This window comes from Gloeocapsa sp. DLM2.Bin57, from assembly GCA_007693955.1.
GTDB lineage: Bacteria > Cyanobacteriota > Cyanobacteriia > Cyanobacteriales > Gloeocapsaceae > Gloeocapsa.
Genome location: RECR01000043.1, coordinates 1 through 57,671 on the forward strand (window position 1 = coordinate 1; position 57,671 = coordinate 57,671).

Here is a 57,671-nt window from a genome sequence, read left to right on the forward strand (position 1 = left end):
CCAATTAGAGCTAAATTACCACTAATTCCTACTGAGTAGCCGAATTGGTCACTATTTTCTGGGGTAGGATTAAGAAAAGTTTGCAGCAAATCTCCCGTATTGTTGTTAAATAGGTAAGCCGCCCCACTACTAGTGGCAGCTGTGTTATAATTTGGAGTACCAGTTAGAGCTAAATTACCACTAATTCCTACTGAGTAGCTGAAATTGTTAGAATCTTCTGGGGTAGGATTGAGGAAGGTTTGCAGCAAATCTCCCGTATTGGTGTTAAACAGGTAAGCCGCCCCAATACTAGTATCACTTGTGTTGTCTAACGGAGTACCAATTAGAGCTAAATTCCCACTAATTCCTACTGAGGATCCGAATCTGTTAAAATCTTCTGGGGTAGGATTAAGAAAGGTTTGAGTCAGTTCCCAATCCTGGGCGTTACTTGGTTGGGTCTGAATCAATAAACAACCAAGGGCGGTGGCGGAGATGAGAGAAAACTTTAACTTTCTAGAGGTTAGGCTACCCCCCCCCGTATTTTTGTCTGTTTTTACTGTTAATCTACTCATTTTTGCTTGAATTTAATTTAAGAATACTTATTACCTCTTAAATAATATAAAAAATTAGGACAAATAGCAAGACAAATTGTCTAAATAACGTTAATTAAATTAACAATTAGCGGGACTTTGACAAAAAAGATTAATAAAATTATTCCCTGACTTCTATAATTTATTTCTACAAATATCTAGAATCAGCCTTAGCTATAAGGTTTAGGTTGCGTTTACCTTGTCAACCCAAACTAGAGGCGATCGCATTTTTCCATGTTATGATCAAAGTAGCTAAATATTCATTTATAAATTGTACATGAGACAAGTAATTATTTACCCAGGAGAGTCATATTATTCTATGTAAAGATGAACCTTTTGCTGAAGTAGTAGTTCCAAATCATAAACATCTTGATAAAGGAACTCTCCGAGCTATTATTCGACAAGCAGACTTAGATGTGGACGAATTTATTGAATTGTTAAAGAATAAGTAATTTGATGATCATATGAGTACGGAATATGATCGCTATTCCCCAAAAAAGCTCCACGTAACCTCTATCTTCATGAACATACTAATTGAGTTTAGTATTTTCGTAGTAAAAAAGGAAAAAACCTAGATTAAGATAGTAACTCAGTAAAACCGCTAATTTTAGTTAAACGTTCTTGAATAGCTTGTATTTTACTAGTTTGTTTAGCACTATTTTTAAGCGCCGAGAGAAAGAGTAACTCTGTTTTTAATAATCTTAACTCTCGGTGTATTTCTGTGACTAGAGATACTTGTTCTTCTGTCGTAGAATTAAGCAATAATGGTAAGATCTGGTCAATTTCTGTTATTTGTTCGGGATAATTGATGCCATTGCTTAAATTTTTCTTTAATTTATCAAGTAACTTTTGTAACTCTTGATAAGCTGAGGGTGATTGTGATTTATCTAACATTTTTGGAAAATTAAGTTACAATTATAGGCAAAGACTTTAAATACTTTGTTTAACAATTTTCACATAACCAGCTGCTCGATGATCTATGAGTAACGCCACTTTAAAAGAGTTTGATCCTAGTTTCTTTCAGTTACCTCAATGGTTACAAGAATGCTTGATAACTAACGACGGGGATGACCAACATTATAATCATGAAGATAATCGACTAATTTGTCAAGCTTTTCAATTTGCTTACGAATTGCATAAAGATCAAAAACGTAAATCCGGAGAGCCCTATATTATGCACCCAGTAGCAGTAGCAGGGTTACTGAGGGATTTAGGGGGAGATAGTGCGATGATCGCCGCAGGATTTCTCCATGATGTAGTAGAAGATACAGAAGTTACTCTAGAAGAAATAGAGAGTAGGTTTGGAGAACAAGTACGTCAATTAGTAGAAGGGGTTACTAAGCTAGGAAAATTAGAGTTTTCTAGTAAAACAGAAAGACAAGCGGAAAATTTCCGACGAATGTTTCTAGCAATGGCAAAAGATATCCGCGTCATTGTGGTTAAATTAGCGGATAGATTGCATAATATGCGCACTCTGGAGCATTTAAGTCCAGAAAAACAAAAGATTATTTCTCTAGAAACGAGGGAAATTTTTGCTCCTTTGGCTAATCGCTTGGGGATAGGAACTTTAAAATGGGAATTAGAAGATTTAGCCTTTAAATATCTCGAACCCACAGAATATAGAGAGGTACAAAGCTATATAGCTGAAAAAAGAGGCGATCGCGAGGAAAGAATCGAAAAAGTTACCCAAATACTCAAAGAACGTCTCCAGAAAACGGGAATAGAAGTAGTAGAAATTAAAGGACGTCCTAAACATCTCTATGGTATCTATCAAAAGATGCAGCGTCAACAAAAACAATTTAGCGAAATCTATGATATCGCGGGATTGCGTATGATTGTGAAAACTAACGATGAATGTTATCGCGCTTTAGCCATTGTCCATGATACCTATAAACCAATTCCAGGACGTTTTAAAGACTATATTGGGTTACCTAAACCTAATCGCTATCAATCTCTACATACAGCGGTAGTAGGCTCAAATGGACGTCCTCTAGAGGTACAAATTCGCACAGAGGAAATGCACCACATAGCAGAATACGGTATTGCTGCCCACTGGAAGTATAAAGAAAGTGGTAACAGTCAAACCCAACCAACTTCTGATGATGAGAAGTTTACCTGGTTGAGACAGATATTAGAATGGCAACATGATCTCAAAGATGCACAAGAATATATAGATAGTCTCAGAGATAATCTCTTTGAAGACGAAGTCTATGTTTTTACTCCCCAAGGAGATGTGGTAGTCTTAGCTAGGGGTGCGACTCCTGTAGATTTCGCTTATCGTATCCATACGGAAATAGGTAACCATATCAAGGGAGTAAAAATTAACGGACGCTGGTCAGTTTTAGACTCAACCCTCAATAATGGGGATATAGTGGAAATTCTCACTAGTAAAAATAGTCATCCTAGTCTAGATTGGTTAAACTTTGTGGCGACATCTACCGCGCGTAACCGTATCCGTCAATGGTATAAGCGATCGCATAGTGAAGAAAATACCGCTAGAGGTAAAGAATTATTAGAAAAAGAATTAGGGAAAGGAGGGTTAGAAGCTTTACTCAAATCAACAACGATGCACAATGTAGCCCAACGCTGTAACTATCAAAAGGTAGAAGATTTACTCGCAGCTATAGGTTATGGTGAAGTTACCGTTAGTAACGTGGTTAATCGTCTTCGGGAAGCAGCTAAAACTCAACAGGATATTAATAAACCTGAAGAGGAGTTAAGTAATAGGGTAATGATTGAATCTCCTAAAAAGATTCCCGTATCTCCTCTGACTAAACAGTCACCAATTTTAGGAGTAGAAGGGTTACTCTATCATTTAGCTGGTTGTTGTCAACCTCTACCAGATGAGAAAATTATCGGAGTGGTGACGAGAAATGCTAGGGGAATAGCGATTCATAATCAAAATTGTCCCAACTTAGAGGGAGTAGAAGGCGATCGCCTGATTCCTGTAGAGTGGAATAATGTTAATGATCAGGGACGATCTCCAACTTATCCTGTGGATTTAGCGATCGAAGTAATCGATCGCGTGGGTGTTTTAAGAGATATTCTTTCTCGTTTGAGCGATCATAACATTAATGTGCGCAATACTGGTGTTAAGATTTGTCCTGGTAACACAGCAATTATTAATTTAAAAATAGAGGTACTTACCCGAGGACAATTACAAAACACCACCAACCAAATTAAGAATATGAGTGATGTTTTAAACATTCGTCGAGTTAATAATTTTGAGGAAGTATTAAGTTAAGCAAAATTTCTGAGTCTAGATCCCCTAATTTCTCAAATTTTACATTACAATAGAGATGGCGGGAACGAATGTTTCCGTTCACTCCTCACACCACACCCCGCTCGGATTTGTTCCGGGCGTTTCTTTTTTTTGATTGTTAAGAATAGGCGATCGCCAGGTTAAGACATTTTAAGTATGCTAAATACCGAAAAATGATAAGATAAAGCAACGTCAAAAGAAAAAACCCTAGATTTAATTAAAGGATTTGTGAGTATGTCAGGAGCAACTCCCGTTACAGATGAAAATTTTAAAGAATTAGTATTAGACAGTGATTTACCTGTATTAGTAGATTTCTGGGCCCCTTGGTGTGGACCTTGTAGAATGGTTGCACCTGTAGTCGAAGAAATTGCCGAACAATACGATGGACAGGTAAAAGTAGTTAAAGTCAACACCGATGAGAACCCCAATACAGCTACTCAATATGGTATTCGTAGCATACCAACTTTAATATTATTTAAGGGTGGTCAAAGAGTAGATACAGTGGTAGGTGCTGTCCCGAAAACAACTTTAGCTAATACTATAGAAAAGTATCTGTAATCACTAGTTATCCACACAATTAACCCTTCTAGGAATGTGTGGATAATCTTACTTACTATTGTAATTGAGTCTTTGCCGCCATACGGGTTTTCTTACGTTCGGCGTCTGAGAGTTCTTCCCCTGCTTGTAATCTTGTAGCGCTATTTTGTAGAACAGTAGCCCCACCTTTATCACCCAATTGTATAGCAGTTTTGGCTGCAGTTTGTAATAAAGTAGCGGCGCCACGGCGATCGCCATCTTGGAGTTTTTTCTCAGCTAATTGAGTTTGACGATATTTAGCTAAAGCTAAAACCGACTTCTCGACGCTTGCCGATGGTGCTGCTTGATAAGTATCTTGTACTATTGCGGTTACTGGTATCTGCTCTGATAATAACCCTTCTGAGGCTGAGATAGGATCATCATAGCGTATTTGTACCTGAGCGACGGTTATTTCTCCTACGGATAAGCTATGGAGGTAGAGGTTAGCGAGGAGGACTCGGGGTACATCTCTCATTAAATCCCCCAAACGAGTTGTATATAAACCTGCTATTTCTTCTATAGTTAATTCTATAGTTTCTGGGGATACTTGCGCTAGTGGTTTCATCTCCGCTAAACGCACTTGGGGATGTAACTCCAACAGTAGATAAGCGTTGGTAAAGTTGACAGATTGAACTCTGGTAAATAAGCGTTGAAATTCTCTGAGCGCTTGTTCTGGTTCTTCGATGTGACAGAGTGTACCTGCTGCGCGATCGGCTATTTTTTCTAAAACATCGGGATTCCAATGACTACCAAAACCGAGAGTATTGATGGTAATGTTATAACCTGAGGCTAATTCGGCTAGTTTAAGACATCTTTGATTGTCTCCATGTTCGTTTTCTCCATCGGTAAGTAAAAAGAGCTGAGAAATACGATTATTTTTACCGTTAGCGATTTCTTGGATACCTAATTTTAGCCCTTCATCTATAGCTGTTCCACCATTTGCTTTTAAATCTGCGATCGCTTGCTCTACTACTGAGAGGGTTTCTAGACCTTGACAAGGTATAATTACTTTAGCTTGATGGTTAAAACCTACTACTGATATTCTATCTCCCGGATTGAGTTTAGAGATAATATCGATAGCTGCTTGCTTAACTTTTTCTAGGGGTTTTCCTCGCATTGAACCACTATAATCGATTACCAAACAAAGATTCAATGGTAAATGGTTCTCTTGTATTGCTTCAGCATTAACATTAATACTGATTTCTAATTGACGTTGACAACTTGGTTGTTTAGCGTTAAGGTGGCTATCGCTTAAAACGGCTTTGAGTTCAACTTTCATGATTTATTCTTCCCATATTCCAAAAAATAACAGCAACCCGATTTAATTAACCTAGGGATTTCCTGATTTACTTAATACTATTCGGAGTATAACTGAGTTTACAGTCTTTTGACTCCCTGATTACCATTTTAGGAAATATAAGATATTTTTGAGTTGCTGTTATTTGGTTTTAACGAGACAGACGTAGATTTAAACAGCTTTCTTACCTCTTCTTGATCAAACTGCCTGTTCAATCTGCCAGGAGAAGCTTGATAATTGCTTCTACTCTTAGAATAACATCTCTTACTGATTTTGTTCACCACTGATACAAAACTTAAAAAAAGGAAGCCTGAATTAGCTTCCTTGTAAGTTTTAGATATTAACCATTGAGGAGTTTTTCTCCCTTAGCGATCGCTTGGTCAATACTTCCCACCAGATAGAAAGCCTGTTCCGGGTATTTATCTAATTCTCCTGAGAGAATCATGTTAAACCCTTTGATAGTCTCTTCGAGGGTCACATATTGACCAGGAGATCCTGTAAATACTTCAGCTACGAAGAAAGGTTGAGAGAGATAGCGTTCAATTTTACGAGCCCGATCTACCACTAAACGGTCTTCTTCGGATAGTTCATCTAGACCTAGAATCGCGATGATATCTTGTAGTTCTTTATACCTTTGTAAGGTCGATTGAACTGCACGAGCGGTTTGATAGTGTTCTTCACCAACGATATTAGGTTGTAGCATAGTACTAGCAGAGCCGAGGGGATCTACTGCGGGATAGATTCCTTTGGAAGCTAAACCACGAGACAACACCGTTGTACCATCTAAGTGAGCAAAGGTAGTAGCAGGGGCGGGGTCGGTTAAGTCGTCCGCGGGGACATATACAGCTTGAATTGAGGTAATCGAGCCTTCTTTAGTAGAAGTAATCCTTTCTTGGAGGTCTCCCATGTCAGTACCGAGAGTTGGTTGATATCCTACCGCCGATGGCATACGTCCTAATAGCGCAGATACTTCAGAACCCGCTTGGACAAAACGGAAGATATTATCAATAAACAGCAATACGTCTTGTTTGTTACTATCGCGGAAATATTCAGCCATGGTCAATGCGGATAATCCTACACGCATTCTCGCTCCTGGTGGTTCGTTCATCTGACCATAGACTAGAGAAATTTTAGACTCACTAAGATTCTCTTCGTTAATTACTTTGGATTCGATCATCTCGTTGTAGAGGTCGTTTCCTTCACGGGTACGCTCTCCAACACCGCCAAACACTGACACCCCACCGTGGTTAATAGCGATGTTATTAATCAATTCCATCATAATTACGGTTTTGCCTACTCCAGCTCCACCGAATAGACCAATTTTCCCACCACGACGATAGGGGGTTAACAGGTCGATTACTTTAATTCCTGTTTCAAAAACTGTAGGTTTGGTTTCTAAATCGGTTAATTTAGGAGCAGGACGGTGAATTGGTGAGATTTCCTCGTATTCTACAGGTCCTTTATTATCGACTGGCTCTCCTAAAACGTTAAAGATACGTCCTAAAGTCTTTTTCCCGACGGGAACACTAATAGGTGCTCCTGTATCAATAATGTCCATACCGCGAACCAAACCATCAGTAGTACTCATTGCTACCGCGCGTACCTGATTATCTCCTAGTAACTGTTGTACTTCACAGGTAACAGCTACTTCTTGTCCCGCTTCATTTGTAGTTTTAACTCTTAGTGCGTTGTAAATATTGGGTAATTTACCACTGGGAAATTGAGCATCGACTACAGGTCCGATGACTTGGGTGATTTTACCAATTGTATCTGTTGTGGCTACCATTAAACTGTGCAGGAAAATACTATTAAATATTGAGTCATTTTTAACTCTAGTCTATTTTGGCACTTTTTAAAAGTAGTCCTAGCCATAGGTGTTCAATTTTTAAAATCTTGAGCAAAACCCCCGAGGAAAGAAGAAATAATTGATAAAACAATCGCACCGATTACCGCGGGCCAAAAGCCATTGACACTTAAAAAATCAGGAGTTAAATAGCTCGCTAAAGACAGGGAAATACCATTGACTACCAGTAAAAATAACCCAAGAGTGAGAATAGTCAAAGGTAAGGTCAAAATAACTAAGATCGGTTTGACTGTTGCGTTGAGAAACCCAATCACCAAAGAAGCGATCGCCGCTCCCGTAAAACTACTTACCGTGATTCCTGGTACTATGTAAGCGGTGATAACCAGGGAAATTGTTGCCAAAGCCCATGTTAAGAGAAAATTTAACATAAAACTACTTTAACCTAATTTTGATCTGTACTTTAACTTTAGCAATTTTTGCTATTATGTTGAAATTGAGGACGTTTCTAAAGAACTATCTATGGCTGGTCATAGTAAATGGGCAAATATCAAACGACAAAAAGCCCGAGTTGACGCCAAAAAAGGCAAAACTTTTACACAATTATCTAGAGCTATTATAGTGGCTGCTCGTCAAGGATTACCAGATCCTGACGCTAACTTTCAACTGCGCACAGCTATTGATAAAGCTAAAGCTGCGGGTATCCCTAACGAGAATATCGAAAGGGCGATCGCTAAAGGTACTGGGACTTATGTAAGCGAAGATAGTAGTAACTATGAAGAGATTCGCTACGAAGGTTATGGAATAGGTGGAGTAGCGATTCTGATTGAAGCTCTCACCGATAATCGTAATCGTACTGCTGCTGACTTACGCTCTGCTTTTACTAAAAATGGGGGCAACTTGGGAGAAACTGGCTGTGTTAGTTGGATGTTTAGTCAACAAGGGGTAGTTAAATTAGCAGGGATAATCGATGAGGATGCACTTTTAGAGATATCTTTAACTACTGATGTTCTTAATTACGAAATCTTTGATGATGAAGCAGAGGTTTTCACAGAGATAAGTAATTTAGAAAATCTGCACAACCTGTTAAAAAATAATGGTTTTGAAGTAATAGAGTCAGAGTTACGTTGGTTACCTGCTAATACTATCGAAATAAGCGATCCTCAACAAGCCCAATCTGTACTTAAACTGCTAGATGTTCTCGAATCTTTAGACGATGTCCAAAACGTTACCACTAATATGGTTAACACGGATCTTCCGTACCTGTAGTGATAAGCTTTCACTTATCTTTTATAAGGAATGTAGGGGCGCAAGCCTTGCGCCCTAGAAGAAATAAACTGTAACTTGCGATACAATTTACTCCCATAATGACGAGAGAGCCATTGCATTTTTTTTCTTATTTTCTATTTCATTAGACCTCCAAATGACTATGAATTTTTAAGATCAAGATTTATATATTTTTTAGACAATTCATACAATTCATACGTTATTAAAACATGATTTCAAACAACAGGTTGTTAGGATAACAGAGAAGACCAGAGTTGTTAATTTACTCAAGCAGTCTTCTCATTTTATTTATGGAGTACGTTATAAGCATCAGAAGAGAGAGCTAAGACAATCGCCCAAAATATTGAATAAAAACTATCAAGGACTATGACAATGAGTAACCAAAATGACTCTCAAAATTCTCTCCCACAATATGACGCGCACATCATTCCGTCTGAATCTGTCCCACGTCACTATTCTTATCAAGAAGCTGACCGCACATCGAGCCAAGCAACAGATGGCTACATGGTAGATAAAGAAGGCTTGCTTATTGAAGACTCTCCTACTATGGCAGAATATGCTCTCCAGTTGCAGGATTTATCTGATTGTTCAAAATCTATCATTGCAAAACTAAATAACCATAGAATGATTAAATGATTTTAATATATGCAAATACTTTGGAGATGAGCATCATGAGTTCAGACAGTCTAGCCGCTTTCAAGCCCTATCTCAGCTTTTTCCACCCAATTACGATGTGGATTTTGTTGGTGGTTGCGCTCTACACGATGTATCTGGGTGTGCAAGTCCGGCGGACGCGCTTGGCGGATGGCAATCTCAAGAAAGAACTGGTAAAGGGTCGGTTCGCTTTACGCCACCATCAAATTGGCGCCATACTCCTAGCACTGATGGTGATGGGGGCGATCGGAGGCATCACCGTGACCTACTTTAACAATGGCAAGATTGTGATTGGGCCCCATCTATTTGCTGGGTTAGGAATGTTGGGGTTAGTTTCCACGTCTGCCGCGTTGGTTCCCTTTATGCAAAAGCATGACTGGGTTCGCAGTATCCACGTTTCGCTGAATCTGATTCTGCTGGGACTGTTTGGCTGGCAAGCCGTGACTGGGGTACAAATTGTACAAAAAATAGTGAGCCAGATGATGCAGTCTGGTTGAGTTAGGGTTCATAGGAAAGAAATGGATTTTTTGTTACGTTTTGTATCGTATTCAGTCAATTCATACAAGTTCATTCAATTCAATCACGAAATCAAACAACCGTCGATTACAGTAAAGACAGAAACAGAGTTGTTCACTCAACTCAATCTAATCATTCCCAAATTTCACCAGAAGAATATCATGAGTTTAAAAAATAGAGCTAAGGCAACTGCTAAAAATATTGAAGGTAAAATTCAAGAAAGCATAGGCAATCTGACAGGCGACCCTAAAGATCAGTTAGAAGGTAAAGCCAAACAGGCTGAGGCAAAAGTTCGTCACACCAACGAAGATGTGAAAGATGAAGTCAAAAAAATCGTTGACTAATTCAGTCATTTGTTTTTTAAAACTCTACTTTCATCGGAGCATTTCCTCGAAGAATCCCTTTCTTTGAGATAAGTGACTTTATATAGTACTTAAAAATACTGTCTAAACTGTGGTTATTAAAAGAATTTCCGCCAAGTTTTCTTGGCTGGAAAACCGCAGAGGAAGCAATCTCGAAGAAATCTGCCTAAAAGCCTATCAACTTAATATTTGACTCAAACTGTTCAAAAATAGAGATTATTACTATGAAAACGAATGTTGGTTCACTCGATCGCCTAATCCGCTTATTGTTGGCTTCAGTGTTATTTTATCTAGGACTGTTCCTTTACGGAGGGACAGTATTGGGTATTAGTATTGTCGTTGCGGGTAGCGTACTACTGGTAACAGCTTTAGTAGGCTTTTGCGGTCTTTATAGCCTCTTGGGAATTCAGACTAACCAGACTAAGGAACAACTTTAGAAGAATCCACTCTAAAGATTGATGAATTCATGACTGTCAACTTTAATTGGACATAAAACGATGTTTAAGTATCTTTACCCTTTGCTGATTGGTTTAGTCACCCTTACCCTTTGGCTGATTCCTCAATTGGCTTGGGCGAGTACGAATCCAGCTGAACTAGCAAAGGTGGTTCAGTCTATTGAAAATCTCGATCAGATGCGTTCCACTTTAGCTTCGACCTTAGAAGGAACGACCGAGCAACCCACTGTACAAACCATGAAAGAAGTTTGCCGTCCTGTAGGAATGCAGGCCATAAAACTCAGCCAAGAAAACGGCTGGCAGGTTAAACAAATTGCCCGTAAATATCGCAATCCTGCCCATGCCCCCGATAATCTTCAGTCCACAATTGCTTTAGCAAAGTTTGAGCAAAATCCAGAACTGATGGGTTTCTGGGAGCGAGAAATCCTCGATGGACAAAATGGAAGTCGCTATTACCGTCGTATCAACGTGGAATCTAGTTGTTTAACGTGCCACGGAGGGAAAGCGAATCGTCCGCAGTTTGTCGAAGACAACTATCCTCAAGACCTAGCCTATGACTTCAAGCTTGGCGATCTGCGGGGAATGTATGCTGTGTTTATTCCCGATCTCCAAAAAGCCTTGAAAAATACAGTGGGTAATTCATAGAGAGCCATATTTCATCCCTCTCCCAATTGCACTAGGGCGCTTGTTAAGAGCACCCTATTTTTTAAACAGAAGTTAACGATTGTGTTGCGTCCTCTGTAACTTCAGGACTATTGGCTTCAGATGGTGGTACAACTTGCCAGAATTTAGGTAGATAAGACTGCCAATCGGCAAGTATTTTAGCACCCCAAGGGCTTTGGGTTTTTTCTACGTGAGCTTGAATCAATTCTCGTAGTTGTTTTTCACCTGTAGAAGTAACAACCCGTTGAATTTTGACGATTTCGGGGTTAACTTTAGCGGGAAAATCTCCTTCTTCGTCAAGGAAATAAGCTAAACCTCCTGTCATACCTGCACCAACATTGCGTCCCACAGGTCCTAAAACTACGATAACTCCACCAGTCATATACTCACAACAGTGGTCACCTGCTCCCTCTACTACTGCTTTAGCTAGGGAGTTACGCACTGCGAAACGTTCACCTGCTGTACCATTAGCGAAGAGATAACCACCTGTTGCGCCATAAAGACAGGTATTACCGATAATGCTATTTTTAGAGCTATCAAAGGTAGTTTGTTGAGGAGGATAAATGATAATCTCTCCCCCATTCATTCCTTTACCGACATAATCGTTAGCTTCTCCTGAGAGAATTAATCTCATTCCTTGGAGGTTAAATGCGCCAAAACTTTGACCTGCACTACCTGTGAATTTAAGGGTTATTTCGCCACTAAAACCTGTATCACCGTAAACAAAGGCGATTTTACCAGCTATTCTTGTACCGACGGAGCGATTAGTATTGCAGATATTCAACTCTTTAGTTACAAAGCCTTGGTTAGCAATAGCGGTGTTAATCAGGTTATCAGTGAGAATTTCGTCGTCTAAAACAGGTCCATTGCTATGTACGCTAATGTGGTTTAACCAACTGCGGTCGCTTTTCACGTCGGGGAGATGGGTTAAGACTTCTAGGTTAAGAGAATGAGTCTTCCCCGGTTTTACGTCTTTACGTGTAGTTAATAAGTCAGCACGACCGATAATCTCTGTTAGAGAAGTATAACCCAAATGAGCCAAAACGTGACGTACTTCCTCAGCGATAAAATAGAAGAAATTAACTACTTGAGCTGGTGTACCGCTAAAACGTTGACGTAAGCGTTCTTGTTGTGAGGCTACACCTACTGGACAATTATTAGTATGGCAAATCCGCGCCATGATACAACCTGCTGCAATCATCGCTACTGAACCAAAACCGTACTCTTGGGCCCCCATAAGTGCTCCCATAACTACGTCATGACCAGTTTTAAAGCCACCATCTACTCTTAATAAGACGCGATCGCGTAATTGATTCTCTAACAAGACTCTATGTACTTCGGTTAAGCCCAATTCCCAGGGTGTACCCGCGTGTTTAATGGAGCTAAGAGGTGAAGCACCTGTACCTCCATCGTGTCCCGATATTTGAATGATATCTGCGTTACCTTTAGCTACACCTGCGGCGATTGTACCAATACCAATTTCGGCGACTAGTTTGACTGATACTTGAGCTTGGGGGTTAATTTGGTGTAAATCGTAGATTAGTTGGGCTAAATCTTCGATGGAGTAGATATCGTGATGGGGTGGGGGTGAGATTAGGGGTACTCCAGGTTTAGAGCGACGTAACATAGCGATATAGGGGCTAACTTTTGGTCCTGGTAATTGTCCTCCCTCTCCTGGTTTTGCTCCTTGAGCCATTTTAATCTCAATTTGACGACCACTCATCAAATATGCAGGTGTTACCCCAAAACGTCCTGAAGCTACTTGTTTAATCGCTGAACAAGCACTATCACCGTTGACTAATCCGTGAAGATGAGCAAAACTGGTGGATTTTCCTGCTGAATCTACGTCGTTAATTGTTTGATAACGTAGGGTGTCTTCTCCACCTTCTCCTGAGTTGGATTTTCCACCGATACGATTCATGGCTATAGCTAGGGTTTCGTGAGCTTCCCGTGATAATGCACCTAGTGACATTCCCCCTGTGCAAAAACGCTTGACTATTTCTTCTACTGGCTCTACTGTTTCTAATGGTATAGAAGGGCGATCGCTTTGAAAGGTTAATAAATCCCTTAAGGCTGTAATGGGACGCTCGGCAATGTATTTTTGGTATAACTGGTAATGATCGTAGTCTTCTGCTTTGACTGCTTTATGTAAGGCTTTTGCCATTTCTGGACTATTCATGTGGTATTCACCACCGGGACGATAGTTGACAAAACCGTAGTTTTCTAGTTTTTTAGCTTTGAGGGTAGGAAAAGCTTGATTAAGAAATGCTGCTACTTCTGAAGCCAACTCTTTTAGAGTCATTCCTCCTACCCGAGAAGTTGTCCCCCCAAAGGCGATATCGATTACTTCTGTTCCTAATCCGATCGCTTCAAATATCTGTGCTCCATGATAAGAAGATAATAGAGATATTCCCATTTTGGACAAGATTTTCAATAACCCTGCTTCTACGGCTCTACGGTAGTTTTCTAGAGCTTTTTCTAGAGTAATCGCGGGTAATTTGCCATTTTGCATTAATTTTTGGGTTTTTTCTTCGTTCCACCACTGATAGATGGTTTCCCAAGTTAAATAAGGACATACCGCTGATGCACCATAACCAATTAAACAAGCATAATGATGAGTACTCCAACATTGAGCTGTATCTACTATTAAAGATGCTTCTAGTCTTACTCCTTGGTGAATCAAGTGTTGATGTACCGCACCTACTGCTAAGAGAGGGGGTATATAGCTCGATTCTTCTTTAATTACTCCCGAAGGGAGCGCTACGCGATCGGACAGAATAATTATCTCTGCTCCTTCTTTAACTGCTTGCTCTGCTTGTTGACATAATCTAGTTAAAGCTTTAGCTAACCCTGATGGTCCATCGGCTAAGGGATATACTGTCCCTAATTCTACGGTTTTAAATTCCGATTGTTTGATATAGTTTAATTGCCCTTCATTGAGTAAAGGACTTTTTAGCTCTAATAATCTTGCGTCTTGAGCAGTTACTGCTAAAATATTGCCTCTTTTGCCTAATAACACTTCTAATGACATTACTAAGCCTTCTCTGATGGGGTCAATGGGTGGGTTGGTTACTTGAGCAAATCGCTGTTTAAAATAGTTATAGACTAGATGAGGTTTTTCTGATAACACCGCTAGGGGTATATCATCTCCCATACAAAAGGTTGGCTCTTTTCCTTGACTCGCCATAGGAACGATTACCATTTCTACATCTTCAGCGGTATAACCAAAGGCTACTTGTTGTTGTAAAAAAGCACTTTCTCCGAGATGACGTTGATTAACTTTTTCTCCAATCTCTCCTACTTCTACTCTAGCTTTTAGCCATTCTTTGTAAGGAAGTGATAGAGCGATTTTTTCCTTTATTTCCCAATTTCTGAGAATTTCTCGCTCTTGTAAATCTACTGCGAGCATTTCTCCTGGACCTAGTCTCCCTTTTTCGAGGATATCTTCTGGGGGTATCTCAATTACTCCTGCTTCACTAGCTACAATCACTAAGTCGTTTTTAGTAAGGCAATAACGCGCAGGTCGTAAACCATTACGATCTAAAGTAGCTCCGACTATTTTACCATCACTAAATACCAATAACGCAGGTCCATCCCAAGGTTCTTGTAAACCACTATAATAGTCGTAAAAATCGCTGATTTCAGGATATTTAGCTAATCCAGGTTGGTTGTGATAGGCTTCTGGTACTAAAATCATCGCTGCTTCTAGAGGAGTTTTTCCTGTTCGTACCAGTAATTCCATAGTACTATCTAGATTATAGGAATCGCTATTATTTACATTGACTATTGGTTTGAGGGATTCTAACTCTTCTGTTGTCCAGCCCTGGGCTGCTAGATTGACTTCTCGCGCCATCATCCAGTTGATGTTACCTAAAAGGGTATTGATTTCTCCATTGTGTCCTAATAAGCGCATTGGTTGCGCAAAGGGCCATCTAGGCATAGTATTAGTGCTAAAACGGCGATGATACACCGCAAATTTACTTTTATAGCTGGGATTGGTTAAATCTTGATAAAATTGTCCTAAGACTTCTCCTCTGACTAATCCTTTATAAACAATTGTTCTCGATGAGAAGGAACAGAAGTAAAAGTCATCTGATAGTAATTTACCAATATGGGAACGCGCAATATATAGCGATCGCTCTAGTTTTTCTCCTGTTAGTTTTTCAGATGATTTAACGATTATTTGTTTAATTTGAGGTCGTGTTTCTTCTGCTTGAAGACCTAATACCGTCAGATTTACTGGTACTTGACGCCATCCTAATACCGTCAGATTTTCTCTAGCGACTACTTCTTCTATATGTTGACGACTGATTTCTGCTTCTACCGGGTCATGGGGTAAAAATACCATTCCTACTCCCCATGTGCCTTCTTCTGGTATCTCTATTTGATGTTCGGCAAACCAGGGCTCGAATAGTTCATAGGGAATCTCGGTCATGATTCCTGAGCCATCTCCAGTGTCTCTATCTGCGCTACATCCCCCACGGTGTTCTAAACAATCTAAAGCTTTAACTGCTTGTTCGATAATTTGATGATTTTGTTTACCTGTTGTTGTTGCTAAAAAACCTACTCCACAAGCATCTCTTTCTTCTACTAGCCATCTAGGACCTAAATAAATTGATTCGGAATATTCTTTTCTGGGATTATTTTGCTTCATGTTTTGTTGTCAATGCTAATATGATTTTGTAGTTAGATAAAGCCAAAAAAAACCTAGCTTCGCCTTGCTATCCTTTCGCTAGTTCTTTTTTATTATCTGCACAGTTAATATTTCTTATTATAGCTTTAATCTCTAGGATTAGAATAGTTAATTATTAGCTAGCCAAGCTCGGCTAAATGTCATAGCTTCTTAACTTAACTAGTCATCGGTTATCTTAGTTATAGTATTAATTAATTTACTATGAGGAGGGGTTAAAATTATGGCTAAGTCTGAACAAGTAAAAGATACTCTGGTTTTATCTCTAGGTAATAGTCAAGAAAGACAAACCTTTACAGAAACAGAGATACGTCCTTGGGGTTCATTTACAACTTTAGAAGAAGGTAGCGGTTATAAGATTAAGCGCATAGAAGTTAATCCTGGACATCGTTTAAGTCTGCAGATGCACCATCATCGTAGTGAACATTGGATAGTAGTTTCAGGAACGGCTAAAGTGATTTGTGGTGAAGAAGTAGAGATTTTAGGTCCAAATCAATCTACTTACGTACCTCAATGTACTGCCCACAGATTAGAAAATCCTGGGGTAATTAAATTAGTATTGATTGAAGTGCAAAACGGTGAATATCTAGGCGAAGATGATATAATACGTTTTCAAGATGATTATGCTCGCAAATAAATGTTAAAAATTACACCTAATGCTATTACAGAGATTAAAAGGATACAAGATAGTTTAGGAGAGTCAGGACAACCAATCAGTCTGACCGTAAAATCAGGGGGATGTTGTGGGTTATGCTATAGTTTTGAGCTAAGTCCAACCACAACAGAGCAAGTTTGGCAAACAGAAGGGATAAACCTAGCCTGCTCGCGCAACGAGATCCTTCGGATCGCCCCTGAAGCTCAACCCTATGTAGAAAACCTGAAGATAGACTATGCCGAAGACTTAATGGGGGGAGCATTTCGCTTTGAGAATCCCCAAGCCCAAGCAACCTGCAGTTGTAGTCAGTCATTTTCTTGGGAATGTTGACACATTGCTCAAAAATTTGGTATGATGATAATTTGTCAACGATTTTAGGTTCACAGCGAATTGCTCAAAGAAGAAAAATAAATTATGCCAACAATCCAGCAATTAATTCGCGAGGAACGTTCTAAAGCGAAGAAGAAGACAAAATCACCAGCTTTAAAAGAATGTCCTCAGCGTCGAGGTGTGTGTACAAAAGTCTATACAACCACACCCAAAAAACCCAATTCAGCCCTAAGAAAAGTAGCCAGAGTAAGACTAACATCAGGATTTGAAGTAACCTCTTACATACCTGGGGAAGGACACTCATTACAAGAGCACTCTGTAGTGTTAATCAGAGGCGGAAGGGTAAAAGACCTGCCAGGTGTAAGATATCACATAGTACGTGGTACTCTAGATGCAGGAGGAGTAAAAGATAGAAAACAAGCGCGTTCCAAATACGGAACAAAGCGACCTAAATAAATTAAGAGAGTAAAAAAAACAATTAGATTATGTCTCGTCGTAAGGTAACCAAAAAACGCGAAGTGCCCGCAGATCCAGTATATAGTAGTAGGCTGGTAAGCATGACCATACGTCGGATCATGAAAAGCGGCAAAAAGTCTGTAGCATCTGGTATATTATATGATGCTTTTAAGATCATAGAAGAAAGAACAAAAACCGATCCTCTAGAAACTTTTGAGCAAGCAGTAAGAAATCTCACCCCTCTAGTAGAAGTAAAAGCTAGAAGAGTAGGTGGAGCGACCTATCAAGTGCCCATGGAAGTACGCCCAAGCCGAGGAACAGCCTTAGCCTTAAGATGGTTAATACAATATTCCAGAAAGCGATCAGGAAGAACCATGGCCGGGAAACTAGCCAATGAGATCCTCGATGCAGCCAACGAAACAGGGGGAGGAATCAAGAAAAGAGAAGAAACCCATAAAATGGCGGAAGCAAACAAAGCCTTTGCTCATTACAGATACTAATAGGGAGCGAGACGCTCCCACTCCAGATAAACAGGAGCGAGACGCTCCCACTCCAGATAAACAAGTAAAAAAAAGCCAAGAAAAGTCTAGAATTGTAAAGAGTGTCAGTAAAGAGTAAAACAGTAAAAACTTGCTTGGCAAGACAAAGGAGGTAGCCGTGTCACGTACTATCCCACTAGAGAAAGTTCGCAATATAGGAATTGCCGCGCACATAGACGCAGGCAAAACTACAACCACTGAGAGGATATTATTCTACTCAGGAATGGTACATAAACTGGGGGAAGTGCACGAAGGTACAGCGGTGACTGACTGGATGGAACAAGAGCGAGAGCGAGGGATAACCATCACAGCAGCAGCGATTACTACCAGTTGGCAAGATCACAAAATAAACATCATTGATACACCAGGTCACGTGGACTTTACTATAGAAGTAGAGCGGTCCATGCGGGTGTTAGATGGTGTCATAGCCGTATTTTGTTCAGTAGGAGGAGTACAACCCCAATCTGAAACGGTATGGCGTCAAGCGGAGCGCTACCAAGTACCGAGAATAGCCTTTGTCAACAAAATGGATCGTACAGGGGCGAACTTCTTCAAAGTTGCTGAACAAATCAGAGACAGACTAAGAGCTAATGCAGTCGCAATTCAGATACCCATTGGTGCAGAAAACGAGTTTACAGGAATAGTAGATTTAGTAAGAATGCGCGCGTTGCTTTATAGAGAAGATGACTTAGGTCAAGAGATAGTAGAGGCCCAAATTCCTACAGAAGTAGCCGAACTAGCCGAAACCTATCGAATGCAGCTCATCGAAGCAGTGGCAGAAACAGATGATTTCCTGACAGAAAAATATCTCGAAGGAGAAGAATTCAGCGAAGCTGAAATACGCAAGGGCATCAGACAGGGTACAATAGCGGGAACAATAGTTCCCTTACTCTGTGGCTCAGCATTCAAAAACAAAGGGATACAACTACTATTAGACGCAGTAGTAGATTATTTACCAGCACCAACGGAAGTACCAGCGATCAAAGGTCTTCTACCAGATGGGAGCGAAGGAATTAGACCAGCAGCAGATGAAGAACCCTTCTCGGCTTTAGCCTTTAAAATAGCAGCAGACCCCTTCGGACGTTTGACTTTTTTAAGGGTATATTCTGGAGTCTTAGCTAAAGGAAGTTATGTTTATAACTCTACGAAAGATCAAAAAGAAAGGATTTCTCGTCTAATCGTTCTCAAATCAAACGATCGCATTGAAGTAGAAGAACTCAGAGCGGGAGATTTAGGAGCAGCGATCGGATTGAGAAATACGATTACAGGGGATACACTGTGTGATGAGGCAAAACCCATCATTCTAGAGTCTCTCTTTGTACCAGAGCCTGTAATTTCCGTAGCGGTAGAGCCAAAAACCAAACAGGATATGGAGAAGCTGTCTAAGGCTTTGCAAGCCCTCTCCGACGAAGATCCCACCTTTCGTGTCAGGATAGATTCAGAGACGAATCAAACCGTAATCGCAGGGATGGGAGAGCTACACCTAGAAATTCTAGTAGATCGAATGTTGCGCGAATATAAAGTAGAAGCAAACGTCGGTCAACCCCAGGTGGCTTATCGAGAGACAATACGCAAAGCTAGTGAAGCCGAAGGCAAATTTATCCGTCAAAGCGGAGGGAAAGGACAATACGGTCACGTAGTGATTAAACTAGAGCCAGGAGAACTAGGCAGCGGTTTCCAATTCATCTCCAAAATCGTTGGGGGAACAATTCCTAAAGAATATATACCCCCAGTAGAACAAGGGATGAAAGAAGCCTGTGAGTCAGGAATCCTCGCAGGATATCCACTGATCGACGTCAAAGCAACCCTGTTAGACGGTTCTTACCACGACGTAGATTCTTCGGAAATGGCTTTTAAAATTGCAGGCTCAATGGCAGTTAGAGAGGCGGTACTCAAAGCATCTCCAGTGATCCTAGAGCCTATGATGAAAGTTGAGGTAGAAGTACCCGAAGGCTTCCTCGGGGATGTTATCGCCGATTTAAACTCTCGTCGTGGCAACATTGAAGGCATGAACTCCCAAGATGGTCTAGCCCAACTAACCGCTCTTGTTCCACTAGCGCAAATGTTTGGTTACGCCACAGATATACGCTCTAAAACCCAAGGACGTGGTATCTTTACCATGGAGTTCAGTAGATACGATGAAGTGCCTCGCAATATCGCCGAAGCCATCATCGCTAAAAGCAAAGGGAACGCATAACTAATATAACACAAAGGAAACAATAAAAATACATGGCACGCGCAAAGTTTGAACGTACTAAAGATCACGCTAACATCGGCACTATCGGTCACGTTGACCATGGTAAAACCACTTTAACCGCAGCGATCACTATGACTCTCTCGGCTTTAGGTCAAGCCAAAGCGAGAAAATATGATGATATCGATGCAGCTCCCGAAGAAAAAGCACGGGGTATCACTATCAATACCGCTCACGTAGAATACGAAACCGAGACACGTCACTACGCACACGTAGATTGTCCAGGACACGCTGACTACGTTAAAAACATGATCACTGGAGCAGCCCAAATGGATGGGGCTATATTAGTAGTATCAGCTGCTGATGGTCCTATGCCCCAAACCCGTGAACATATTCTCCTAGCACGTCAGGTAGGTGTTCCTCACCTAGTAGTCTTCCTCAATAAAGAGGACATGGTTGATGACCCAGAATTACTCGAACTAGTAGAACTAGAAGTACGGGAGTTATTAAGTGAGTATGGCTTCCCTGGAGATGATATCCCCATCGTCGCAGGCTCTGCACTACAAGCTCTTGAACACATGGTCGCTAACCCCACCACTAAAAAAGGTGACAATGATTGGGTAGATAAAATTTACGCTCTCATGGATAACGTTGACTCCTACATCCCCACTCCAGAAAGAGAAGTAGATAAACCCTTCTTGATGGCGGTAGAAGACGTGTTCTCCATCACTGGACGTGGAACAGTAGCAACAGGACGTATTGAACGCGGTAAGATTAAAGTAGGTGAGACCGTTGACCTAGTAGGTATCAGAGACAAACGTAGCACTACCGTTACTGGGGTGGAAATGTTCCAAAAAACCCTAGATGAAGGTATGGCTGGAGATAACGTCGGTTTGCTTCTTCGTGGTGTCAATAAAGAAGATATCGAAAGAGGTATGGTATTAGCTAAACCAGGTAGTATTAATCCTCATACTAAATTTGAGTCAGAGGTATATGTACTCAAAAAAGAAGAAGGCGGTCGTCATACTCCTTTCTTCTCTGGTTATCGTCCTCAGTTCTATGTCCGTACTACTGACGTAACAGGAACAATCGAAGCCTACACCGCAGATGATGGCAGTGACGTAGAAATGGTTATGCCAGGCGATCGCATCAAAATGACCGTTAAACTCATTAGCCCTATCGCTATTGAACAAGGGATGCGCTTCGCTATTCGTGAAGGTGGACGCACCATTGGTGCTGGTGTAGTTTCCAAAATTTTAGAATAACACCATTCTTCAACCTGGTTGGAGCAGTTGAACAATATTGCTGCTCCATCATTTTTTTGTCTAATTAAACCTTACTGAGAACCTTGATAACTAAACATGGCTACTATTCAACAACAAAAAATCCGCATTCGTCTCAAAGCTTTTGACCGTCGTTTACTCGATACTTCCTGTGAGAAAATCGTTGACACCGCTAAAAGAACTAACGCTACAGCAATTGGTCCGATTCCTCTACCTACTAAACGTAAAATCTACTGCGTTTTACGCTCTCCTCACGTAGATAAGGATTCCCGAGAACATTTTGAAACTCGTACCCATCGTCGCATCATCGATATTTATCAACCTTCTTCTAAAACCGTTGACGCTTTGATGAAACTGGACTTACCCGCAGGGGTTGATATTGAGGTGAAACTGTAAAAAAAACGTGATTTCCTAGGAGTAGATGCCTATGGTGTCGCAGCAAAGGAATAAAAACGATAACATTGGTTAACCGCATCAAAGATCAATTGTCAATTTGGCGATCCTTGGGATCCCATCCTAATCTTAAACGTAACTGTGAGGAGAAGAGGGATGGCGATCCGAAGGATATCGCTACGCGAGCACGCACTATTAGATATAATAGTCAAATCATTGTATTATCAAATTTCATATGAGCCAAAGCTTTAATAGCGACATTTACGAAAAAGACTTTTATCAATGGACAACAGAACAATCAAAATCTTTACGAGAGCGAAATTTAGAAAAATTGGACTGGGAAAACATTATTGAGGAAATCGAAGCTTTGGGACGTAGTGATTACCAGGCTGTAATATCTCTATTAACTCGAATTCTTCAACACCGTTTAAAGATTGATTTTGCTAATCAACCAGAAAATCATCGTCATTGGCAAGCTGAAATCAAAGCCTTTTCTAACACAGTTAGAAGACGTTATAGCCCCTCAATGAAACCTAAATTGGAGGCGGAATGGCAAGGGATATATTCAGACGCAACAGACCTATATTTGATTGATTATCCTCCTGCTGATTTCCCGGAAGTGTGTCCCTATTGTCTGGAGGATTTGCTACCTTAACTTTAAATAGTGGTTTGCTAATCCTCATTTCTTAGCATTTTTACTAGTATAGAAACTACCTGATAAAAAATCCCTACCTACAAGCTAGATAGGGATAATGTTAATTAATTATTAAACAAACCATTCTTCCACTGCTTCCTCTTTGGTATTGGTATGGCGAGAGGGAGTTTCACGAGTAAATTTCATGTGAATGGAGCGGGTTTGTTCTCCATCTGCCGCTACCGCCATAATAGGATAATCGATTAAACCATCTTGGAAAGACATCTGGAAGCGAAAAGTTCCATCAGGATTGAGTTTAATGGGACGACCACCGATAGTAACCGTAGCATCGGGTTCGGTAGCTCCATAAACGATTAATTCTGCATCAGCCACTAACCAGAATTGGCGGGGACGCATAGGAATAGCTGAAGCCGAGAAACCTGCTCCAGACATCATACCTACACCAGACATAGTTACTAGTCCAGAAGGGGTGGGGACAGATGCAGTGGGTACAGCCCACATACCTACACCAGATGGGAAGACATAAGAGCTAAGTACTTGTTGTGGTACTAAAGAACCTGGTACGTGTTGCATAGAGCCATAGAGAGAACCTGCAACTCTTTGAGCTTCGGCGGATTTTGCCATACCAAAGATTTCCTCATAGAGTGGGTTATCTTGCTGACTTCCGCCTGGGGTAGCTTCAGGTTGACGTTTGCTAGGTGGTACGAGTTCGTATAGGGTTTTACCGCGTAAATCTTCTTCCCAATCTACGGTAATAAAGACATCTTCTATCCAATCAGAAGGATAAACCGGGGGAACGTGAATAGGTAGAGAACGAGCTAAAACTAACCAGCGACCATCGGCACAACGATAACCAATATCAATTACATAATCGCGATCGCTCACTGGTACGGGTAGATACCATTCTCTGGCTAACTCATCACAGAGATATTCTTGGACACTATGGGGGCTTTGATAACTTATATCTATATCCGTCATATCATAGAGACGGATGGCTAATTGTTGTCCACCTTGACGGCGTAATTCTTCTTTATGATTGTTGGGAATATCCCAATAAGCGTAGCACCATTGAGGGTCTCTGGGCATTAAAACGATGCGACTTTCACCATATCCCCCTGGTAAATCCCCTAGATTTTCATCTACTGACGCTAAAGGACCACCTATTTTATCGTCTTGACCTAATTCAAACTTAGATGCTTCCACTTGTTGTTCCTCCTGAATACGAGATGATGTACGAGTAATTTTTTCTTGTAAAACTTTTTGAATTTCTGCTAATAATTGCGACTTGCGCATACGACTGTATCTAGATATGGAGCACTCGCTGGCAACTTTCCTAAGTTGTCTGAGAGTCATCTCTTCTAGAGGGGGACGTTCTTTTGACATGACATCTAGTCTCCTGTGTTAACACCTAGGGCGTTGGGTAAGAGTTTAATTTCTTGACTATCGCTGTTTGTTTCTGACTCTTTCAACTTTTTTTTGGGATCACTAAATGATCTCTTTTACTATGTAACAAAATTTTAACCCTATTAGTCAAGTGCTGATGTCATGATTTCTTGATATTATGGGGATCAAAAACAAAAGGCAATAAAAATCCCCGTCCTAGGGACAGGGAATATCAAGATTTATTATTGATTTAGTACTCAGGGACAGTGGAATCTATTTCTCGACTCCAAGCGTTAATACCACCGACGAGATTTTTACCAGTGATTCCCTCTTGTTTAAGGATAAATAGGGCTTTAGCAGAGCGTCCACCCATTTTACACTGAGCGATCAGATTTTTGTCTTTGGTTAACTCTTTGACTTTATCTAGGGCTGAACCATTTTCTATGTCTGGTAAGGGGACTAAAATAGCTCCAGGAATGCGAGCGATTTCGTACTCATTAGGGTTACGTACATCTAACAAGACAAAATCATCAGCTCCACTATCGATAAGTTGTTTTAATTCTTGAACAGTAATTTCTTCCATTGCTTGTTGTTGTTGAGCTTCTGCGGCACGTGCTTGAGGAATACCACAGAATTGTTCATAATCGATGAGTTCGTTAATAACAGGACGTTCGGGATTAGGGCGTAATTTTAACTCTCTAAAAGTCATATTTAAGGCGTTATAAAGCAATAAACGTCCACTGAGAGTTTGATTAGAGCCTAGAATGATTTTAATCGCTTCTGTGGCTTGAATAGAGCCAATTACTCCACACAAAACCCCTAATACTCCACCTTCTGCACAGGAAGGGACCATACCTGGTGGTGGTGGCTCGGGGAATAAATCACGGTAGTTAGGTCCACCACGGTAGTTAAATACCGTCGCTTGTCCTTCAAAGCGGAAAATTGAACCGTAAACGTTAGGTTTGTTTAGTAATACACAAGCGTCGTTAGTGAGGTAGCGAGTGGGGAAGTTGTCTGTACCGTCAACTACTACGTCGTAATCTTTTAAAATTTCTAGAGCGTTAGCTGAAGTCAGACGAGCTTCGTATAAATCTACCTGACAAGTAGGATTAATTTCGAGAATGCGATTTTTAGCTGAGTGAATTTTCGGTTTACCTACCCAAGATGTTCCATGGATAACCTGACGTTGAAGATTAGAACTATCAACTACATCAAAATCCACAATACCAATCCTACCGATTCCCGCGGCTGCTAGATAAAGGAGTAGGGGAGATCCTAAACCTCCTGTACCAATACAGACAACACTAGCTGTTTTTAAGCGTTTTTGTCCTTCTAAACCAACTTCTGGCAAGATAATATGACGAGAGTATCGCTCATACTCATCTTTACTGAGTTGGATCGTGTCTAAGTTAGGGTTAAGCATTGCACTGATCAATTAATTGCAATATGTGCAAACAGATAATTATATTCTTTTTTACAACTTTTAGGAGAGTTTTTCTCAAATTGTCATAATTTCTTCGGGGTGAAATTGCCGATTTTCATCTAATACCCAACTGAGTATTTTTTCGGGTTGACCTTGAGTTAGGGAAATAATTACATAAGAGTAACCTTGATGGGCGATCGCTCGGTCATATTCTGAAGGTTGGGGAGGATGATCGGGGTGAGAATGATAGATACCGATAATATTGAGATTTAACTGACGAGCTTTTTTACTAACTTCTAGCATAGTTTGGGGAGCGATACTAAAACGATTGCCTTTACTTCCCTCGGGTGTGTTAAATATTTCCCCTGACCAACTATTCTCTGTTGACCAAACTTGTTGTACTAGTTTATTATTCCCTAATAACAATCCACAGCATTCCTCGGGATATGTTTTGACTGCGTGAGTTTTGATTTGTTCTAGTTGTGTTAAGGTTATCTGCAGCATTTACATGGTTTCTAGGGTTAAAGCTAATTTAGCAGCGATCGCCTCAATCCAATTTTCATCTTGTTTAGTATAACTGCGAGGAGCATTAGCACCTAGAATCATTACTCCCTCTTTCCCCAAAGGTTGACAGATAACCCCTTGGGTATTTTCGGGTAGATAATCAAATTCTAGGCTACCTGGATAGAGTTTTAGGGAGACTAGATAAACGGGTTTACCGTTATCCAAACAACGTTGTACAATTGCTCCTGGGGTAACTTCTGCTTTAACAGGGAGAATACCTCTTCTTAAGATAACTTTACCCTGATAATAGATAACCACAGTACGAGTCACGGTGTTAGTTAATAACAGATGAGTTGCCCAAGCTAACTCTATTTTTACTGTTTCAGGAAGATTTGGGTCTAACTCAAAACCTTCTGTACCAATTAAAGTTACTGCTTCAGGGTTACGAGGTTGGATTTGTTGCCATAGTAACCCCACTAATATCAGTAAAGCACTTAAGATAACCCCAAGCACATCAGAACGAGCTTGGGAGTTAGTCAATTCCAGAGTTCCCCAACGATTGAATAATAAAAGTCCACCACCTACCATTCCACTCACGAGAGGAAGTAATCTTAGTATCTGATTCTGATCTGGTTTAGTCATCTGGAAAATTATTAACCTGTTTATTCTTCTCCTGGTTCCATTATTCTTTGGAATAAATAACCTGTTCCTCTAGCGGTGAGAATTAATTCTGGATTGCTTGGATCATCTTCTAGCTTAGCTCTAAGACGGGAGATATGTACATCAACTACTCTAGTATCTACGTGTCTTTCTGGTGTATATCCCCAGACTTCTTGTAAAATTTCTGAACGAGAAAACGCTTCTCCCGAACGACCTACTAATAATTCTAGTAGGCTAAATTCCATACCAGTCAGACGAATTCTAGCGTCTCCTTTATAGACTTGACGTTTATTGGTGTCGATTCTGATAGAACTAATTTGTATGACTCCTGAACTGGGAATCCCTGGTACACCGTTTTTGTCCACACGTCTTAATACAGAACGTATCCTAGCTTCTAATTCTTTGGGGGAGAAGGGTTTAACTACATAGTCATCTGCTCCTAATTCTAAGCCTGTGATGCGATCGGCTACATCTCCTAAAGCGGTTAACATGATGATAGGAATATCTGATTCTTTGCGGAGTTCCTGACACACACCGTAACCGTCTAATTTAGGCATCATTACGTCTAAAACTACTAAATCAGGGTGACTATCGTGAAAAACTTCTAAAGCTTCTTCACCATCAGCCGCGGTTACTACTTCATAACCAATCATTGATAAGCGTGTTTCTAGAATACGACGGATACTAGCTTCATCATCCACAACCAAGATTTTTTCTTTATTACTTTCCAATGTCACACTTCCTTAAAATGATCATAGAACTGTTTTATTTACTAGAATATCTTTTTTTCATGTCTTAATTAAGCTTTAAATAGAGTATATCTCGTTAAAATAGAAGGGATTTTTTAAGATTTCCTAGACAACCGACCCTAACTAGACATGATAAACTCAAGATAAAATTAAGCGTGTTGTCAACCACTGGCTAACCATTGAGGAGCAGATTTTAAGGTTTATGGCTAGTAAAAATCGTACTGTCTATGTTTGTAGTGAATGTGGCGCTGAGTCTCCTCAGTGGTTTGGTAAATGTCCTTACTGTGATGTCTATGGTACTCTTGAAGAACAGGTACTCAATTCTGGTAATTCCTTGTTAAATAGGGGAGGTTGGCAATCTAGTACAAATACAGGACGCAACAGTAGTAAACCTTGTCAACCTCGTCTGTCTTTATTATTTTCCCAAATTATTAGCGATGTTCAAGAAAGATTTGACTCAGGTTATGGAGAATTCGATCGCGTTTTGGGAGGAGGTGTAGTACCTGGTTCTTTGGTCTTAATTGGAGGCGATCCAGGTATCGGTAAATCAACACTTTTACTCCAAACCGCTAATCAGTTAGCTTTACGATTACCCCGCATTCTCTATGTCTCAGCTGAAGAATCAGGACACCAAATTAAATTACGCGCGTCTCGTTTGGGTGTGGGAGTAACCGACACAGAAGCTAATAGTCAGAATGGTAAACAACCTAGTTCCGAACATAATCTCTATGTAATGGCAGAAACTGATTTAGAAGAGATTTTACGGGAGTTAGAAGCTTTAAAACCACAACTAGCGGTTATTGATAGTATTCAAACTCTCTATTTTGCTTCTTTGACTTCTGCACCAGGGTCGGTTGCCCAAGTAAGAGAATGTACTTCAGCGTTGATGCAGGTAGCTAAACGAGAAAATATTACTCTATTCATTGTCGGTCATGTGACTAAAGAAGGGGCGATCGCAGGTCCGAGAGTACTTGAACATCTAGTGGATACTGTACTCTATTTTGAGGGCGATCGCTACGCTTCCCACCGTTTATTACGTTCTGTTAAAAATCGCTTCGGTTCAACTCATGAAATCGGTATCTTTGAAATGGCGGATCAGGGTTTACGAGAGGTCGCTAATCCCTCAGAATTATTTCTCGGTAATCGTGAAGAGTTAGTACCAGGTACATCCACTGTAGTAGCTTGTGAGGGTACACGTCCTCTAGTCGTAGAGTTACAAGCTTTAGTCAGTCCCACTAGTTATAGTTCCCCTCGTCGTTCCACTACTGGAGTAGATTATAATCGTTTATTACAAATATTGGCGGTATTAGAAAAACGGGTGGGGATTCCCTTATCTAAATTAGACGCTTATGTAGCTTCAGCTGGAGGATTGGGAGTGGAAGAACCCGCCGCTGATTTGGGGATAGCGATCGCTATTGTCGCTAGTTTCCGCGATCGCATCGTTGATCCACGTACAGTCTTAATTGGAGAAGTGGGTTTAGGGGGTCAAGTTCGTTTAGTAGCCCAAATGGAACTCAGACTCAAAGAAGCTGCTAAACTAGGCTTTAAACGCGCTATAGTCCCTAAAGGTCAAGCTTTTCCTGATGATTTGGGTTTAGAAATTATTCCTGTAGGTAAGGTTATCGATGCGATTATCAAAGCTATCCCTAGTCAACGAGTTAATAACCCATCTAACCATCAAGAAGAAGAATAACTAGAATAATTATGGTTAATGTCTCTGCGAGAATATCTTGTACAAATTTTATTACCAGAATCAACAATATCTCTATATCTCTTAAAGTATCCCCAAGCTATTATTTATCGGTTTCAGACTAAAGGGGATACTATTAATTATTCTGGAGAGGAGATAGTTATTACCACTGTTGGTGATTATGCTATTGATGTCAGAGTAAGCGATCGCCTATTGGTTTCTTGGTTAACTAAAACCTATCAGTCTATTCTCAGTGATTTTCCCTTTTTTCTGGGTTCTCAGACTGAAATCGTGATTAATAGTGAGTTTTCCTTACTTCAATATAGTCACGCTCGCTGTTGCGCTTATTTACGACAATTATATCAACAAAAGATAATTACAGCAGAAGGTCTAATTATTTTGACTACAGATTTAATAGATTTATTGGTTGATTTTAATGTTCATGATTGGGATTTACTCAAGGCGATCGTCTCAATTAACGATGTACCAATTTCTAGGAAATTAATCAATAATCTGTGTCAAGCTGTCTTAAATTTTGAGCGTTATAGTGGTCTTTGGCGAGAAAACTTACCATTAAGAGAGATTAAAGCTATCTTACTGATACTATCTCGTTATTACTTACACATTTTTTTAGTAGAATCATCAGTTATTCCACCAGTAGAACTATAAAAGAGTTTTCACAAAAAAGTTACTCCCAGACTTCAGGCAAAGAAGAACTTTGTCCATCGATAGAAGTTGCTTGAATAGGGAAAGGGATAATAATCCCTTCCTGTTGATATCTTTTGTATAATTCCTTAATAAACTTATGTCTAACTAGAAATTGGTCAAAATAATCCTCTACTTGTAAAAAAACCGTAAAATTAATACTGTAATAACCGAATTTATTAAAACATAAAAAAGGTTCGTATTCTTCCTCTGTAGGAGTCGTCAAGAATTCTTGTATGACGTATTGAGCAACTCCTAGAGTAATTGCTTCTACCTTTTCTAAATCGCTATCATAACCTACACCTACTTCAACTGGTACTAATAATCTTTTTTCAGGGAGTCCATAGTTAGTAAAACTAGAAGAAATCAAATGAGCATTAGGAATAATTTGCAGGTTACCAGTGATTTTTTTAATCACAGTATATCTTAATTCTACATCAGTAACATAACCCTCTTCCCCACTAGTTAATTTAATATAATCTCCTGGTCTAACTTTTTTAGAACTAATAATAGTAATTCCCGAGGTAAGATTTTCTAGAGGTCCTTTCAAAGCAAGTCCAATGGAAACACCACCTACCCCTAAAGCAGTAATCAGGGGAGTTATCCCCACCCCAATAGATTGTAGAATAATTAAGAAACCTAAACTAAAAACAACCAGTTTAGTAATATTTTCAAACAAAGAAGTAATGACGGGACTTCCTTGATTTTGATTACCATAAAGTCTAATAAAACTAATAGCTAAACGATAAATAACTAGAGTAGATGAGGTGAGAAAACAAATGATAATGCCTTTAGTAAATAAAATGATTAAAGCATTAGGAAGAGGAAAAATATTAATAGCTGCTGTTACCCCCGCGAGGACAGACCAAAAAACTATTATACCTTGAAAACAGTTAACGATTAATTCATCTCCATCCCAAGCAGTTTTGGTAGCTAATTGATATAGTAACTTTAAACCTTTTTTATCCGCTATAAAACCGAGAACAAAACTAGTAATTACTATCGCAAATGGTAAAATATATTTATTAAGTTCATAAGTAGAAAAGCCAGCTAAGCTAATAATACCAACAGTTCCTAAACTATAGATAACTAGACGGGTTATTTGGTCAAAAAAACGATTAACGGGAAAATTACCTTGACTGCGATAGAAATCAATTAAACCAGTAGCTAATCTAGCGATAACTATAGTAAAAGAAGCAATAATTAAAGCGGTTAAGACTTTTTGAGCAACTCTGAGATATTGATAATAATCATTAAAATTAAAGTTAACTAAATAAAAATCGATTAAAGCTTGATGGAGACAAATAGATAAACCTATAATTAGAGACCAGATAACTAACATATTACGGAAAACATTGACGATAATATGCTCGCCTCTCCAGTTAGTTTTTTCTACTAATTTAGCTAATAATTTAAGACCAATTCTTTCTAAAATTAAACCCACAATTAAGCTAATTAGCATAATTACCACGGGTATAATTAATCGCCAATAACTAAAAGCTTCGGGATTATTCATATTATTAAAATAATAAACAACATTAAAGGGAAAAGGCAGAAGGCAAAAGGCAAGAGGCACTCATTAGTATTATATATATAAATAATATCTCCTAACACCGTTCAACCGTTCAACCGTTCAACCGTTCCCTCTAAAACTACCACTTAAGGAGGTTAAATTGTTCCATGTCAATGGTATCGCGGTTGCGGTAGATAGCGAGAATAATTGCCAAACCTACAGCAGCTTCAGCAGCAGCTATAGTAATGACAAAGACGGTAAAAACTTGACCCTTGATACCTAGAGGATCGAGAAAATTAGAAAATCCCATTAAATTGAGATTAACGGAGTTGAGTAATAATTCAATGGACATTAAAACCCGTACAGCGTTACGACTGGTAATTAAACCATAAATACCAATACAAAACAATGCTGCTGCGATTAAGAGAAAATATTCTAATTGTAATTGCATGAGTTAAATTCTGAATTAATCTTCGGTTGATTTACTAGAGACAGACGCCAATTCACGAGGACGTTCTGGCAAAGTTAAAGGAGAGGTAGTGGTATCGGGAATCAAATCACGACGCGCGAGAATAATTGCACCCACCATAGCCATTAATAGTACAACTGAGGCTAATTCAAAAGGAAGTAAAAAGTCACTAAATAAATGTTTAGCCAACTCAATTACGGTATTTTCGATTAAAGCTGGGGAAGTAGCATCTAATGACCAAGGGGTGATTAAAATCATCGTAGTTAACAAAGCAAAGATGCTTAAACAAACTAAACCAGTAGCTACCTTACGAATCCAACGTTTAGGAATGGTAGCAAAGTCTTCTTGCTTATTAACTAGCATGATAGCGAAGATAATTAAGACGTTGACTGCGCCTACGTAGATTAAAATTTGTGCTGCTGCGACAAAATCAGCATTGAGTAAGATATATAAACCAGAAATACTTAAAAAAACTACCGCTAAGAGGAAAGCTGAGTAAACGATATTTTCTAGTAATACTACTCCTACTGCAGCACTAAGCATCATTCCTGTGAGAACGAAAAAACAGACAAATTGTACTCCTTCGGCTATATTCACGCTTGTTGATACTCCTTGATAATAGTGGGAAAACCGGGATTAACCCGGTATTTAGTTTATTCTTTGAGATCTTCTGGGTGTTTACCTGCGCGTTGACTACCTGGGGGTAAATCATGGGGTGAGATGACGTCTTTAGGTAGATAACCTAATTCGCGCAAAGGTGTAACCATAGGATCTTGGGTAACTTTATAGGGTAATCGACCCAAAGCCACGTTATCATAATTAAGTTCGTGGCGATCGTAGGTTGCTAATTCGTATTCTTCGGTCATGGATAAGCAGTTGGTAGGACAATATTCTACGCAGTTACCACAGAAAATGCACACACCGAAGTCAATGCTATAGTGTTTGAGTTCTTTTTTCTTGGCTTCCTTGTTAAATTCCCAATCCACTACGGGTAAGTTAATGGGGCAAACGCGCACACATACTTCACAAGAGATACACTTATCAAATTCAAAGTGAATTCTACCGCGATAACGTTCCGAGGGTATTAACTTCTCATAGGGATACTGTACAGTAATCGGGCGTCTTTGCATATGATCAAAGGTTACCGATAAACCTTGACCAATGTATTTAGCTGCTTCGATACTTCCTTTTGCGTAATCACTAACTTGTTTGAGAATATTGAACATAGTTGTTATCCACCAAAAGCGACAGGGAAAGCGAGTTTTAAAGCTGCGGTAATCAAAAGATTAGCCAGAGATACGGGTAAGAGGAATTTCCACCCTAGATCTAATAATTGGTCTATACGTACTCTAGGTACTGTCCAACGTATTAAGATGGCGATGAAAATAAGTAAGTAGGCTTTTAAAACGGTCATAGTGATTCCCACTGCAGCAGTAATAACTTGCAACCAGGGGGTAGTGTCACTAATACCCAGCCAACCTGCTAGAGAATCTATGGGTATGATAAATTCCCAACCTCCTAGATAGAGTATAGAAAAAACTAGAGCAGAGAGGACGAGGTTGACGTATGAACCAACGTAAAATAGACCGAATTTCATCCCTGCGTATTCGGTTTGATAACCGGCTACTAGTTCTTCTTCCGCTTCTGGTAAGTCAAAGGGGAGACGTTCACATTCTGCTAAAGCGGCGATCCAGAAAATGAGAAAACCTATAGGTTGACGCCAAATGTTCCAACCAAAGATACCATAACCCGATTGTTGTTGCACGATGTCAATGGTACTGAGACTGTTAGACATCATAGCGATCGCCAAGACAGCTAGAGCTAGTGGTATTTCATAACTAATAGACTGAGCAGCCGCTCTTAACCCTCCTAGCAGGGAGTATTTATTATTAGAAGCATAACCCGACATTAACAAGCCAATGGGAGTGATACTCGATAGAGCAATCCACCAGAATATACCCACGTTAAGATCGGTAATCACCAGATTTTGCCCAAAAGGTACGATTAGATAGGACAAAAATACGGGAATAACCACGATGATAGGTCCAATGGTAAACAACCAGCGATCTGCTTTGGCAGGTACGATATCTTCTTTAAAGACTAGTTTAATACCATCTGCTACTGGTTGTAAAACTCCCAATGGTCCTGCGTATTCCGGACCTATCCTTTGTTGAGCAGCAGCTGAAATCTTTCTTTCTAGCCAAACTACTACTAAAACTCCCACCGTTGCACCGATAATCATTAAAATCATCGGCAGGGGTAGCCAAATGGTTTTGGCTAATCCTGGTGGGAGTCCCAATTCTTTGAGGGATTCGATAAAACTTCCTTGTAGGTCGATTCCTGAGTTCATTGTTTATCTTTGACAGGCTTTTTCACTCTAGTATATCGCTACCTGGTAGTTTAGACCTTTAACAGTTGATCTGCTTGTTTGGCTGTTTCAAAGAAGAATCTCACGTTTTCTTCGGGTGTACCTACTAAAACACCGTGACCTAGGTTTAAAATGTGTCCTTGGTTACCCGCTTTTTTGATGGTGTCTAAGAGGCGATCGCGGATAAAGTCATGAGAACCAAATAAAACTCCTGGATCAACGTTTCCTTGCACTTTCATCTCTTGACCTAGTCTTTGTCTAGCTACCGCCATATCTACTGTCCAATCCACGCTGACTATATCTACTCCTGATTGTCCCATATATTCTAAAATCCCTCCACTGCCGCTGATATAGAGGATTAAGGGTGTATCAGGGTGAGTAGCTTTGACTTGTTTGACTACCTGTTGTTGATAGGGAAGAGCAAAAGTAGCGTAGTCTTGGGGGCTAAGTTCTCCCGCCCATGAATCGAACATTTGTACTACTTGTGCACCGCAATCGATTTGGTAACGCACATAAACGGCGATCGCCTCGGCTAATTTAGTTAAAAACTGGTGTAAAATCTCAGGTTCAGAAAATGCCATACTCTTGATCATTGAGTAGGTTTTTGAGGTTTTTCCTTCAATCGCGTAAGCAGCTAAAGTCCAAGGAGCACCCACAAAACCCAAAACTGTAGATTTATTACCTACTTCCTGGCGCAAAGTCTGTAAAATTGTTTTAATAAAAGGTAAGGATTCTTCAGGTTCAAGAGGTTTTAATTGTTTAATCTGCTCCTGAGTGCGAATCGGTGGAGTGATTACAGGTCCTGTACTTTCGATAATCTCAAAAGGAATGCCAATACCAGGTAAAGGAGTAAGGATATCAGAAAACATAATTACTCCATCAGGTTGAAAAGCTCGCCAAGGTTGCAGAGAAATTTCAATAGCTAACTCAGCATTTTCCGAGCGATCGCGAAAACTCGGGTATTTATCCCGTAAATCTCGATAAACCTTCATATAACGCCCTGCTTGACGCATTAACCACACAGGAGGGCGATCTAAAATCTCCCCACGAGCTGCACGTAGGAGTAAAGGTAATTCTAAAGAGTGAGTCATGGTCAAATTTTCAAAACATTAATTGTTATTTTGTCGCATTTGTCAGCTTATCATAAAGTAAGCTCACGACTGTTAAAAGGGATATTATGTTATTTAAAAGAGTCAGCGGTATCTTGTTACATCCTACTTCCCTTCCTTCCCGTTTTGGTATTGGTGATTTAGGAGAGTCAGCTTATCGCTTCGTCGATTTTTTAGCGGATAGTTTTCAACAATTATGGCAAATTTTACCTTTAGGTCCTGTTGGTTATGGTAATTCTCCTTATTCCTGTTATTCTGCTTTTGCGGGTTATTCACTATTAATTAGTATAGATAGGCTGGTTGGAGATGGGTTATTGTCTAATGATGATTTAGCTAACCTTCCTGAATTTCACTTAGAAAAAGTGGATTATCAATCGGTAGAAGAGGTGAAAGCCCCTTTATTACGTAAAGCTTACCAAAACTTTTGCCAACAACCTAACCCTGAACAAAAACAAAGGTTTCAAGATTTTTGTCAGCAACAACAACACTGGTTGGATAATTATAGTCTGTTCAGGGCTGTTAAGGATGAAAATGGCGGGGTAGCTTGGAATTTTTGGCCCGAAGACATAGCTAGTCATAAAGCTACAGCTGTAGAAGCAGCTAGGGAACGTCTCGCTAGTGATATAGGCTACCATAAGTTTTTACAGTTTGTTTTCTTTCAACAATGGCAAGATTTGCGTAATTATGCTCATCAACGCGGTGTGAAAATTATTGGTGATATACCTATCTATGTAGCTCATGATAGCGCCGACGTTTGGGCTAATACTCGTTTCTTCTGTTTGGATCAAAAAACCCTCGGCTCTTCTACTATGGCGGGAGTACCTCCAGATTGCTTTAGTGATACAGGACAACTTTGGGGTAATCCTATTTATCTCTGGAAACGTCTAGAAGAAAATAACTTTAGCTGGTGGGTTCAACGTCTTAAGACTATGCTAGAATACGTCGATATTATTCGGGTTGACCACTTCCGTGCTTTTGAATCTTTTTGGGCGGTAAAACCAGGAGAAACTACCGCTATACAAGGAAAATGGCTGAAAACTCCAGGAGAAAAGTTATTTCAAGTTCTCGCCGAAGAATTAGGGGACATCCCCATTATCGCTGAAGATCTTGGCATAATTACACCAGAAGTAGAAGCACTCAGAGATAAGTTTAATTTCCCGGGTATGAAAGTTATTCAATTTGCCTTTGATTCTGACCGCGCTAATCCCTTTTTACCCTATAATTACGTTGATCGTAACTGTGTGGTCTATACTGGTACTCATGATAACGATACCACTATGGGTTGGTTTCTAGCGCGATCGCCTGAAGCACAAGCTAGAGTCAGGGATTATCTCGGTTGTATTTCTCCTGAAGGAATACACTGGAGTTTAATACGTTTAGCGATGAGTTCCGTTGCGAATGTGGCTATCTTCCCTCTTCAAGATATTCTCGGTTTAGAAAATTGGGCAAGAATGAATATGCCAAGTACTGCAACTGGTAATTGGGAATGGCGTTACCACCCCGACGCTTTAACCCGAGAATTAAGCGATCGCCTTAAATACTATACTTGGCTTTATGGTCGTGCTCCTTGAGGGAAGAGAGGGGGAGTGTGGTTCGAGTGGAAATTAAGAATGGAGAATGCGCAATAACTCCTTCTACTGTCTGCGCTTTGCGCTACTCCTTTCCTCCGAACCCCGAAGGATTTTAGACTGTATAAATACTTACTTTACTCTTAAAGCTTGAGAAAACTTAAAGGTTTGAATTTTTACTAATTGGTCTTTTACTTCACTAAAAATTTGTACTAATTGAACAAAAGTACGTTTAAAGATTTCCAATCCGATGGCTTCACCCTGACTACCACCAATACCTACTTGATTATCTACTAAACGACAAATTAATAAAGTACTTCCTAGATTGGGATGAACCAAATCACAAAAAAGAGCGTACATTACCCCAATATCAGAGTTATTTTTTGTCCATTTTTCTAAACAAGTTAAGATATTTACTTGGGAAGCATCACCAGCAGTAGGATGAGTTAAATAATCAGCTAAAAATTCTGTCCAATTAAAACGCTGTCCAGTTAAATGTTTCTCTAACCAAGGGATAATTTCTGATACTTCACTCTCGGTAACTTGACCATCTTCTAAAGCTAATTCCACCAAAGGTAACATTTTATCGGTGACATAATAACGTAAAATCGCTGTATGTTCAATAATTGCCCTACCAATCAAACCATAAATTAAATAATTAGCTGTATTTAAAGATTGAATCAAAGCTTGACACAAAATAGCGTACTTATTAAAATAAACAAGTAAGAGAGAATCTAGATAATAATCATAAAGTTTATGGGGATTATTTTCGGGTTTTTGTAGAATCACTGTTGTTTGAGAATTGCTTTCAAAATCTTGAGTAATTGTCTCAAAATTGGTTAATAATTCTTGTAACTCTGAGTCAAGTATTTGGCTAAAATCTGGGTTAAATGTACTCATAATCAAATTAGGAAAAAATAGCCTTTTCTAGAAGTTTAAGAGCTTGTTTAAAATCGTCATTAACGATTTGGTAATCAAACTCATCAGCAGCTTGTAACTCTTGCTGAGCACGTTCTAAGCGTTGTTGAATAGCTGTAGGGGAATCATTCCCTCTACCTTGTAAACGACGTTCTAATTCAGCAAAAGTAGGTGGTAAAATAAAGATACCGAGAGTATCGGGAAAATTACTTTTTACTTGACGTGCTCCAAGTAGCTCGATTTCAAAAATAATACTTTGGCCTTCTTGTAATTGAGTTTCTACTTGTGCGCGTGGTGTGCCATAATAATTACCAGTATATTGAGCCCATTCTAAGAAAGAATTACTAGCGATCATAGTCTCAAATTCAGCAGGAGATAGAAAATAGTAATGAACACCATGTACTTCACCAGGACGAGGCGATCGCGTAGTAGCGGAGACAGAAAGATTTAACTCGGGATGAAGGTTAAGCAATTCCTTAACCAGAGTACCCTTTCCTACACCAGATGGACCTGTAATAACAATTAATTTTCCCTGAGTCATTAAAAAATTAAAAAGTTTAATTAACAGAATCTTTTTGAGTAACGAAACGATGAGAAACGGTTTCAGGTTGAATCGCAGACAAGACGATATGATTAGAATCAGTAATAATCACAGCGCGAGTACGACGACCATAGGTAGCATCGATTAGTTTACCATTTTCTTTAGCTTCTGTAATAATACGCTTAATGGGAGCAGATTCAGGACTAACGATCGCGATAATGCGGTTAGCCGAGACTATATTACCAAAACCAATGTTAATTAACTGTATTTCCATAAATAAAAATAACTAATCAGGTTATATCCTTAATAATTCTAATGTTATCTCGAAAATTTAGGGATTTCAACGGTAAAATCGAAATAGTTATCTATAAATTTGTCTTTTTGAAGCTTTGTAGTTAGATATGCAGCCAGTCGATTATACAACAATGATAGGTAGTTGTGCTGAATTAGCAAGAGACTGGTTACCCGCGAGGTTAGAACAAGTCTATCAGCGCGATCGCTATACAATCTCCTTAAATTTACGTACGGTAAAACACAGAGGATGGTTAGATATCTCTTGGCATCCCCAAGGTGCGAGAATATGTTTAGGATCACCTCCTCCTCGTATTGCCGATACTTTTACCTTTAGTGATCAACTCAGACACCAACTCAAAGGATTTGCCTTAACTCAAATCATCCCTGTGACTCCTTGGGAAAGAGTCTTAGACTTACAATTTGCCAAACGTCCAGGAGAAGAGCCTATTTGGCATCTCTACGTAGAAATTATGGCTAAATACAGTAACGTCATTTTGACCAACGCAGAACAACAAATCATTACTGTAGCCCATCAAGTTAGTTCTACTCAATCGAGTTTACGTCCTTTACAAACAGGAGGAAGCTACGAATTTCCCCCACCCTTAACTACAGAAACACCTAATCTAGAAGAAGATTATCAAAGTTGGCAAAAAAAGGTTAACCTCATTCCTAGAGAAATTGCTACTGGATTATTAAAAACTTATCGGGGATTAAGTCCTAATTTAGCCCGTAGTTTAGTCAGCAAAGCTAATTTAAACCCCAAACAATCCACCGAGTCATTATCTCCCTCTGATTGGGAACAACTATTTACTGTGTGGAGAGAGTGGTTAACTCATCTAAAGGAAAAACAATTTATACCCGTATGGACAAAAGAAGGTTATCACGTCTTAGGGTGGGAAGAGGTAAAACCTGCAGATGGAGTTAATCAACTTCTCGATCATTATTATACTCAACAACTCAGTCAACAGGTTTTTCAACAACTACGACATCAATTAGAGCAAAAAATTACCTATCATCTCGGGAAGCTTAAAACCAAAAGAGATACATTTCAAGCCAAACTAGAGGAATCCACAGAAGCAGAAGCATACCGCTACAAAGCTGATTTATTGATGGCTAATCTACAAAAATGGCAACCTGGATTAAAGAGCATCACACTAGAAGACTTTAGCACAGCAGAACCCGTAACTATTCCCCTCAATCCCGAGAAAAACGCTGTCCAAAACGCACAACAGCTTTATAAACAACATCAAAAACTCAAAAGAGCAAAAGATGCGGTTATACCTCTATGGGAAGAAACTCAAGGAGAGATTAATTATTTAGAACAAATAGAAGTTAATCTTAACCAATTAGATAATTATCAATCAGAAGAAGACTTACTTACTCTCAGAGAAATTAAAGCAGAATTAATCCAACAAAAGTATCTCCCTTCTCCCCAACAAGATCATAACCTGCAAAGTAATTCCGAACCTCGTCGTTATACTACTCCCTCTGGGTTTACCTTATTGATTGGCAGAAATAACCGACAAAATGAACTACTTACTTTTCGGATTGCGACAGACTATGACCTGTGGTTTCATACTCAAGAAATCCCTGGTAGTCATGTTTTATTACGTTTAGATCCAGGAAGCATACCTACTGAAGAGGATTTACAATTTACTGCTGATTTAACCGCTTACTATAGCAAAGCTAGAGAAAGTGAACAAGTCCCCGTGATTTATACTGAACCCAAACATGTATATAAACCCAAAGGCTCGCCACCTGGTATAGCCATATACAAAAAAGAACGGGTTATTTGGGGACGTCCACAGGTAGCTAAAGCTTACTCAGATACAATGGTAGCAGTACCATAACAATCTATTCTACCTTGAGCAAGGGTTAGGTTTTCTAGTTGTACTTGTGAACCTAAATCAACCTCATAGTTATGTAAGGTGATTTGTTCGCTACTGGTTTCAATTTGAATGGGGTGTAAGAGTAGTTTACGGTGACTAGCTAAACTTAAACCTGATTTCCAACTAATGGGAGTAACGATCGTTCCTTGAGAATCGATGGCGATCGCCCTAAGAATAAGTTTATCAGAGTGAATCTCCAGATTTTGCCAGTTTATCTGTAAATTATGGAGATAATCACCCTTGATAAAGCTTTTTAATAAGTCTGTCAAAGCAGTAGTTAATAAATCAGAAGAGAGTGAGAGATTCAGTTGTGTTTGTTCTAAAGCAATTTTACCCTTAACCAGAATTGGTTCGAGTAAACGAAGGGGTTGACCTTTAATTACTTGTCCTAAATTGATTTTAATGTTTTCTCCCGTCAATTCTACTTGGTTTAAATGTATCCCTTGATACACTGGTGCGATACTCCCTAGGGAAACTCCAGGAATATAACCAGTTAAAATCTGACGATTAGTACCAGTGATGTTAATTTGCAGTTGTTCGACTTTGTCTAATTGAGAGTGTAACCAGAGATTAACCGCGGGAGAGAGAACTTTACTAATGATATCCTTCATACTAGCTTAATAATAAGTAAATTTTCTTAATCATACTTTATACTTTTCGACCTAAAATAACTAAATCTCTAATTTGAGCGTCAAGTTTAGCAACTCCAGGTAAATAACCCCATTGTTGAAACCCCTGTTTTTTAAATAAAGTTAAACTTGGTTGATTATGAGCAAAAACAAAGGCTAAAAGAGTAGTAATATTTAACTTAGGACTCTCCATAATCGCTTTTGTCAATAATTCTTGACCTACCCCTTGACGTCGCCAATCAGGTGATACATAAATACTAATTTCTGCAGTATGACGATAAGCGGGACGTCCATAAAAACTCTGAAAACTCAACCATCCCGCGATTTTACCATCTATTTCTAATACCCAAATAGGGCGATCGCCAGATTTATGGACTTGAAACCAATGGAGACGACTTTCTAGGGTAACAGGGACTAAATCAGCTGTAGCTAAGCGATCTGGGATACTAGCGTTATAAATTTCTACAATAACTGGTAAATCTAGTTCTGTTGCTTCCCGAATTTGTTTAAACATAAAGAAATATAGACACCAGACTCAAGATGACTAAAATTAATTTATACCCTATTAAAGACCAAATTAGTGCTAAATTTGCGGCAATATGTCAAGAAAACCCTAATTTATCCTTAGAATTATCGGCGACAGGAGAATTAAGAGTCATGTCACCTACAGGAGGAGAAACAGGAAGACAAAACGCTTATTTACTTGGTTTATTTTTTGTCTGGAATCAAGCTAACCAGTTAGGGGTTTTATTTGATTCTTCTACTTGTTTTCGCTTATCAAATGGGGCGTTATTTTCTCCTGATTTAGCTTGGGTTACCCTAGAGAGGTGGAATAACCTAAGCAAAGATGAACAGCAAAAGTTTCCCCCTTTAGCTCCCGATTTTGTGTTAGAGTTATTATCACCTAGTGATTCACTGCCACAACTCCAAAATAAGATGAGAGAGTATCTCCAAGGTGGAGTACCTTTAGGATGGTTATTAAATCCCAATCTCAAAAGCCTAGAAATCTATCGTTTAAATAGTGAAGTAGAGATATTATCTAATCCTCTTACTATTGCCGCAGAAAAAATTTTACCTGGATTAGTAATTAATTTAACGTCTATTTGGGGTTAGTTAATTTGTAACAAAGAACGTAAAACTATGGTAGCTGCTTCTCTAATGGCTGTGGAACGCACGTCTAACTGTTCATAACTATCTACAAATCGTTGATAATCTTCTAGGTTTTTAGGTTCGTTAATCTCCTTCCAAAGTACCCTTAACATTCTTTCAGTTCTTTCGATTTGGTCTAAACACTCTCGATATTTACGAAAACTATTGTCATCTTGAAGGATTCCTAAAGTAAATTTAGCTATCTTATATTTCCAAATATTGCTTTTAAAATCCCAAGAACGAATTAAAATATTTAAGGTTTGTTCATAAGCAAAAGGTTTATAGGCTAATAATTCTTGGAGAGTTTCCCGCTTAATATTGAGAAATTCTGAGCGAGGTTTTTTAACACCATTTCTTTCCCATTCGTCGATTTCTTGAATTTGATTGATATGACGAGTAATCGTAGGAAACCAATTAGCTAAAAGAGGAAAAGTCCCATAGCGATCGATTAAATCTTTAGCAGAAAATTCTAAACCTGTGATATAATCTCCCAGAATAATATCGGGTATATCATGATTATAATAACTCCCTAAATCTAAAAATTGTTGAAGTTTATCAATAAATTGATTCACATTACCCATAAATTTAATGAGTTGATTGATCTCTTCTGATTCCAGATAAATAGCAATTTCTTGTAATAAAATATTCACATCTCCCGTTTTACCTAACTCAAAAATTTCCCCTAGTTTATCTTCGATAGTTTCTAATTTATTGAGAATATGTTTAATACTTAAACCGCCAATTTGTTCGGTATCACCAGGTAATAAAACTAAACGTTCAGTATCAGGGTAGTTATCGAGAACATATCCCCAACCAGTTAACCATCTTTGACAAGTATCAACAGCCCAAATTTCTACTAAATCAAGCTGACGATTATTAACAATAATATCGTTATAAAAAATAGCTGCTTTTCCCTTTTGTTTTGTTTCCATATTAACAACAACAACGGGAGGATTAAGAGTGGTTTTAGTACAACAATCAAATAATTTCCAAAAAATACCAGACTGTACCTTGTTTTTTAAACCTCCATGAGGGAAGATAATGATAGCTCTGGTAGTCATGTGATTTATAAAACCTATCTAGAAAAACTCTTACATTATAATTGAGCTATTGAGTATTAATTACAAAACTTAAACTAGCCCAATGAGTAACCGCTAAAGTATAGTTATCAGCAGAATTCGGGATTAATTTTGATTTAGCCTGACTTGCGTTGTCTAAATCTGTCAGAATAGCTTGGATAACTCCTAAAGGTTTAAGTAACAAGACAATTGTTTCTTTATTCCCCAAGGTTTGTTGTTGATTACCGAGAGTTTCTAAAGTGTTTTTAAAAGGACTATCACTACAAATCACTAGAGTTTCTGTAATACCTAAAGGTTCAGAAGTTTTCCAAGTAAAAGAATTATTGGGATTAGGTATAACGCGAGTTTCTCCTGGATTAACCACAGAAGGTAAGGTTTTTTGATTCAGAGGAGGGGTATAAAGAGCGATCGCCTGATGATCAGGTAAGATACTTAATAAGATAAAATAAATAGGGTTATTACCCTGATTAGTCAAACGATATTGAATAGATTTATTTATCGGGATACTAGGGAGAAATTGTCCTGGATTTTTCCTAGTGATTTTATCTTGTTTACCTCCTGATTGGCTAATTTTTTGCCAAATCATTTGATTACGTTGGTCAAAAATCGTTAAACTAACTTCTACTGGTAAGCGAGAAGAAGCTTGATTGAGAGTAAGTCTGCTTAATTTGGCTGCTAAAATTACTGCTAAATTAGGAGTTAAACGAGTAACCGCTGACTTAATCGCTTCGTTAACTTCCCCTGTGGTTTTAGGGATAAGATTACCTTTCTGAGTCAATAAACCATAACCTGTAGAAGTTTTTGCCAATAAACAATCAGCCCATTGTTCCCCTGGATTAACTATACCATCAACTAGATCCAGATTAACTAGTGCACTAGTAGCGTCAACCCTTTCGATTCTTTCGAGACTATTATCTAAAGCTATAGCTAACTTTACATCTTTGGGTAAAACTCTGAGATATTCTTGAACAACTTGTCCTACTTTTAAGTTTTTGGGGGGATTATCACCGAGCCAACTTGCATTACTAGTAAATTTATTTAGACTATGCAACTGTAAATATTGCTCAGGTTTTAATTCAGGTATCGCGAATAGAGAGTTAGCACCATAATTTTGTAAAACCGTTGCGGGTAATCCTAATAGATTTACTTGTGGTTCTTCTCCAATTGAGCTAAGATAACCATGAGCAGAAAAAGCTGATTGGGATTTTAGGTAGTAAACCACATCTGATGTCAGAGCAGGTTTACTCAATTGAGGTTGTTGTTGACTTCCCATCACAGTAGCGATATTAGCAGTAGCTTGAGCTAAACTAGTAATTAAATTAGTCGGGGGAATTTTTGACCAAAGATCTTGAGTAAGATTATAAGTAAATAAACCCGCACTAAAATTTTGCCAACGTTGTTCAACCGCTAGTTGATTTTCTGCTCCCGCGTGTAATAATATTGGTTGAAGATTTTTTTTAGTTGAAGGTATCCCTAATCGTATTTGTTCAGCAAAAGCTACCTCTGAGATATTTTCTTGTTGTTCACCAGGTGGTAATAAAGAACGAACTTTCAAGTTACCGAGAAGTAATTGACTAGGAATAGCATAACTAGTATCTAAGACTAGAGTAACCTTATCTGTAGGTAAAGATTGGGCTAATAAAACTAAGGTTTTTTCTAGTAAATGATTACTAGTGGAGTTCTTTTTATTGGGGAAGCTACTATCTACTGGTACTAAACTAGGGAGATTAGTTTGATTAGGGAGACTTGCTAAACTACCATAACCGCTAAAATGAAAAACCACTATATCAGTAGCTTTAGCTTGTTTAATAAGATGTTCTGTAAAAGCGGTTTCGATGTTTTCCCTAGTTGCTTCTTTTTCAGTGAGGGTAACAATATCCTGGGGTTGAAAATTAAAACGGTGAATTAACAACTCTTTTTGTAACTCAACATCCGTCAAACAACCATTCAATTGAGGATAGTGAGGATATTGATTAATTCCTACTAACAAAGCTAACTTACGGTTAGTTGTAGCAGCTAGAGTTTGAACATAGCGGTTAAATCCAGGTAAAGTGAGTTGACTAGTACCTAGAGTTAGTATAGCTAATCCCGTTTGTTGTAAAAACCGCCTTCGTTCAATTCTCATGCTGACTGCTTAGGTTTTGTAATTACAGCATTTTTAGGATAACAAAAAAAGCCCGCACTTGTTTAAAAGTGCAGGAATTTGACTTAAACCTTTTGTACTTGAGATTGCATTGCTTGAGATAATTCTGCTGCAACTTCAGGACGAGAAAATTCAGGGGGTGGTAATTCACCACGACGCAACATTTCTCTTACTTTTGTACCTGAGAGGTGAATACGATCTTCTTTAGTCGCGGGACTAGTTTTGGTTGTCGCCATTTGTTGAGTTAACTTACAATAAAAAGCGTGTTCAAACATCATCGGGACGATTTCTAACTCATGGGGTTCAAACTCAGCAAAAATCTTTTGTGCATCGTAAGTACCGTAATAATCTCCTACACCCGCGTGGTCTCTACCGACGATAAAATGGGTACAGCCATAGTTTTTACGGATTAAAGCGTGGAAAATCGCTTCTCTAGGACCTGCGTAACGCATGGCTGAAGGATTGATAGCCAGAATAACGCGATCGTGAGGATAATATTTTTCGAGCATAATCTCATAACAACGCATTCTCACGTCTGCGGGGATATCATCTTCTTTCGTTGCACCTACGAGAGGATGTAAGAAGAGTCCATCAACTACCTCCATCGCACATTTTTGAATATATTCGTGAGCGCGATGTATGGGGTTGCGGGTTTGAAAACCGACAATAGTTTGCCATCCTTTCTCTTTAAACATAGCCCTTGATTGTAGGGGATCTATTTGATAGGAAGGGAAGAGAGGATGAGCTTCTCTGTCTAATAACCAAACAGGACCTGCTAAATTAACTGGTCCAGATTCAGATAAAACTTTAACACCAGGATGCTTCTGCTCGTCGGTTAAGTAAACATTGACCGCTTCGTGAGCTTTATTGTAGTGGTATTTTTGGGTTAGTTCTAAAACCCCGATAAATTTACCTTCAGAGTTATCTAGACGTACCCAATTACCTTCTTTGAGGGAGTCTGCTACTTCTTCTGACACAGAGAGAGTCACGGGTAATGACCAAGGAAGACCGTTGGTTAGACGCATATCTTCAACTACTGTCTCGTAGTCTGCTTGTTCCATAAACCCTTTTAGAGGACTAAAACCACCGATGGCGATCATCACTAAGTCAGATTCAGCCCGTTGATCTAGTTGTACTCTAGGTAGAGAGTCGGCTAATTGGAGAAATTCTGCTCTTTCTGCAGCTGTGGCTACGCGATTGATTAAATGACCACCGTGGGGGGTAATTCCGTCTATATGTGTACTCATACTCTTATAATAGTTAAGTCTTTGCCTATTTTCTCACGTTGATGTCATTTATGGTTAATTTTCCCCAACAGATTTGTAACTGGATTAATGGTCAAGAAATACCCTCTCAAGGTGGTGCTTGGTTTAGTAAGTTAAACCCCTGTAATGGTCAGACACTCTGTCAAGTAACTCGTTCTCAAGCTGAGGATGTCGCTACCGCGGTAGATGTCGCTAGAAAACAATTTACTGTTGCTTGGTCGGAAATTCCACCTGTCCAAAGGGGAGAAATTCTCCATAATTTGGTCTTGGGATTAAAAGCTAGACAAGAGGAAATAGCTAAGATTGTCGCTGCTGAAACGGGTAAATCTTTTGCTTCTGCTTTGGGGGAAACTCAAGGGGCGATCGCCCTGGGTTTATTTTACGCTAGTGAGGGACAAAGACTATATGGACGTACTACCACGAGCGCTGTTCCCCATAAACACGCTTTAACGGTTCGTCAACCCCTAGGAGTAGCTGGGTTAATTATCGCTGCTAATACTCCCATCGCTAATGTCGCTTGGAAGGTTTTCCCCGCTCTCATCTGTGGTAATACTGCTGTACTTAAAGCCGCTGAAGATACCCCTATTACGGCTTGGATTTTTGGTCAAATCGCTCAAGAAGCTGGTTTACCCCCTGGAGTGTTAAATATTATTCAAGGTTACGGTGAAGAAGCGGGAGCACCTTTAGTAGCTCACCAGGATATAGATATTATTAGTTTTACTGGTTCTACCGCTGTAGGACGTCAAATTCAAACGGTAGCAGGTCCTAGTTTAAAGCGTATCTCCCTGGAATTAGGGGGGAAAAATCCCCTGGTTGTCTGTGATGATGCAGATTTAGATAATGCGGTTAATTGGACTATCTTATCAGCTTTTAGTAACGCGGGACAACGTTGCGCCGCAGGTAGTAGGATTATTATCTTTGAGTCTATCTATGATCAGTTTCGAGATTTGTTAGTAGCCAAAACTAAACAACTTAAAGTAGGACCAAAGGATACAGATGATTTAGGTCCTGTGATTAATAATAAACAATTACAACAAATGTTAAGGGCGATCGCTACTGCCCGGGCCAATGGTGCTAAAATCTTAAGCGGGGGAGATCGTCTTACCGATAGCGAACATCAAGATGGTTATTATCTCGCACCCACCCTCCTAGAGAATATCTCCCCTGAAGCGGCAATCTCCCAAACAGAATTATTTGGTCCAATTGCTATACTCTACTCTGTACCTGATTTTAACAGTGCTTTAGCTTTGGCTAATAACTCTCCCTATGGTTTAACCGCTTCTATCCATACAGGTAATTTACATCGTGCTATACGCTTCTGTGAAAAAGTTCAAGCAGGAGTAGCTGTAGTAAATGGTGGTACTTATGGAAGTGAACCCCATATGCCTTTTGGAGGTTTTAAACAGTCGGGAAATGGTACAAGAGAACCAGGTACAGAAGCTTTAGACGTTTATTCGGAATTAAAAGATATCTATATCAATATTGATCCTAACTATGTTTAGTTTTGTTCGGTCAAAGTTACAATTATGGTTTTCTCACTCTCAAACTAAAGAACCAGACAAAAAACTGATATCTTTACCGAATTTACCTAAAACTAAACTAGAAAAACAATTACAGTGCTTATCCTCTCCTATTATCTATCAAAATACTATACAAGAGGCGATCGCTCCAGCTGTTAAAAACTGGCAAGAAAATCCCGACGCTTGCCATAGCATAGTTTTTTTAAGTAATCCTGTAGAAAATATCGCTAAAATTTTAAGAGATAGTATTAATAACTGGAGTAACCATCCTGTTGATATTATCACCATCTTATCTGGTCAATCTCGATTAAGTAATCCCTTGGAGATTCCCGATTTAATCCAAGAAGTAACTCAACCCTATGCTTCTACAGATAATCCTAGTCAGACAGTATTAGTAATTCCCTCTTTACATCAGTTATTTTTACGTTCTATTGATGGTTGGGATGGTCTAGAATACCTAAGAGATTTTATTGTTAAACAACGGGATTATTTTTGGGTCATAGGTTGTAATTATTGGTCATGGGATTTTCTCGATTTTGTTTGTCAAATTAATGCTTATTTTCCTGAAATTAAATTCCTTCCTAAAATGGATGCGGAATCACTGGAAGAATGGTTTAATCCTTTATTAGAATACGTTAAAAATAACTATCAAGCTGAAGAATTAGAAAGTTTAGTTAATTCTAAATATTGGGAGGTTTTAGTTAATGAAGCTTCAGGTATCAGTAATATTGCTGCCCAATTATGGCTAGATAGTTTAGCTATTACACCAGAAGAGGTGGAGTTAAAGAATAAATCTCTTACTCTATATCAATTTAAACCATCTTTGCCTAGTTTACCAAAAATAAGCTCTCTAGATCGTTATCTACTCCACTCTGTGTTGATTCATGGACAAATTACGCGCAATCATTTAGCATTAAGTTTAGGTGAATCATCTAGTCAGATTCGCTCTTGTGTCCAAGTTTTGTTAGCTGAGGATTTGTTAAAAGACAAGGAGCATCTGCTTACTATTAATCCTAGTTATTATGACCAGATAAAAAGTGAATTAGTTAATAACAATTTTTTGGTTAGTCAAGATGAATAATTTATTGATATTTGCCCAAATAGAATCAACAGAAACTCTGGAACAATTGTTTAGAGAAATTGATATATCCAAAATTTTATATATAAGTGCATCTATATTTTTGACTTGGTTTATATTAGCTTTAATTAAATGGTTTAATAACTGGATATCAGAGAAAGTACCTCGCCGATTTCGTCTCCTAATTAAACAATCTCTTCCCTTTCAAAAAAGTATAGTTCTTTTCATTGCTATTGCTTATTTAGCCAATTTATTATTGAATTTATCCCCAACAAATCTATTAACCTTAACAGGAACAATTGCGGTTGCTTTAGGTTTCGCTTTTAAAGATTATATCAGTTCGATTATAGCAGGTTTTGTGGCGTTATTTGAAACCCCTTATCGGGTTGGCGATCGCATTAAAATTGCCGAACATTATGGAGAAGTAGTTGGTTATCAATTGCGCACGATACAATTACAAACTGCTGACGATAATCTCATCACTATTCCCCATAATAAAATCTGGACAGAGAGTATCTCTAACGCCAATACTGGACATCTAGAAGCACAAGTAGCTACTGACTTTTATTTTGATCATAGCGTAGATGTAGAAAAAGTTCTGCGCATTCTCTATCAAGCGGTTTATAGTAGTAGATACACACAATTAAAGTTGCCAGTTGTAGTAATCCTCCAGGAGCATCCCTGGGGAACTCAGTTTAAACTACGAGCATACCCCATAGATGCTAGAGAGGAATTTATTTATCAAACAGATCTAATCAGACGAGCTAAAGGAGCGTTTAACCGTCATAATTTACCTTATCCAAGACTATCACCAGTTTTCAAATCAGCGATTAATTGAGCTAATTCTTCACCAGTAGCTTGATAAACTTGGTTACAAAAATGACAGGTAGCTTCTGCACCATTATCTTTTTCAATCATATCTTGTAACTCGGCTTCTCCTAACATTTTCAGAGCACCTAACATACGTTCAGAGGAACAACCACAATTAAAGCGGACTAATTGTACCTCTGGTAAGATATTTAACCCCAAATCCCCTAATAACTCTTGGAAAATTGCGGGGATAGTATAACCATCTCGCAACAGATTAGTAAATCCAGATATTTTGCTAACTCTTGACTCAAGAAGAGCAACTAAACTATCATCTTTAGCAGCTTTGGGCATTACTTGCAATAATAATCCTCCCGAAGCAGTAACTCCTTGAGAACCAACAAATACCCCTACTAGTAAAGCAGAGGGAGTTTGTTCAGAGTTAACCAGGTAATTAGCGATATCATCTCCTACCTCTCCTGAGACTAATTCTACGGTACTAGAGTAAGGGTAACCGTAACCCACGTCTCTAACCACGTAGAGATATCCTTGTTTACCGATCGCCCCACCTACATCTAATTTACCGATCGCATTGGGAGGGAGCTCAACTCCAGGGTTATTGACGTATCCTCTGACTGCACCATCTACCCCAGCATCAACTAGTAAACCACCTAATGGTCCATTCCCTTTAATGCGGATATTGACTCTAGAAGCTTCTGTTTTCATGCTAGAAGCTAATAATAAACCCGCAGACATTGCTCTTCCTAAAGCTGCTGTCGCTACGTAGGAGAGATGATGTCTTTGACGTGCTTCTTCGCTTACTCGATTAGTGATGGTTGCTACTGCTCTAATACCACCATTAGCTGCGGTGGCTTTAATTAGTTGATCTGCCATGATTTAATTAACTTAACTTTATCTTCCATTGTAAATTCCTTGCTCACAGGTTTTTGGTAAATTCCCCTATATCTTTGGATATGGGAAAGCTTAAATGTTATAATCATGAAATCAAATTTATTTCTGAACAATCACAGCGAATGTCCTGGCAAAGAGACTATATTTTTCAAGTTATTGGTCGTTTAACTTTAACTGCTATTGTTTGTGTTGTTTATTACACTTCTGAAACTGCTTTCATTTTGCCATCAGCAGCAATAGAAGTCAAAACGACAAAAAATACAGCCGATTTCTATTTTAATCGTGCTGACGAACATTTCAAGGCAGGTAATTTTCAAGGTGCAATTGATGATCTTACCGAGGTCATTCGTCTTGAACCGAATAATGCGGAAGCTTATTATGGTCGTGGTAGTGCTCGCACAAATATGGGAGAAAGAGAGGGGATAGAGGATTGGAAAAAAGCAGTAGAGCTTTGGAAAAAGGAAAATGATCCTCGTGCTGTACAGCTACAAGAAATGATTGACGCGATATCATCAGACTTAAAAAATCGCTAGTTTCTTCCCAAGAAAAAATATTTGTCAATTCCTTGCTCACAGGTTTTTGGGTAAATTCCCCCATTAAGAATCGGGTGCTTTTCCCCTACCATCAGGGGTCGAGATTCTGCGACACTTAAAGTGTAGGATCGCGAGAAGAAGGGGTTACCATGGATTATGTATATTTTTTACCAAACGCTAGTTTAACATTGCGGGTAATTGAATATCTACGCAGAATGACTAGTTTACCCGCCTGCAACATGGCTGTCATTCATCAGATTAATGGCTGGATTATCAGAGTCAAGTTTGCTCAACCATTAAAACCACCTTATCATGGTAATTTCCAAGCTTTTATGAGTGAGTTAGGGATTGTCTATCAACCAGAAATGCGTATTCAAATGGTTTTTTGGAGTTTAGAAACTGGTCAAACCGTTGTTGAAGTCATGCGTCGTTATCAGGTGGCGATCGTCTCTTACGGTAGTCCTGACACTAGCGATATTGAAGCTTTCCGCGAACAGTTTACCAGAGGACTAGGTTATTGTCCTGAAACTTTAGCTTAGTTATTCAGCTGGTTAGAATTTGTAAAACACGTTGCCAGTTATCAAATTCACCGACGATGCGTCGAATTGGTTGAGGTTGGATTCTAACTAAAGTTGGTGTAGCTGAGATATTAAATTTTTCTGCTTGTTCGGGATATTTATTGATATCGACTATTTTCAGGGTATAAGGTAAGTTCAATCCTTCTTCTAAGATTTGGTGAATGGTGTAGAGAGTCTCAGGGTTAGGTAGATTCTGATTAGAGATAAATAGTAGTAGGGTATAACCTTGAAGGGTTTCTGGTTTAGGTAGAGTTAATTTCTTCGGGTTATGTGGAGATTCAACCTTAACTACTAACTCGTGATTTTGCCAAAGTTCGGGAAATCGTTGCTGATAGCTATCTAAAGCGATGGGGTTACAGAATTCCTCTTGCCAAGGGGCGATTTGCCAAGTTAAGTTTTCTGTTAAGTTAAAAATAGCATTCAGCAAACACTGATAAGGTTTCAGTCTAGGGTAGATACAGGTAGCGGTTTTGATTTCTCCTGTACCAGAGATTAACCAGCGATCTACCGTAGCTGTATATGCGGGTACAAGAAAATGGGGAGGTTCGCTTAAATTGAGGGTTTCTTGTACAGCGATACAGAGGTGGAGATGCCAACGATTTTGTTTAGTTGGATCGAGACAATAAAATAAATCGCCTCCTGGAGTAAATAAGGCGATTCCTTTGTATAAGTTGTTTTCTGGTTGATAATCTGACAATGCTGATTAGACCTCAAGCACTGAATTGATTATAGCATTGATTGAGCTTACATTCTACCTCTGAGCATCATTGCCATTTCGTTAGGAGTAGGAGACATTTCTAGGGCGATTTCTTCGGTAATGCGTCCTTCTTGATAGAGGTTAAATAGAGATTGATTCATAGTAATCATACCATCGAATTCTCCCTCTAGCATAAGGGCGCTAATTTCTTCGTTTTTACCCTGTTTGATGTAGTCTTTAACGGTTTCGGTATTGATTAAGATGTCATGGTAAGCTGCTCGTTTTCCGTCGGTAGTACGACAAAGTCCTTGAGCAATAATCGCTACTAGAGATTCTGCTAGTGCCATACGCATAGCATCTTGTTCTTCAGCGCTATAGAGACTTAAGATCCTTTCTAGGGTTTTCACTGCACTATTGGTGTGGAGAGTTCCCATAACCAAGTGACCTGTTTGAGAAGCTTTAAGGGCTGTATTCACGGTTTCGCGATCGCGCATCTCCCCAACTAGAATGATATCTGGATCTTCCCGTAAAGATGCTTTGAGGGCGTTATCAAACTTGTGAGTATGAATACCTACTTCTCTTTGACGAATAATCGATTTACGGCTTTGGTGAACGAATTCGATGGGGTCTTCAATGGAGATAATATGTTTAGCGTGTTCATTATTGATATAGTCAACCATTGCCGCCATAGTAGTTGATTTACCCGAACCCGTAGGACCTGTAACTAAAACCAACCCTTTATGATAGTCAGAGACGTCTTTAAACACTGGTGGGAGACGTAATTGTTCCATAGTTAAGATTTTGACGGGAATCAAACGTAAAACCATGGAGTGACCACGTAAGGAGTCAAAGACATTAATACGTACCCTAGCGAATTCGTACTGTGTAGCCCCATCAAATTCTAAATTCTTTTTAAACTGCTGAATTTGATCTTCTGATAAAATCTCCCGTAACCAACTCATAAAGGTCTGTTGGTCGGTAACAGGATATTCTGTAATAAGGATGTCACCGCGATCGCGCATTCTGGGGACTTCGTTAACCCCTAAGTGTAAGTCCGAATAACCATTCTCATAGGCTTCCCTGACTAAATATTCTAGGGTGGGATGACCAGGAGATGGTCGAGACATAGGACGTACAGGCGGTTCCGGCTGGTAACTTTCCTGTCTTGGTGGGGGGGGAACTGCCCTGGCTTTGGGAACAACGGGCATTGTCTCAAAGGCTTGACTACTATCTCCTGTAGGCATATCTATGGGCATATCTATAGATATAGACTCAGAGGGAGGAGGAGGAGGAGGGGGTGGGATACTAGAGGGGGGGGGTGGGGGAAAATTACTACCAGTGGGAACAGATACAGAGGTAGAAGGTGGTGGAGGTGGAGGTGGAATGGGAGGGCGAGAGGCGTCGGTCATAACTATACCTTAATTACTCATCTGTTATTTAGTTTTCCCAAAATTGCGCTATTGCTAACATTGAGATCTATTTTTGATTGGCTTTGGTATCTACTACCGCCCCCCAAAAAAATAAACCTGTCAGAGGAATCGAAGCGATTAAAATAATCGTCGTGGTTAGTTGACCTAATTCAGGATCTCCTGAACTTAACTCAAATACTGAACCGACAGCGGCGATCGCTGTTATGCAAGATATTAGTAACAAGACACCGCTTTTGGGGGTCATTCCCATAATTTTTAATTACTCCTGGTAGGGTTGAACAGCTTGTAAGGAAAAACCGTTTTTTTTCAGTTCATCGGTGAGGGCTAAGGTATTTTGTACCCTATCTACGAATAAAACCCCATGAAGATGATCCATTTCATGTTGGATTACTCTGGATAAGAGTCCTGATGCTTTTAATTTCCGAGGTCGTCCATTCTCATCTTTGAAGCTTACGGACACCACTTCAGGACGTATCACTTCCAGATAGACTCCTGGAATACTTAAACAACCTTCCTCAAAACCACATTTTTCCTGACTATAACCTGTTATCTGGGGATTGATTAACACTACAGGTTGATTAGCTGAATTATCTGGTTCACAATCAATGACAATTATCTGTTTATTGATATTTACTTGAGGCGCTGCTAAACCTATTCCTTGAGAACTATACATCGTTTGCAGCATTTGTTCTACTAGTTTTCTGGTTTCTTGATCCACTTTGGCGATGCGTTTGGCTTTACCTCTTAAAGCGCGATCGCCTAGATAATGTAATTCTAAGGGGGGTTTTTCTAGTTTTTGTTTTGCGACGCTAATTACAGAACTCATGGAACTCTTAACACATCTTTACTATTACTCAAATTTTAGCATTATTATCTCAATCCTAGAGGATATTGGCGCAACATCTGTTTACCTTGATAAACGTGCAATTTTTTGACTATTTCTTGGCCTCGATAAATTGGTATTCTCCCTATTGGTTTAAATTCGGCAAAATAATCACTATATGCTGCTGTTAAACCCTCTATCTGGTCATCAGAATCTAAGGTAATATACAAGGCGTTTTTACCTACCCAATCTTCAGTATCATACCAAAAGGCAAAACCTCGCATATCATCTCCTAATGTGGTTACAGGAATATTTACTACTGGTTTTAAACCAAGGTAAATTTGTCCCGCGAGATACCAAGCGTTGGTAAAGACAAAGTCTGTCTCTGTTAATACTTCCTGGAAGGGTGATTGACGAAAAGCTTCGGTTAGTTGTTTAACGTCAAACATCTCGGTAGATGTATCTGTCTCGGGAGTTAATATCCCCCCAAAGATGGCGTATTGACTGGGTTTCTGTAAAATTCCTAGACGCAAATGCAGTAAAAATATCACCATCAAGGTGGCGATCGCTATTGCTGAATATTTTAACCATCTCTCTACTAATTTTGCTGACCAATTAACCGCATATTTCCCCAATAACAAGGTTACACCCCAATAACCCGCCATGGGCCATGCTGCTAAAACTTGTTGTTTTCCTCCCAATAGGGTAAATCCGATAATCAGTGGTAAGGATACCCATAAAATCAAATTTTCGGCTAGTTGGACTTGTTTATTTTTAAATTGTTCTTGTATGGAACGAAATATTACCCAATTTAAGGGTATGCCAAAACTAGGGAATAAATAAAGAATATTGGCTAAAAATACGATTAAAACTTTCAAGATACTAAAATCTGGTTTAATTACCCCTGGATCTGCTTGAAAACGACTCGATAGGTGAAAGCGAAAAGATACCCAATCGTTTTGATAATTCCAAATCCAGATAGGAGAAATCGTTAGAAAAAATACCCCAATTGCTAACCAACCCCACCGAGAGAGTAAAATACATCGATGTTGAGGACTAAATAAGACAAAACCTAATAACCCCAAAGCTAGAATAAAGCCATGGTATTTACTTAAACAAGCTAACCCTACCAAGACTGCTAAACAGAGAAGACGGTAACTCGGGGTATAATCACCTTTAGGGAAAAATTGCCATACCGCACAATATAAACTAGCTGACCAAAAAAAAATCAATGGTCCATCGGGAAGGGTTAAAATACCAAAGGCTATCTGAAATATAGGTATGATTGAGGCGATCGCTACAGATAACCGCGCTGCTTTACTGCCAAATAATTTGACTCCTGTTAAATAAAGTAGATATAAACTCCCTGTATATAAAATTATCGTCCCAAATCTTAAACTCAGTGGTGAGACAATCCCCGTTAACCAAGGTGTAAAACCTGTAGTTAAAGCCACCAAAATAGGATGGTCAAAATAACTCCAATCTAAATGTCTGCTATAAAGATAGTAATAAAATTCATCATAACTTAGGGTTAACCATGTTCCTACTAATAAACGGTATAACAACCCCCATAATAATATTCCTCTAATCGTCATTCTTTGCTAAAACCCTTTTTATTGAGCGACAAACTTTATTTATCTTACTCATTCTTGGTTCACTTCAAAGATTCAAGATCAGTATTATATAAAATAGCTCGGTTTCTTCCTTGCTTTTTGGCTGCATATAGTGCTTGATCAGCCAGAGAAATTAAATTAGGTATAGATAGAGAAGGGGTAATAATAACGCTAGCAACACCACAACTGAGGGTAACATTTTTACTAATCAGAGATTGTGAGTGAGGAATTCCTGTCATTTCTACTTTTTCTACTATTCTTTGAGCAATTTCTTTAGCTATAGTAGGGTTAGTATTAGGTAAAATTACTACGAATTCTTCTCCTCCATAACGAGCGACTAAATCGGTGTTTCTGACTGCTTTTTCTAAAGTTTGCGCTACCAGGTATAAACAGCGATCGCCTTCTTGATGACCATAGGTATCGTTATATAGTTTAAAGAAATCAACATCACAGATAATCAGGGATAAATACTGGTGACTTTGATTGTGTAAATGCCATTGTTGAGATAAATTAAAGTCAAAATGACGACGATTAGCTACTTGAGTAAGAGTATCTTTAGTGGCTATTTTATGGAGATTATAATTATTATAAAATAAAGTTAAAATTACAGAAATATTTAAAGAGACAAAAGGAGTAAAGACAATTAACCACCAACCAAATAAAAAAGATAAATAACTACTAAAAATAAAGATAACATTTAAGGTTAATATAGAAATTGTAAATAATAAACTCAATAAATGACTATTTAATTTAGTCAGGTCGAATTTAATTAATTTTGAGATTAAAACCGTTCCCAAATAAGACCATAACCAAACCCAAACCCAAGTTATAGGTGAGTTAAAAGCTCGTATTAAAGGTCGATTATCTAAAGCAGCGCTTAAGATTTCACTAGCAAAATTTCCATGAACAATTACTCCATGAGTTTGCTGATTATTCAGAAAAAATCTATCACTAAGACTAGGTGCTGTTGCTCCTACTAAAACCAGGCGATCGCT

Annotated in this window: 58 protein-coding genes and 1 pseudogene (1 of these 59 running past the window's edge); 27 read left to right on the plus strand and 32 right to left on the minus strand. The window is 39.0% G+C overall.

Going from position 1 to position 57,671, the window contains the following annotated elements:
• A partial coding sequence (locus EA365_03020; protein ID TVQ47674.1) for a hypothetical protein occupies positions 1 to 551 on the minus strand: 551 nt, incomplete at its 3' end.
• A 317-nt stretch (positions 552 to 868) separates the two neighbouring features.
• Between EA365_03020 and EA365_03025 the strand changes: the two are divergent.
• A pseudogene (locus EA365_03025) lies at positions 869 to 1,021 on the plus strand (type II toxin-antitoxin system HicA family toxin).
• A 124-nt stretch (positions 1,022 to 1,145) separates the two neighbouring features.
• On the opposite strand, the gene EA365_03030 reads toward EA365_03025, so the two are convergent.
• Entirely contained in the window at positions 1,146 to 1,463 is a 318-nt protein-coding gene (locus EA365_03030) for a hypothetical protein (protein ID TVQ47675.1), read from the minus strand.
• Positions 1,464 to 1,548: 85 nt separating this feature from the next.
• On the opposite strand from EA365_03030, the gene EA365_03035 reads away from it, so the two are divergent.
• Together EA365_03035 and trxA are read left to right on the plus strand one after the other, a co-directional pair.
• A complete protein-coding gene (locus EA365_03035; GenBank protein TVQ47676.1) occupies positions 1,549 to 3,813 on the plus strand; it encodes a bifunctional (p)ppGpp synthetase/guanosine-3',5'-bis(diphosphate) 3'-pyrophosphohydrolase in 2,265 nt (754 codons plus the stop codon).
• Positions 3,814 to 4,065: 252 nt separating this feature from the next.
• The gene (gene trxA / locus EA365_03040) at positions 4,066 to 4,389 is read left to right on the plus strand and encodes a thioredoxin (protein TVQ47677.1); all 324 of its coding nucleotides are present in this window, start codon (positions 4,066 to 4,068) and stop codon (positions 4,387 to 4,389) included.
• 55 nt (positions 4,390 to 4,444) lie between these two features.
• Here the strand turns inward: trxA and EA365_03045 are convergent, their stop codons facing one another.
• The 3 genes from EA365_03045 to EA365_03055 all read right to left on the minus strand — a co-directional run bounded on the left by EA365_03045 (position 4,445) and on the right by EA365_03055 (position 7,936).
• A complete protein-coding gene (locus tag EA365_03045) occupies positions 4,445 to 5,686 on the minus strand; it encodes a VWA domain-containing protein (protein TVQ47678.1) in 1,242 nt (413 codons plus the stop codon).
• Positions 5,687 to 6,044: 358 nt separating this feature from the next.
• Positions 6,045 to 7,490 (minus strand): F0F1 ATP synthase subunit beta, encoded by a 1,446-nt coding sequence (gene atpD, locus EA365_03050; GenBank protein ID TVQ47679.1) that lies wholly within the window; start codon positions 7,488 to 7,490, stop codon positions 6,045 to 6,047.
• Positions 7,491 to 7,582: 92 nt separating this feature from the next.
• A complete protein-coding gene (locus EA365_03055) occupies positions 7,583 to 7,936 on the minus strand; it encodes a phage holin family protein (GenBank protein ID TVQ47680.1) in 354 nt (117 codons plus the stop codon).
• A gap of 91 nt (positions 7,937 to 8,027) precedes the next feature.
• Between EA365_03055 and EA365_03060 the strand changes: the two genes are divergently transcribed.
• From EA365_03060 to EA365_03085, 6 genes are all read left to right on the plus strand, one after another.
• Positions 8,028 to 8,774 carry a YebC/PmpR family DNA-binding transcriptional regulator gene (locus tag EA365_03060; protein ID TVQ47681.1) on the plus strand — a complete coding sequence of 249 codons (747 nt, stop codon included), beginning with the start codon at positions 8,028 to 8,030 and terminating at the stop codon, positions 8,772 to 8,774.
• Positions 8,775 to 9,158: 384 nt separating this feature from the next.
• Positions 9,159 to 9,428 (plus strand): hypothetical protein, encoded by a 270-nt coding sequence (locus EA365_03065; GenBank protein ID TVQ47682.1) that lies wholly within the window; start codon positions 9,159 to 9,161, stop codon positions 9,426 to 9,428.
• Positions 9,429 to 9,463: 35 nt separating this feature from the next.
• Positions 9,464 to 9,943 carry a DUF4079 domain-containing protein gene (locus EA365_03070; GenBank protein ID TVQ47744.1) on the plus strand — a complete coding sequence of 160 codons (480 nt, stop codon included), beginning with the start codon at positions 9,464 to 9,466 and terminating at the stop codon, positions 9,941 to 9,943.
• 180 nt (positions 9,944 to 10,123) lie between these two features.
• Positions 10,124 to 10,306 carry a CsbD family protein gene (locus EA365_03075; protein ID TVQ47745.1) on the plus strand — a complete coding sequence of 61 codons (183 nt, stop codon included), beginning with the start codon at positions 10,124 to 10,126 and terminating at the stop codon, positions 10,304 to 10,306.
• A gap of 242 nt (positions 10,307 to 10,548) precedes the next feature.
• Entirely contained in the window at positions 10,549 to 10,761 is a 213-nt protein-coding gene (locus EA365_03080; GenBank protein ID TVQ47683.1) for a DUF2892 domain-containing protein, read from the plus strand.
• Positions 10,762 to 10,821: 60 nt separating this feature from the next.
• Positions 10,822 to 11,424: a DUF3365 domain-containing protein gene (locus EA365_03085; protein ID TVQ47684.1), complete on the plus strand. Its 603-nt coding sequence runs from the start codon at positions 10,822 to 10,824 to the stop codon at positions 11,422 to 11,424.
• A 61-nt stretch (positions 11,425 to 11,485) separates the two neighbouring features.
• Here EA365_03085 and EA365_03090 read toward each other — a convergent pair whose 3' ends face one another.
• Entirely contained in the window at positions 11,486 to 16,096 is a 4,611-nt protein-coding gene (locus EA365_03090) for a glutamate synthase large subunit (GenBank protein TVQ47685.1), read from the minus strand.
• A gap of 259 nt (positions 16,097 to 16,355) precedes the next feature.
• Between EA365_03090 and EA365_03095 the strand changes: the two genes are divergently transcribed.
• The 8 genes from EA365_03095 (at position 16,356) to EA365_03130 (ending at position 22,637) form a co-directional block, all read left to right on the plus strand.
• Positions 16,356 to 16,769, plus strand: coding sequence for a cupin domain-containing protein (locus tag EA365_03095; protein TVQ47686.1), 414 nt, complete (start codon positions 16,356 to 16,358; stop codon positions 16,767 to 16,769).
• Positions 16,770 to 17,117, plus strand: coding sequence for an iron-sulfur cluster assembly accessory protein (locus EA365_03100; protein ID TVQ47687.1), 348 nt, complete (start codon positions 16,770 to 16,772; stop codon positions 17,115 to 17,117). It begins immediately after the preceding gene.
• 84 nt (positions 17,118 to 17,201) lie between these two features.
• Positions 17,202 to 17,573, plus strand: coding sequence for a 30S ribosomal protein S12 (locus tag EA365_03105; protein TVQ47688.1), 372 nt, complete (start codon positions 17,202 to 17,204; stop codon positions 17,571 to 17,573).
• Between the two features lie 29 nt (positions 17,574 to 17,602).
• Positions 17,603 to 18,073, plus strand: coding sequence for a 30S ribosomal protein S7 (locus EA365_03110; protein TVQ47689.1), 471 nt, complete (start codon positions 17,603 to 17,605; stop codon positions 18,071 to 18,073).
• A 157-nt stretch (positions 18,074 to 18,230) separates the two neighbouring features.
• A complete protein-coding gene (gene fusA / locus EA365_03115) occupies positions 18,231 to 20,309 on the plus strand; it encodes an elongation factor G (GenBank protein ID TVQ47690.1) in 2,079 nt (692 codons plus the stop codon).
• 32 nt (positions 20,310 to 20,341) lie between these two features.
• Positions 20,342 to 21,571: an elongation factor Tu gene (tuf, locus tag EA365_03120; GenBank protein TVQ47691.1), complete on the plus strand. Its 1,230-nt coding sequence runs from the start codon at positions 20,342 to 20,344 to the stop codon at positions 21,569 to 21,571.
• Between the two features lie 96 nt (positions 21,572 to 21,667).
• A complete protein-coding gene (locus EA365_03125; protein ID TVQ47692.1) occupies positions 21,668 to 21,985 on the plus strand; it encodes a 30S ribosomal protein S10 in 318 nt (105 codons plus the stop codon).
• Between the two features lie 232 nt (positions 21,986 to 22,217).
• Positions 22,218 to 22,637: a DUF29 domain-containing protein gene (locus EA365_03130; GenBank protein TVQ47693.1), complete on the plus strand. Its 420-nt coding sequence runs from the start codon at positions 22,218 to 22,220 to the stop codon at positions 22,635 to 22,637.
• Between the two features lie 111 nt (positions 22,638 to 22,748).
• Here EA365_03130 and EA365_03135 read toward each other — a convergent pair whose 3' ends face one another.
• The 5 genes from EA365_03135 to EA365_03155 form a co-directional block, all read right to left on the minus strand.
• A complete protein-coding gene (locus tag EA365_03135) occupies positions 22,749 to 24,020 on the minus strand; it encodes a DUF4912 domain-containing protein (protein TVQ47694.1) in 1,272 nt (423 codons plus the stop codon).
• Between the two features lie 250 nt (positions 24,021 to 24,270).
• The gene (gene moeB, locus EA365_03140; protein ID TVQ47695.1) at positions 24,271 to 25,443 is read right to left on the minus strand and encodes a molybdopterin-synthase adenylyltransferase MoeB; all 1,173 of its coding nucleotides are present in this window, start codon (positions 25,441 to 25,443) and stop codon (positions 24,271 to 24,273) included.
• Positions 25,444 to 25,518: 75 nt separating this feature from the next.
• A complete protein-coding gene (locus EA365_03145; GenBank protein ID TVQ47696.1) occupies positions 25,519 to 25,947 on the minus strand; it encodes a M67 family peptidase in 429 nt (142 codons plus the stop codon).
• Positions 25,948 to 26,589: a cofactor assembly of complex C subunit B gene (locus tag EA365_03150; GenBank protein ID TVQ47697.1), complete on the minus strand. Its 642-nt coding sequence runs from the start codon at positions 26,587 to 26,589 to the stop codon at positions 25,948 to 25,950.
• A gap of 20 nt (positions 26,590 to 26,609) precedes the next feature.
• Positions 26,610 to 27,338 carry a DNA-binding response regulator gene (locus EA365_03155; GenBank protein TVQ47698.1) on the minus strand — a complete coding sequence of 243 codons (729 nt, stop codon included), beginning with the start codon at positions 27,336 to 27,338 and terminating at the stop codon, positions 26,610 to 26,612.
• Positions 27,339 to 27,558: 220 nt separating this feature from the next.
• Between EA365_03155 and radA the strand changes: the two genes are divergently transcribed.
• Together radA and EA365_03165 are read left to right on the plus strand one after the other, a co-directional pair.
• Positions 27,559 to 29,049, plus strand: coding sequence for a DNA repair protein RadA (radA, locus tag EA365_03160; protein TVQ47699.1), 1,491 nt, complete (start codon positions 27,559 to 27,561; stop codon positions 29,047 to 29,049).
• An 18-nt stretch (positions 29,050 to 29,067) separates the two neighbouring features.
• Positions 29,068 to 29,715, plus strand: a complete 648-nt coding sequence (locus EA365_03165) for a hypothetical protein (protein ID TVQ47700.1) — start codon at positions 29,068 to 29,070, stop codon at positions 29,713 to 29,715.
• A 19-nt stretch (positions 29,716 to 29,734) separates the two neighbouring features.
• On the opposite strand, the gene EA365_03170 is transcribed toward EA365_03165, so the two are convergent.
• The 6 genes from EA365_03170 to EA365_03195 form a co-directional block, all read right to left on the minus strand.
• Positions 29,735 to 31,093 (minus strand): mechanosensitive ion channel family protein, encoded by a 1,359-nt coding sequence (locus EA365_03170; GenBank protein TVQ47746.1) that lies wholly within the window; start codon positions 31,091 to 31,093, stop codon positions 29,735 to 29,737.
• 310 nt (positions 31,094 to 31,403) lie between these two features.
• Positions 31,404 to 31,715, minus strand: coding sequence for an NADH-quinone oxidoreductase subunit NuoK (gene nuoK / locus EA365_03175; GenBank protein ID TVQ47701.1), 312 nt, complete (start codon positions 31,713 to 31,715; stop codon positions 31,404 to 31,406).
• Between the two features lie 15 nt (positions 31,716 to 31,730).
• Positions 31,731 to 32,330 carry an NADH-quinone oxidoreductase subunit J gene (locus EA365_03180; GenBank protein TVQ47702.1) on the minus strand — a complete coding sequence of 200 codons (600 nt, stop codon included), beginning with the start codon at positions 32,328 to 32,330 and terminating at the stop codon, positions 31,731 to 31,733.
• 56 nt (positions 32,331 to 32,386) lie between these two features.
• A complete protein-coding gene (ndhI, locus tag EA365_03185) occupies positions 32,387 to 32,959 on the minus strand; it encodes an NAD(P)H-quinone oxidoreductase subunit I (protein ID TVQ47703.1) in 573 nt (190 codons plus the stop codon).
• Positions 32,960 to 32,964: 5 nt separating this feature from the next.
• The gene (gene nuoH / locus EA365_03190) at positions 32,965 to 34,083 is read right to left on the minus strand and encodes an NADH-quinone oxidoreductase subunit NuoH (protein TVQ47704.1); all 1,119 of its coding nucleotides are present in this window, start codon (positions 34,081 to 34,083) and stop codon (positions 32,965 to 32,967) included.
• A 50-nt stretch (positions 34,084 to 34,133) separates the two neighbouring features.
• Positions 34,134 to 35,192 (minus strand): uroporphyrinogen decarboxylase, encoded by a 1,059-nt coding sequence (locus EA365_03195; GenBank protein ID TVQ47705.1) that lies wholly within the window; start codon positions 35,190 to 35,192, stop codon positions 34,134 to 34,136.
• An 83-nt stretch (positions 35,193 to 35,275) separates the two neighbouring features.
• On the opposite strand from EA365_03195, the gene malQ reads away from it, so the two are divergent.
• Complete coding sequence (gene malQ / locus EA365_03200; GenBank protein TVQ47706.1) at positions 35,276 to 36,781, plus strand: 4-alpha-glucanotransferase; 1,506 nt, start codon at positions 35,276 to 35,278, stop codon at positions 36,779 to 36,781.
• Between the two features lie 129 nt (positions 36,782 to 36,910).
• Here the strand turns inward: malQ and EA365_03205 are convergent, their stop codons facing one another.
• Genes EA365_03205 through EA365_03215 form a run of 3 tightly spaced genes read right to left on the minus strand, consistent with a single transcriptional unit; the run spans position 36,911 to position 38,511 of the window.
• Positions 36,911 to 37,678: a hypothetical protein gene (locus tag EA365_03205; GenBank protein ID TVQ47707.1), complete on the minus strand. Its 768-nt coding sequence runs from the start codon at positions 37,676 to 37,678 to the stop codon at positions 36,911 to 36,913.
• 7 nt (positions 37,679 to 37,685) lie between these two features.
• Positions 37,686 to 38,237 (minus strand): guanylate kinase, encoded by a 552-nt coding sequence (locus EA365_03210; protein ID TVQ47708.1) that lies wholly within the window; start codon positions 38,235 to 38,237, stop codon positions 37,686 to 37,688.
• Positions 38,238 to 38,253: 16 nt separating this feature from the next.
• Positions 38,254 to 38,511 carry a DUF370 domain-containing protein gene (locus EA365_03215; GenBank protein ID TVQ47709.1) on the minus strand — a complete coding sequence of 86 codons (258 nt, stop codon included), beginning with the start codon at positions 38,509 to 38,511 and terminating at the stop codon, positions 38,254 to 38,256.
• A 127-nt stretch (positions 38,512 to 38,638) separates the two neighbouring features.
• Here EA365_03215 and EA365_03220 point away from each other — a divergent pair, with 127 nt between their 5' ends.
• On the plus strand, positions 38,639 to 40,381 hold the full coding sequence (locus EA365_03220; protein TVQ47710.1) for a fibronectin/fibrinogen-binding protein: 1,743 nt from the start codon (positions 38,639 to 38,641) through the stop codon (positions 40,379 to 40,381).
• Here the strand turns inward: EA365_03220 and EA365_03225 are convergent.
• Positions 40,351 to 41,031 (minus strand): DUF2993 domain-containing protein, encoded by a 681-nt coding sequence (locus EA365_03225; protein TVQ47711.1) that lies wholly within the window; start codon positions 41,029 to 41,031, stop codon positions 40,351 to 40,353. The genes EA365_03220 and EA365_03225 overlap by 31 nt on opposite strands.
• A gap of 37 nt (positions 41,032 to 41,068) precedes the next feature.
• Positions 41,069 to 41,563 carry an N-acetyltransferase family protein gene (locus tag EA365_03230; GenBank protein ID TVQ47712.1) on the minus strand — a complete coding sequence of 165 codons (495 nt, stop codon included), beginning with the start codon at positions 41,561 to 41,563 and terminating at the stop codon, positions 41,069 to 41,071.
• Positions 41,564 to 41,589: 26 nt separating this feature from the next.
• Between EA365_03230 and EA365_03235 the strand changes: the two genes are divergently transcribed.
• A complete protein-coding gene (locus tag EA365_03235) occupies positions 41,590 to 42,162 on the plus strand; it encodes a Uma2 family endonuclease (protein ID TVQ47713.1) in 573 nt (190 codons plus the stop codon).
• On the opposite strand, the gene EA365_03240 is transcribed toward EA365_03235, so the two are convergent.
• From EA365_03240 to sat, 3 genes are all read right to left on the minus strand, one after another.
• Positions 42,159 to 43,259 (minus strand): hypothetical protein, encoded by a 1,101-nt coding sequence (locus tag EA365_03240; protein TVQ47714.1) that lies wholly within the window; start codon positions 43,257 to 43,259, stop codon positions 42,159 to 42,161. The two genes, EA365_03235 and EA365_03240, sit on opposite strands and share 4 nt — an antisense overlap.
• Before the next feature lie 46 nt (positions 43,260 to 43,305).
• Positions 43,306 to 45,402, minus strand: coding sequence for a DUF4384 domain-containing protein (locus EA365_03245; GenBank protein ID TVQ47715.1), 2,097 nt, complete (start codon positions 45,400 to 45,402; stop codon positions 43,306 to 43,308).
• A gap of 83 nt (positions 45,403 to 45,485) precedes the next feature.
• Positions 45,486 to 46,667, minus strand: a complete 1,182-nt coding sequence (gene sat, locus EA365_03250) for a sulfate adenylyltransferase (GenBank protein TVQ47716.1) — start codon at positions 46,665 to 46,667, stop codon at positions 45,486 to 45,488.
• Positions 46,668 to 46,717: 50 nt separating this feature from the next.
• On the opposite strand from sat, the gene EA365_03255 reads away from it, so the two are divergent.
• From EA365_03255 to EA365_03265, 3 genes are read left to right on the plus strand one after another with little or no spacing between them, the layout of a single operon-like run.
• Entirely contained in the window at positions 46,718 to 48,187 is a 1,470-nt protein-coding gene (locus EA365_03255; GenBank protein ID TVQ47717.1) for an aldehyde dehydrogenase, read from the plus strand.
• On the plus strand, positions 48,180 to 49,286 hold the full coding sequence (locus EA365_03260) for a MarR family transcriptional regulator (protein ID TVQ47718.1): 1,107 nt from the start codon (positions 48,180 to 48,182) through the stop codon (positions 49,284 to 49,286). The genes EA365_03255 and EA365_03260 overlap by 8 nt, the downstream gene beginning before the upstream one ends.
• Positions 49,279 to 50,121, plus strand: a complete 843-nt coding sequence (locus tag EA365_03265; GenBank protein ID TVQ47719.1) for a mechanosensitive ion channel family protein — start codon at positions 49,279 to 49,281, stop codon at positions 50,119 to 50,121. The genes EA365_03260 and EA365_03265 overlap by 8 nt, the downstream gene beginning before the upstream one ends.
• Here EA365_03265 and hslO read toward each other — a convergent pair.
• On the minus strand, positions 50,079 to 50,984 hold the full coding sequence (gene hslO / locus EA365_03270; GenBank protein ID TVQ47720.1) for an Hsp33 family molecular chaperone HslO: 906 nt from the start codon (positions 50,982 to 50,984) through the stop codon (positions 50,079 to 50,081). The genes EA365_03265 and hslO overlap by 43 nt on opposite strands.
• An 80-nt stretch (positions 50,985 to 51,064) precedes the next feature.
• Between hslO and EA365_03275 the strand changes: the two genes are divergently transcribed.
• Positions 51,065 to 51,535: a tetratricopeptide repeat protein gene (locus tag EA365_03275; protein TVQ47721.1), complete on the plus strand. Its 471-nt coding sequence runs from the start codon at positions 51,065 to 51,067 to the stop codon at positions 51,533 to 51,535.
• Between the two features lie 149 nt (positions 51,536 to 51,684).
• On the plus strand, positions 51,685 to 52,074 hold the full coding sequence (locus tag EA365_03280) for a hypothetical protein (GenBank protein TVQ47722.1): 390 nt from the start codon (positions 51,685 to 51,687) through the stop codon (positions 52,072 to 52,074).
• 4 nt (positions 52,075 to 52,078) lie between these two features.
• Here EA365_03280 and EA365_03285 read toward each other — a convergent pair whose 3' ends face one another.
• The 6 genes from EA365_03285 to EA365_03310 form a co-directional block, all read right to left on the minus strand.
• Entirely contained in the window at positions 52,079 to 52,810 is a 732-nt protein-coding gene (locus tag EA365_03285) for a circadian clock protein KaiB (protein TVQ47723.1), read from the minus strand.
• 47 nt (positions 52,811 to 52,857) lie between these two features.
• Positions 52,858 to 54,219 (minus strand): type IV pilus twitching motility protein PilT, encoded by a 1,362-nt coding sequence (locus EA365_03290; GenBank protein TVQ47724.1) that lies wholly within the window; start codon positions 54,217 to 54,219, stop codon positions 52,858 to 52,860.
• Positions 54,220 to 54,286: 67 nt separating this feature from the next.
• Positions 54,287 to 54,484: a hypothetical protein gene (locus EA365_03295; protein ID TVQ47747.1), complete on the minus strand. Its 198-nt coding sequence runs from the start codon at positions 54,482 to 54,484 to the stop codon at positions 54,287 to 54,289.
• A 15-nt stretch (positions 54,485 to 54,499) separates the two neighbouring features.
• Positions 54,500 to 55,066, minus strand: a complete 567-nt coding sequence (gene def, locus EA365_03300; GenBank protein TVQ47725.1) for a peptide deformylase — start codon at positions 55,064 to 55,066, stop codon at positions 54,500 to 54,502.
• A gap of 44 nt (positions 55,067 to 55,110) precedes the next feature.
• Positions 55,111 to 56,658, minus strand: coding sequence for a phospholipid carrier-dependent glycosyltransferase (locus EA365_03305; GenBank protein TVQ47726.1), 1,548 nt, complete (start codon positions 56,656 to 56,658; stop codon positions 55,111 to 55,113).
• Between the two features lie 59 nt (positions 56,659 to 56,717).
• Positions 56,718 to 57,671: the 3' portion of a diguanylate cyclase gene (locus tag EA365_03310; protein TVQ47727.1), read on the minus strand. The gene runs 786 nt beyond the window's last position; only the last 954 of its 1,740 coding nucleotides appear in the window; the start codon falls outside the window, past its right edge — the gene reads right to left on this strand; it ends in the stop codon at positions 56,718 to 56,720.

Excerpts from the sequence above, each read along its gene's own strand:
- EA365_03030 (TVQ47675.1), bottom strand. The coding sequence starts at position 1,463 with ATGTTAGATAAATCACAATCACCCTCAGCTTATCAAGAGTTACAAAAG.
- EA365_03035 (TVQ47676.1), top strand. The coding sequence starts at position 1,549 with ATGAGTAACGCCACTTTAAAAGAGTTTGATCCTAGTTTCTTTCAGTTA.
- trxA (TVQ47677.1), top strand. The coding sequence starts at position 4,066 with ATGTCAGGAGCAACTCCCGTTACAGATGAAAATTTTAAAGAATTAGTA.
- EA365_03045 (TVQ47678.1), bottom strand. The coding sequence starts at position 5,686 with ATGAAAGTTGAACTCAAAGCCGTTTTAAGCGATAGCCACCTTAACGCT.
- atpD (TVQ47679.1), bottom strand. The coding sequence starts at position 7,490 with ATGGTAGCCACAACAGATACAATTGGTAAAATCACCCAAGTCATCGGA.
- EA365_03055 (TVQ47680.1), bottom strand. The coding sequence starts at position 7,936 with ATGTTAAATTTTCTCTTAACATGGGCTTTGGCAACAATTTCCCTGGTT.
- EA365_03060 (TVQ47681.1), top strand. The coding sequence starts at position 8,028 with ATGGCTGGTCATAGTAAATGGGCAAATATCAAACGACAAAAAGCCCGA.
- EA365_03065 (TVQ47682.1), top strand. The coding sequence starts at position 9,159 with ATGACAATGAGTAACCAAAATGACTCTCAAAATTCTCTCCCACAATAT.
- EA365_03070 (TVQ47744.1), top strand. The coding sequence starts at position 9,464 with ATGAGTTCAGACAGTCTAGCCGCTTTCAAGCCCTATCTCAGCTTTTTC.
- EA365_03075 (TVQ47745.1), top strand. The coding sequence starts at position 10,124 with ATGAGTTTAAAAAATAGAGCTAAGGCAACTGCTAAAAATATTGAAGGT.
- EA365_03080 (TVQ47683.1), top strand. The coding sequence starts at position 10,549 with ATGAAAACGAATGTTGGTTCACTCGATCGCCTAATCCGCTTATTGTTG.
- EA365_03085 (TVQ47684.1), top strand. The coding sequence starts at position 10,822 with ATGTTTAAGTATCTTTACCCTTTGCTGATTGGTTTAGTCACCCTTACC.
- EA365_03090 (TVQ47685.1), bottom strand. The coding sequence starts at position 16,096 with ATGAAGCAAAATAATCCCAGAAAAGAATATTCCGAATCAATTTATTTA.
- EA365_03095 (TVQ47686.1), top strand. The coding sequence starts at position 16,356 with ATGGCTAAGTCTGAACAAGTAAAAGATACTCTGGTTTTATCTCTAGGT.
- EA365_03100 (TVQ47687.1), top strand. The coding sequence starts at position 16,770 with ATGTTAAAAATTACACCTAATGCTATTACAGAGATTAAAAGGATACAA.
- EA365_03105 (TVQ47688.1), top strand. The coding sequence starts at position 17,202 with ATGCCAACAATCCAGCAATTAATTCGCGAGGAACGTTCTAAAGCGAAG.
- EA365_03110 (TVQ47689.1), top strand. The coding sequence starts at position 17,603 with ATGTCTCGTCGTAAGGTAACCAAAAAACGCGAAGTGCCCGCAGATCCA.
- tuf (TVQ47691.1), top strand. The coding sequence starts at position 20,342 with ATGGCACGCGCAAAGTTTGAACGTACTAAAGATCACGCTAACATCGGC.
- EA365_03125 (TVQ47692.1), top strand. The coding sequence starts at position 21,668 with ATGGCTACTATTCAACAACAAAAAATCCGCATTCGTCTCAAAGCTTTT.
- EA365_03130 (TVQ47693.1), top strand. The coding sequence starts at position 22,218 with ATGAGCCAAAGCTTTAATAGCGACATTTACGAAAAAGACTTTTATCAA.
- EA365_03135 (TVQ47694.1), bottom strand. The coding sequence starts at position 24,020 with ATGTCAAAAGAACGTCCCCCTCTAGAAGAGATGACTCTCAGACAACTT.
- moeB (TVQ47695.1), bottom strand. The coding sequence starts at position 25,443 with ATGCTTAACCCTAACTTAGACACGATCCAACTCAGTAAAGATGAGTAT.
- EA365_03145 (TVQ47696.1), bottom strand. The coding sequence starts at position 25,947 with ATGCTGCAGATAACCTTAACACAACTAGAACAAATCAAAACTCACGCA.
- EA365_03150 (TVQ47697.1), bottom strand. The coding sequence starts at position 26,589 with ATGACTAAACCAGATCAGAATCAGATACTAAGATTACTTCCTCTCGTG.
- radA (TVQ47699.1), top strand. The coding sequence starts at position 27,559 with ATGGCTAGTAAAAATCGTACTGTCTATGTTTGTAGTGAATGTGGCGCT.
- EA365_03165 (TVQ47700.1), top strand. The coding sequence starts at position 29,068 with ATGTCTCTGCGAGAATATCTTGTACAAATTTTATTACCAGAATCAACA.
- EA365_03170 (TVQ47746.1), bottom strand. The coding sequence starts at position 31,093 with ATGTTAGTTATCTGGTCTCTAATTATAGGTTTATCTATTTGTCTCCAT.
- nuoK (TVQ47701.1), bottom strand. The coding sequence starts at position 31,715 with ATGCAATTACAATTAGAATATTTTCTCTTAATCGCAGCAGCATTGTTT.
- ndhI (TVQ47703.1), bottom strand. The coding sequence starts at position 32,959 with ATGTTCAATATTCTCAAACAAGTTAGTGATTACGCAAAAGGAAGTATC.
- nuoH (TVQ47704.1), bottom strand. The coding sequence starts at position 34,083 with ATGAACTCAGGAATCGACCTACAAGGAAGTTTTATCGAATCCCTCAAA.
- EA365_03195 (TVQ47705.1), bottom strand. The coding sequence starts at position 35,192 with ATGACTCACTCTTTAGAATTACCTTTACTCCTACGTGCAGCTCGTGGG.
- EA365_03205 (TVQ47707.1), bottom strand. The coding sequence starts at position 37,678 with ATGAGTACATTTAACCCAGATTTTAGCCAAATACTTGACTCAGAGTTA.
- EA365_03210 (TVQ47708.1), bottom strand. The coding sequence starts at position 38,237 with ATGACTCAGGGAAAATTAATTGTTATTACAGGTCCATCTGGTGTAGGA.
- EA365_03215 (TVQ47709.1), bottom strand. The coding sequence starts at position 38,511 with ATGGAAATACAGTTAATTAACATTGGTTTTGGTAATATAGTCTCGGCT.
- EA365_03220 (TVQ47710.1), top strand. The coding sequence starts at position 38,639 with ATGCAGCCAGTCGATTATACAACAATGATAGGTAGTTGTGCTGAATTA.
- EA365_03225 (TVQ47711.1), bottom strand. The coding sequence starts at position 41,031 with ATGAAGGATATCATTAGTAAAGTTCTCTCTCCCGCGGTTAATCTCTGG.
- EA365_03230 (TVQ47712.1), bottom strand. The coding sequence starts at position 41,563 with ATGTTTAAACAAATTCGGGAAGCAACAGAACTAGATTTACCAGTTATT.
- EA365_03235 (TVQ47713.1), top strand. The coding sequence starts at position 41,590 with ATGACTAAAATTAATTTATACCCTATTAAAGACCAAATTAGTGCTAAA.
- EA365_03240 (TVQ47714.1), bottom strand. The coding sequence starts at position 43,259 with ATGACTACCAGAGCTATCATTATCTTCCCTCATGGAGGTTTAAAAAAC.
- EA365_03245 (TVQ47715.1), bottom strand. The coding sequence starts at position 45,402 with ATGAGAATTGAACGAAGGCGGTTTTTACAACAAACGGGATTAGCTATA.
- sat (TVQ47716.1), bottom strand. The coding sequence starts at position 46,667 with ATGAGTACACATATAGACGGAATTACCCCCCACGGTGGTCATTTAATC.
- EA365_03255 (TVQ47717.1), top strand. The coding sequence starts at position 46,718 with ATGGTTAATTTTCCCCAACAGATTTGTAACTGGATTAATGGTCAAGAA.
- EA365_03260 (TVQ47718.1), top strand. The coding sequence starts at position 48,180 with ATGTTTAGTTTTGTTCGGTCAAAGTTACAATTATGGTTTTCTCACTCT.
- EA365_03265 (TVQ47719.1), top strand. The coding sequence starts at position 49,279 with ATGAATAATTTATTGATATTTGCCCAAATAGAATCAACAGAAACTCTG.
- hslO (TVQ47720.1), bottom strand. The coding sequence starts at position 50,984 with ATGGCAGATCAACTAATTAAAGCCACCGCAGCTAATGGTGGTATTAGA.
- EA365_03275 (TVQ47721.1), top strand. The coding sequence starts at position 51,065 with ATGGGAAAGCTTAAATGTTATAATCATGAAATCAAATTTATTTCTGAA.
- EA365_03280 (TVQ47722.1), top strand. The coding sequence starts at position 51,685 with ATGGATTATGTATATTTTTTACCAAACGCTAGTTTAACATTGCGGGTA.
- EA365_03290 (TVQ47724.1), bottom strand. The coding sequence starts at position 54,219 with ATGACCGACGCCTCTCGCCCTCCCATTCCACCTCCACCTCCACCACCT.
- EA365_03295 (TVQ47747.1), bottom strand. The coding sequence starts at position 54,484 with ATGACCCCCAAAAGCGGTGTCTTGTTACTAATATCTTGCATAACAGCG.
- def (TVQ47725.1), bottom strand. The coding sequence starts at position 55,066 with ATGAGTTCTGTAATTAGCGTCGCAAAACAAAAACTAGAAAAACCCCCC.
- EA365_03305 (TVQ47726.1), bottom strand. The coding sequence starts at position 56,658 with ATGACGATTAGAGGAATATTATTATGGGGGTTGTTATACCGTTTATTA.